We start from the raw sequence: 57,671 nt of genomic DNA, 5'->3' as shown, positions 1-57,671 counted from the left end.
CTGACATCAGATGGCTTTTGACGGCGTCTTCCAGCGCCTGACGCAGTTCGTTTTTATCCGTCACATTGTCTTTTACCGCATCGTATTCAAACCAGTCGCGCTGGTAGTATTGACGAATTTCGCCATCTTTGCTCCACAGATAGCTACCGGCCGGGAATTCTTTAATCGTGCGGCACACCGGAACCAGCGCTTTCATTTCTGAGGCAACATAGAAGTTACCGTGTTCGTCATAGCCCATATACAACGGGATGATCCCGAGATGATCGCGGCCAATCAGGTAGGCGTCTTGTTCGCTGTCGTACAGCGCAAAGGCAAACATACCCTGCAGGGAGTCGAGGAATTCTGGCCCTTTTTCCTGATACAGCGCGAGGATAACTTCACAGTCAGAACCGGTCTGGAACTGGTAGCGGTCGCCGTATTCAGCGCGTAACGCCTGGTGGTTATAGATTTCACCGTTCACCGCCAGAATATGTGTTTTTTTCATGTTGTACAGCGGCTGAGCACCTGCGTTGACGTCGACAATCGACAAACGCTCATGTGCCAGAATGGCGTTATCACTGGCGTAAATACCCGACCAGTCCGGGCCACGATGACGCATCAGACGGGACAATTCCAGGGCTTTTTTACGCAGCTCAACTGCGTCTGTTTTAATATCGAATACGCCAAAAATAGAACACATAACCTTCTCCGTTAACCTGTTGCGTGATGCTTTTTGTGTTTGCTTGATTAAGAAAATGCCGCAAAGGCGGTGGGGGCGCAAGAAGTTTGGCATGCTGAAAGTAAAAAACTCAATGATGATTATTGAATGGTGAAAAAAGATTACGTAATAAGCGTATTTATTGATGAATTATCAGTAAATCGGCAGTTTTATTGAATGGAGTGATTTTGTGTGCCGGATGGCGCGTTTACGCTGATCTCCGGCACAGAAGTGCTTAGATAACATCTATCTCGGCAACGGAAGGGTAGATCCAGCTTGGTCGGAACGGCATGCTGTCGATATCGTCAAGCGTGGATACGCCAGACAACACCAGGATGGTTTCAAGGCCAGCCTGGAAGCCTGCCAGAATATCTGTACGCAGGTTGTCACCGACAATAACGGTCTCTTCGGAGTGCGCCTGCATTTTGTTGAGTGCCGCGCGAATAATCCATGGGCTGGGTTTGCCGACATAAAATGGTTTACGCCCGGAGATCTTTTCGATACCGGCGCAGAGCGCACCACAGGCGGGATAAAAACCGCGGCCATGGGTATCCGGGTTGGTCGCGATAAAGCGCGCGCCATTGGCAACAAAATATGCCGCTTTATGCATCATGTCCCAGTTGTAGGAGCGCGTCTCGCCGACAATCACGAAGTCGGGGTTAACATCGGTAATGGTAAAGCCGGCTTTATACAGTTCGTGGATCAGCGCGCCTTCACCCACGACGTAGGCTTTTTTCCCTTCCTGGCGACGCAGAAAATCGGCAGTGGCCATGGCGGAAGTATAAAAGACGCTATCGGGGACATTCACACCCGCCGTGGCGAAGCGGTTCGCCAGATCCTGCCCGGTCTGAGAAGGGTAGTTAGTCAGCAGGACTAACGGCAAACCTTTTTCTAGGATGCCGGTCAGAAACTCTGCCGCACCCGGTACGGCAACATTGTCGTGCATCAGCACGCCGTCGATATCACAAATTACATTCTTGATGGTCATGAACTACCCAGGGAATTTGTCAGGAGTATGATAGTAACCCAATATTCTATGAGAGCATTAATTTTCCAGCAAACGTTGCAGCAACGAACCGTTGAGCATAGCGCGTTTCACCAGCGCAAATGCGCCAATGGCTGAGCGGTGGTCCAGCGTGGAGCGAACCACGGGCAGATTGTGGCGAAACGCCTTCAACGCCTGGGTATTAATGCAGCTTTCTATTGCCGGGAGCAGCACTTTATCTGCCTCAGTAATCTCACCGGCAATGACGATTTTTTGCGGGTTAAACAGGTTAATGGCGATAGCGATGGTTTTACCCAGATGGCGACCAACGTGCTCAATGACTTCCGACGCCAGGTTATCGCCTTTATTCGCAGCTTTACAGATGGTTTTAATGTTGCAATCATCCAGCGTCAGTCGACTCGGATAGCCTTGCTTGAGTAAGTTTTGTACGCGATGCTCAATGGATGCGTTAGCTGCAATAGTTTCCAGACAGCCAAAATTCCCGCAGTGGCAGCGTTCACCCAGCGGCTCAACCTGAATATGACCAATTTCACCGACGTTGCCGTTGCGACCAATGAAAATTCGGCCATTTGAGATGATCCCAGCCCCGGTCCCGCGATGGACGCGCACCAGAATGGAGTCTTCGCAATCCTGACTTGCCCCAAAATAGTGCTCGGCAAGCGCCAGACTGCGGATGTCGTGGCCGACAAAGCAGGTTACCTGAAAACGTTTTTCCAGCGCTTCGACCAACCCCCAGTTTTCAACCTGAATATGCGGCATGTAGCGGATAACGCCGCTTTCGGGATCAACCAGCCCTGGCAGAATGACAGAGATAGCAATCAGTTCACGGATTTTCCGCTGGCAGCTATCAATAAAGGTGGAAATCGTATTGAGCAGCGCGTACTCCAGCGTTTCCTGTGTGCGCTCGGGAAGAGGATAATGCTCTTCTGCGACCACTTTGCTGCTCATATCATAGAGTGTGAGCGTGGTGTCGTGGCGGCCCAGGCGTACGCCGATAGCGTGGAAATTGCGGGTTTCGGTGACGATAGAAATAGCGCGGCGGCCTCCAGTGGAGGCCTGCTGATCAACCTCTTTGATCAGCCCGCGTTCAATCAGTTGACGCGTAATTTTTGTTACGCTGGCGGGGGCAAGTTGGCTCTGCTCGGCAATCTGAATTCGCGAGATTGGCCCATGCTGGTCAATCAGGCGATAAACTGCCGCGCTGTTAAGCTGTTTTACGAGATCAACATTACCTATTTGAGCTTGTCCGCCTGGTGTCATTCTTTCTCTTACTCAGTAACGACCTCGTTGCCATTAACGATGGTCTTGATAATTTTAAAGTCGTGCGTGAACGCGGTCAGGTTGGCTACTTTGCCTGGCGCGATGCTGCCGAGTTGTTTGTCGACGCCGATTGCGCGAGCAGGGTAGAGAGTCGCCATGCGCAGGACTTCATCCAGTGCAATACCGCAATGTTCAACCAGATTACGTACGCCTTCGATCATGGTTAACGAAGAGCCGCTCAGCGTGCCGTTCTCATCCACACACAGTCCATTGCGGTAGTATATTGTTTTACCAGCGAAAATGAACTGTTCAATATTTGCACCTGCCGGGGCGGTTGCGTCGGTCACCAGGCACAGTTTGTCACCTTTCAGGCGCTTGGCGTTACGAATATTAACGTAGTCAACATGCAGACCGTCGGCGATGATACCGCAATAAATATCGGCCTCATCAAGTATTGCGCCTGCCAGACCTGGCTCGCGGCCAGTAATATAAGGCATCGCGTTGAACAGATGCGTTGCAAAGGTGATACCCGCGCGGAATCCAATTTTGGCTTCTTTTACCGTTGCGTTAGAGTGGCCTGCTGAAACGACAATACCTGCATTTACCAGCTTTGTTATCACTTCGGTTGGGACCATTTCTGGTGCCAGCGTCACTTTGGTGATGACGTCCGCATTATCGCACAGGAAATCGACCAGCGCAGCGTCAGGCTGACGGACAAAACCCGGATTATGGGTACCTTTTTTCACCAGGTTCAGCCACGGACCTTCAAGGTGAAGTCCTAATGCCTGGTTGGGGTGTTTCGCCAGGTATTCGCGCATTACGCGAACGCCTTGTTTCATCAGGTCATCGCTGGTGGTAATTAGCGTGGGCAGGTAGTTAGTGCAGCCTGATTTTTCATTGGCTTTCTGCATGATTTCCAGCGTCTCAACGGTGACGGCTTCTGCCGTATCGTTAAACTGTACGCCGCCGCAGCCGTTTAACTGCACATCAATAAAACCGGGGGAAATAATGGCCCCATTCAGTGAGCGTTGTTCAATCCCGGACGGTAATTCCGCCAGTGGGCAGACGCTGGCTATCAGGCCATCAGCGACAACAATCGCATGGTCATCAAGAATTTCGTGACCGGTAAAAATCCGGCCCTGGGTTAAAGCATACATTCCGACCCCCGATTTCAAAAAATGCCGCCCTGCAACTTTTTCGGCAGGGCGGAGATACCATTACAGACCTTTAATATTTTCCGCTTCTAACTCGTTGAAGTATTTCAGCGTTTTCACTTTCAGTTCCATTGTTGAAGGCTCATCGCAGACAACGACGGCTTTCGGATGCAACTGCAGGCAACTGATGGTCCACATATGGTTGACGTTACCTTCAACGGCTGCTTGCAGCGCCTGTGCTTTTTGATGGCCCAGCACCAGGATCATCACTTCTTCAGCATCCAACAGGGTGCCAACACCTACGGTCAGCGCATATTTAGGCACCTGGCTTACGTCGCCATCAAAGAAGCGTGAGTTAGCTACGCGAGTGTCATGAGTCAGCGTTTTGATACGTGTGCGGGAAGCCAAAGAAGAGGCAGGTTCGTTGAACGCGATATGTCCGTCGTTGCCTACGCCACCCATAAACAGATGGATTTTACCGTAAGAACGGATTTTTTCTTCATACTGACGGCATTCTGCATCAATATCCGGCGCGTTACCATTGAGGAGGTTAATATTTTCTGCTGGAATATCAACATGATCAAAGAAGTTACGGTGCATGAAGTTGTGGTAGCTTTCCGGATGCTCTTTCGGCAAACCTACATATTCGTCCATGTTGAAAGTGACAACATGTTTGAAGCTCACCTGGCCCGCTTTGTGCATTTCGACTAATGCTTTATAGGCTGTCAGCGGTGTACCACCAGTTGGCAGGCCCAGAACAAACGGACGATCTGCCGTTGGTTTAAACGCGTTAATACGGTTAACGATATGGCGAGCAGCCCATTTGCCGACTTGTTCAGCGGTATTCAGGGGGATCAGTCTCATTCTTCACCTCAAAAGTAAATGTAAGCAATTGGCGGATTGAGTCGATGTGCTGTATTAAGCGTAACCTGGTTTTGCATCGGTAAGGATCAATCCGTTTCGATTTTTTGAATGATAAAATAAGTTTTCGTAGTTAGCCAGTGAAAGGGAGGGTTTATAACGATATTTGGTGACTGGAATCACAAAAAACATGCTTTTAATTTGCGATACGAATTAATTTTTCACACACTCTGAATGTAGATGAATGGTTAATATCGTTGTTCCAGAAAATCTTGTTGTTGGTAATGGTCGCACAATAAAAATATGGCTTCAAAGGAGCCTAATCGGGGTCTCGTAGGGGGAATAAAATGAATATTTTAGGTTTTTTCCAGCGGCTGGGTAGGGCGTTACAGCTCCCCATCGCTGTGCTGCCTGTCGCGGCACTGTTGCTGCGATTTGGCCAACCAGATTTGCTTAACGTACCCTTCATCGCGCAAGCGGGTGGGGCCATCTTTGATAACCTCGCGTTAATATTTGCCATCGGTGTGGCATCCAGCTGGTCTAAAGACAGCGCAGGTGCTGCAGCGTTGGCAGGTGCGGTCGGTTATTTCATATTGACCAAAGCAATGGTTACCATCAACCCGGCGATCAACATGGGCGTGCTGGCAGGTATTATTACCGGTCTGGTCGGTGGTGCGGTGTATAACCGCTGGTCTGGTATCAAACTGCCTGACTTCCTGAGCTTCTTCGGCGGTAAACGCTTTGTGCCAATCGCCACCGGTTTCTTTTGCCTGGTGCTGGCTGCTATCTTCGGCTACGTGTGGCCGCCGGTGCAGAACGCTATCCATGCAGGTGGTGAGTGGATCGTGGGCGCTGGCGCGCTGGGTTCCGGTATCTTTGGTTTCATCAACCGTCTGCTGATCCCAACCGGTCTGCATCAGGTTCTGAACACCATTGCCTGGTTCCAGATTGGTGAATTCACCAATGCGGCAGGCGCAGTATTTCACGGTGACATCAACCGCTTCTATGCGGGCGACGGCACTGCGGGTATGTTCATGTCTGGCTTCTTCCCGATCATGATGTTTGGTCTGCCGGGTGCGGCGCTGGCGATGTACTTTGCAGCACCGAAAGCACGTCGTCCGATGGTTGGCGGTATGCTGCTGTCTGTGGCGATCACTGCGTTCCTGACCGGTGTTACCGAGCCGCTGGAATTCCTGTTCATGTTCCTGGCACCATTGCTGTACCTCCTGCACGCACTGTTAACGGGTATCAGCCTGTTCGTCGCAACGCTGCTGGGGATCCACGCGGGCTTCTCCTTCTCCGCAGGTGCTATCGACTACGTGTTGATGTACAACTTGCCGGCAGCAAGCCAGAACGTCTGGATGCTGGTAGCGATGGGGCTGGTGTTCTTCGTAATCTACTTTGTGTTGTTCAGCGCGGTTATTCGCATGTTTAACCTGAAAACGCCGGGCCGCGAAGATAAAGAAGACGAAATTGTTACTGACGAAGCAAACAGCAATACCGAAGAAGGTTTAGCGCAACTGGCCACCAACTACATTGCTGCGGTTGGCGGTACGGATAACCTGAAAGCGATTGACGCCTGTATCACTCGTCTGCGTCTGACCGTTGTCGACTCTGGTCGCGTCAACGATGCGATGTGTAAACGTTTAGGCGCATCCGGTGTGGTGAAACTGAACAAGCAAACTATCCAGGTCATCGTGGGTGCGAAAGCAGAATCCATCGGCGACGAGATGAAGAAAGTTGTGGCCCGTGGTCCGGTTGCAGCAGCGTCTGGTGAAAGTGCACCAGCAGCAGCGGCTCCGGTTGTCAAACCGCAGGCGGTCGCGAATGCGGTAACTGTCGAAGCACTGGTTTCTCCGATTACCGGTGATGTGGTTGCCCTGGAGCAAGTTCCTGATGAAGCTTTCGCCAGCAAAGCGGTAGGTGACGGCGTGGCAGTGAAACCGACGGATAAAATCGTTGTTTCCCCGGCAGCAGGCACCATCGTGAAGATCTTTAACACCAACCATGCGTTCTGTCTGGAAACAGAAAAAGGCGCGGAAATCGTTGTCCATATGGGTATCGATACCGTCGCGCTGGAAGGCAAGGGCTTTAAACGTCTGGTTGAAGAAGGTGCGGAAGTTACTGCAGGTCAACCTATTCTGGAAATGGATCTGGAGTATCTGAACGCCAATGCACGTTCAATGATTAGCCCGGTTGTTTGCAGCAACAGCGATGATTTCGGTGGTCTGGTGATCAAGGCCGAAGGTCATGTGGTTGCAGGTCAAACGCCACTGTACGAAATTAAAAGTAAATAATCGCTGTAGCCGGATAAGGCGCAAAGCGCCGCGATCCGACAACTAACACGCGATATTTAAGCGGCGGGGGATTATCCTCCGCCGCTTTTTTTTGCAGCAATTGCCCCCATAATGCCTGTCTGATACGTATTTTGCGTAACTAAGGGTTGTCAGTCTGTCCGGGTTATAAGATCATACGCCGTTATACGTTGTTTACGCTTTGAGGAATCCACGATGAGTGAGGCTGAAGCCCGCCCGAGTAACTTTATTCGTCAGATCATCGATGAAGATCTGGCCAGTGGTAAGCACACCACTATCCATACCCGTTTTCCGCCGGAGCCAAATGGCTATCTGCACATTGGCCACGCGAAATCCATCTGTCTGAACTTTGGTATTGCGCAAGACTACCAGGGCCAGTGCAACCTGCGTTTTGATGATACGAACCCGGTTAAGGAAGACATCGAGTACGTTGAATCGATTAAAAATGACGTTGAATGGTTAGGTTTTCACTGGACTGGCGATATTCGCTACTCTTCGGATTACTTCGATCAACTGCACGCTTATGCGGTAGAGCTTATCAACAAAGGTTTGGCGTACGTCGACGAACTGTCTGCTGACGAAATCCGTGAATACCGCGGTACGCTGACCCAGCCGGGCAAAAACAGTCCGTTCCGCGATCGTAGCGTCGAAGAGAACCTTGAACTGTTCGAAAAAATGCGTACCGGTGGCTTTGAAGAAGGTAAAGCCTGCCTGCGTGCGAAAATCGACATGGCTTCACCGTTTATCGTTATGCGCGATCCGGTGCTGTACCGCATTAAGTTTGCCGAGCATCATCAGACCGGTAACAAGTGGTGCATCTATCCGATGTACGACTTTACCCACTGCATCAGCGATGCGCTGGAAGGTATCACGCATTCACTGTGTACGCTGGAATTCCAGGACAACCGTCGTCTGTATGACTGGGTACTGGATAACATCACTATTCCGGTTCATCCGCGCCAGTATGAATTCTCGCGCCTGAATCTGGAATACACCGTGATGTCCAAGCGTAAGCTGAACCTGCTGGTTACCGACAAGCATGTTGAAGGCTGGGACGATCCGCGTATGCCGACTATCTCTGGTTTGCGTCGGCGTGGTTACACGGCCGCTGCTATCCGTGAGTTCTGCAAACGCATCGGCGTGACCAAGCAGGACAACACCATTGAGATAGCCTCTCTGGAATCCTGTATTCGTGAAGATCTGAACGAAAACGCTCCGCGCGCGATGGCAGTTATTGATCCAGTGAAACTGGTTATCGAAAACTATCCGCAGGGTGAAAGCGAACTGGTTACCATGCCGAACCATCCGAATAAACCGGAAATGGGCAGCCGTGAAGTGCCGTTCAGCGGTGAAATCTGGATCGATCGTGCTGACTTCCGCGAAGAAGCTAACAAGCAGTACAAGCGTCTGGTAATGGGCAAAGAAGTCCGTCTGCGTAATGCTTATGTTGTTAAAGCCGAGCGTGTAGAGAAAGATGCAGAAGGTAATATCACCACTATTTTCTGCACCTATGATGCTGATACGCTGAGCAAAGATCCGGCTGATGGGCGTAAAGTAAAAGGCGTTATTCATTGGGTTAGCGCTGCACATGCGCTGCCGATTGAAATCCGCCTGTATGACCGTTTGTTTAGCGTACCAAACCCAGGCGCCGCGGACGACTTCCTGTCCGTCATTAATCCTGAGTCACTGGTTATCAAACAGGGTTACGGCGAGCCGTCGCTGAAGTCCGCAGTTGCGAGCAAAGCGTTCCAGTTTGAACGTGAAGGTTACTTCTGCCTCGACAGCCGCTACGCAACAGCGGACAAGCTGGTATTTAACCGTACCGTTGGTCTGCGTGATACGTGGGCGAAAGCGGGCGAATAAACCGCAGCAATACATCCTTTCAAACGCCGCATTCTGCGGCGTTTTTTTTGCCAGAAAACACGTAATAACTCTGTTTGCGGAGCAAAATAATTATTATTCAGGAATGAGTTTTTCCATTTCTTATTTTTGAATCAAAACCTTGAGTGAAGAGCGTCTCTGGACTGAAACCGATTTCATCTTCATGGAAAACAAGCATTTTTTCATTTTTTCAACGCTTTTTTATTTATCGATGAAAATGTAACAGAAAGCAATGAAATATGTGCGGTTGCTCATGTTCTTACATAATGGTTACAAAAAGAGATTGATAATTCGCGTCGCGAAAAATAGTCTATCCATTGTAGTCAATGAGGTTTTCTCAGCGCTACTTTTTTAATTTTTGTTTTTTCGCTGTTCGCTTTTAGTCGGCAGCATTTTATACGTCAAAGAGGATTAACATATGCGTACGTTTAGTGGCAAACGTAGTACGCTGGCGCTGGCTATCGCCGGTATTACAGCAATGTCGGGTTTAGTTGTCGTTCCCCAGGCGCAAGCCGAAGGTTTTTTTGATGATTCAACACTGACTGGCGGTATCTATTACTGGCAGCGTGAGCGTGACCGTAAAGATGTTACCGATGACGACAAATACAAAACCAACCTTTCTCACGCCACCTGGAACGCTAACCTCGATTTCCAGTCCGGTTATGTGGCCGATATGTTCGGCCTTGATGTGGCTGCTTTTACCGCAATTGAAATGGCGGAAAATGGCGACAGCGGGCATCCAAACGAAATTGCATTCTCGAAAAAAAATAAAGGCTATGACGAAGATTATTCCGGCGATAAGAGCGGAATAAGTCTGTATAAAGCGGCGGCGAAATTTAAGTTTGGCCCGACCTGGGCGCGCGCCGGTTATATTCAACCTACCGGGCAGACTCTGCTGGCTCCGCACTGGAGCTTTATGCCAGGGACCTATCAGGGTGCTGAAGCTGGTGCCAACTTTGACTACGGCGATGCTGGCGCGTTGAGCTTCTCCTATATGTGGGCAAACGAGTATAAAGCTCCGTGGCACACCGAAGTCGATAAATTCTATCAGGCCGATAAAAAGACTAAAGTTGATTACCTCCATTCCATCGGCGCTAAATATGATTTCAAAAATAACCTGTTGCTTGAAGCGGCATTTGGTCAGTCCGAAGGCTATGTTGATCAATACTTCGCGAAAGCCAGTTACAAATTTGATTTAGGCGGCAATCCGTTTACTACCAGCTATCAGTTCTATGGTGCGCGTGACAAGGTTGATGACCGCACCGCTAGCAACATTTATGACGGTACAGCCTGGCTGCAGGCGCTGACCTTCGGCTACAAAGTGGCGGAAGTGGTTGATCTGCGACTGGAAGGAACCTGGGTTAAAGCAGACGGGCAGCAAGGTTACTTCCTGCAGCGTATGACCCCGACGTATGCGTCTTCAAACGGTCGTCTGGATATCTGGTGGGATAACCGTTCTGACTTCAACGCCAACGGTGAAAAGGCCGTCTTCTTCGGTGCGATGTACGACCTGAAGAACTGGAACCTGCCTGGCTGGGCTGTGGGTGCATCATACGTTTACGCATGGGATGCCAAGCCATCTACCTGGCAGATCAACCCGGATGCGTACTACGACAAAAATCGTACCATCGAAGAATCATCTTACAGCCTGGATGCGGTCTACACCCTGCAGGACGGTCGTGCGAAGGGCACTATGTTTAAACTGCACTTCACCGAGTACGACAACCATTCAAACATTCCGAGCTGGGGTGGTGGTTACGGCAACATCTTCCAGGATGAGCGTGACGTGAAGTTCATCGTTATTGCTCCGTTCACCATCTTCTAATGCCAACAGCGGCGGGCCTGGTGCCTGCCGCATTGTTGAGGAGTGTGCTATGAAAAAATTGATACTCATCACCGTTATGGCATCGGGGCTGGTGGCCTGTGCACAATCACCGGCACCGAAAGAAGATAGCCGTCTTAAAGAAGCCTACAGCGCATGCATTAATACCGCGCAGGGCTCACCGGAGAAAATAGAGGCCTGCCAAAGCGTGTTAAACGTGCTGAAGAAAGAAAAGCAGCACCAGCAGTTTGCCAATGAAGAAAGTGTTCGCGTGCTGGATTACCAGCAGTGTATTCAGGCTACGCGCACGGGCAACGATCAGGCTGTCTCTGCCGATTGTGACAAGGTCTGGCAGGAAATTCGCAGCAAGAACTCGGCAAAATAAAACGCGGTTCGAACAAAACGGGCGGAGATATTTCTCCGCCCGTCTGCATTTCAGAGTTTATTGTCTGCCGGTTGATAATTTCGGCTTAAACGGACAAACAACATTGCCGTGGCGGAGAGCCCGCAAAGTGCTGCACACATCAGCCACCATCCAGGTGAACTTTTATCTCCTGTTAACTGAACCAACGCCGTTGATATTACTGGCGTCAGACCGCCAAAAATAGCAGTGGCAAGACTGAAAGCCAGTGAAAAACCCACTGTACGTACATAAACAGGCATCACCTCAGTGAGCGCTGCAACCATTGCCCCGTTGTACATGCCAAAAAAGAACGAGAACCAAAGCAGTACCAACGTCATACGGGTGAAATCTGGCGCGGCAGTCAGCCAGTGCATTACAGGCCAGGTGGTGATCAATGCGAGCACGGTAATACCCATCAGCACCGGACGACGGCCAATTCGGTCTGAAATTGCACCTCCAATTGGCAGCCAGATAAAGTTAGAAATACCGACCAGCATGGTGACAATAAGGCTGTCGCGGGCGCTGAGGTGTAGCACGGCTCTGCCGTAGGTCGGGGTATAAACGGTGATAAAGTAAAATGTGGTAGTGGTCATTGCCACCAGCAGCGTACCCGCTGTGATGAGGCGCCAATTTTTGATGATAGTGGTGAAAATTTCCCTGGTGTCGGGACGGTGCGTGCGTTGTAAAAATGCGTCAGTCTCCTGAAGCGAGCGGCGGAGAACGAAAATCAAAGGAATAATCATGCAACCAATAAAAAATGGAATGCGCCATCCCCATTCAGAGATCTCATCGTGCGCCAGCGTGGTGTTCAGACCGTAACCAATCAGAGCCGCCACCACAATGGCAACCTGTTGACTGGCAGACTGCCAACTGGTGTAGAAGCCTTTATTCCCCGGTGTGGCAATTTCAGAAAGATAAACAGAGACGCCTCCTAACTCCACACCAGCAGAGAATCCCTGTAATAATCGTCCCAGTAATACCAGCGCAGGGGCCAACAGACCGATACTTTGATAGCCGGGAACCAGGGCAATTAGCAGGGTACCGCAGCCCATAATCGCGAGCGTCACCATCAGCCCTTTACGGCGACCAATTCTGTCTATGTAAGCTCCCAGTACAATTGCACCAACAGGTCGCATTAAGAAGCCCGAACCGAAAACGGCAAAGGTCAGCATCAGGCCAGCAAATTCACTCTCTGCGGGAAAGAACGTTTTTGCAATATAGGTGGCGTAAAAACCGAACAGAAAAAAGTCGAACTGTTCGAGGAAATTACCGCTGGTTACCCGCAGTATTGCGCCGAAAGTACCAGCGCGCGATGGTTGTTGTGTCATTGGGTTTGCTCTCCATTGTCTTTATCTTGTTTTTATAGAGGTAAGAGTGTGTGGGTTAGTCGCCTGCGACTCCCGCCTGTTTTCCGCGCCGTCTTTCTATTGCCCACTTGAGTAAGGAAGCGCAGCGGTAAAATCCGTGGGCAAATTTTCCGTAAGGAATGGTCAGAAAGAGTGCCATGACCACGCCGAGATGAATGGCCAGCAGAATAGCCATCCAGGAGGTGTCTCTACCTGCCAGCAACGCTAAACCAGTCAGGCTGGTCAGTAGCAGCAGCAAAATAAAACCGCGATCCATTGGTTTTTGCCGCGCGTCACCATGTAGCGGTGAGCGCTTAAGATTCAGCCATAACAAGCCAGCAGGGCCCACAACTAAACCAATACCGCCCAAGGTGCCAAGGATCACTGGAAGACTGAAGAACGGGTAGGGTGCTTCTATACCTGCGAAGTAGTGATAGCCCGTCGCTACGATGGTGGCGGCAAAGCAGAGCATAAAACCGTAGAAGGTGAAGTGATGGAAACGGCGACGCATCAGAGTGAAGGCATCATCCGCTTCGTTACAACCTTTGCCGTGCCCACCGTCGAGATATTTCAACGTCAGCGCATTGTGTGAGGCTTCAGCAATTTCCGCGGAACGCGGCATACCCGGGGAGATCTCTCGCCAGAAGCGGATCACGCCTGCCATAAGCAAACCTATTGCCAGGATAAAAACAGAGCCAAACATCCATGCCAGCAGGTTATGCGGAAAAATTTGATAGAAATCCCCGGCCAGTGGAGGATGGAGTAATGAACCCTTTAAACCCATGGCGAGGAGCAGAAACACGATAAGGCCGAAAACCAGCGACAGCGTCGTGGTTACGCCTGCCCGATGATAAAGCGCGCCAAAGGCCGCGGGTTGGGCGTAGTGCTGATAGGTTTCCAGCCGTACTTCCGCCATCGCTTTCGGTACATTGAGAGCAAATTCATGGGGCGGAGCATATTGGCAGGCGTGCAGACAAGCACCACAGTTATGGCACAAGTTTGCCAGATAGTTTATATCCGCTTTACCAAATTCCAGGCGCTGAGTCATCGCCGGAAAAACTGCGCAAAAACCTTCGCAATAGCGGCAGGCATTACAGACCTGCATCACACGTTCAACCTCTGCTTCCGGCTCGGTGAGAATTTGCGCTTCAATGATCAATTTCTCAAGCTGCTTCATGATGAGCCTCCTTTTGTGCAGCCAGGGCGGCCTCTTTTCCGGCAATACAGCCAAAAGTTGTGCCGATAGACATTCCTACACCAGCGGTATAGCCTTTACCCAGCACGTTGCCCGCCATCATCTCTCCGGCAACGAACAGGTTGCGGCTTGGCTGTCCGGCAAAGTGTACTGCGGCATGTTCGTCCACTTTCAGCCCCAGATAGGTGAAGGTGATCCCCGGGCGTAAGGCATAGCCATAGTAAGGTGGCGTATCTAATGGTCGTGCCCAGTGGGTTTTCGCCGGTGTCAGACCTTGTGTTGCGCAGTTATCCAGCGTGGTGTGATCGAATTGCCCAGGCAGGCAGGCGCTGTTGTACTGCATGATGGTGTGGGTAAAGCGTTCGGCATCCAGTCCCAACTGGCGAGCAAGCTCTGTCAGCGTATTGGCCTGTGCGCCAGGAAAGACCGGAGGCATGAAGTGGCCGATCGCTTTACTGTCGATAATGGAGTAGCCAATTTGTCCAGGCTGATGGGCAACCAGCCGTCCCCAGATAGCGTAACGTTTTGGCCAGAAATCTTCGCCTTCATCATAAAAACGTTCAGCATCACGATTTACCACTATGCCCAGCGAGACACAGTCCACACGGGTGCAAATTCCGCCATCGTATAATGGTGCTCTGGCGTCAATCGCCACGCAGTGTGACTGGGAGGGATCGCCGACAATGTCCGCCCCGGCATCGATCATAAATTTAAGCAGTACGCCCTGGTTAAAGCGTGTGCCGCGAATAAGAAAGTTATCCGCAGGCCACTCGCCGCGGGCATTCTTGCCCCACGCCTCCCGCAGCCATTCGCGGTTAGATTCAAACCCCCCGGCGGCAAGCACGCAGGACTTAGCCACAATGCGCTCTTTGCCTGCCAGTGCCGCTACGAACTCGCCATTATGTAGTTCAAGCGCCTGGACCGGTGTGTTATAGCGAATTTGCACGCCCAGCTTTTCTGCGCTGCGATAATAGGCATTCACGAGAGCTTTTCCGCCGCCCATAAAGAAGGCGTTAGTGCGCGCCACATGCAAAGCACCGGAAAGAGGGGGTTGAAAATTAACGCCGTGCTGGCGCATCCAGTCGCGACATTGCGAAGAGGTACGTATCACCAACCGCGCCAGTGCTTCGTTGGTATTTCCTTCAGTTACCCGCCAGAGATCCTGCCAGAACTCCTCTTCTGGATAGCTCTCTACCAGGACATCCTGTGGGGCATCATGCATACAGCGTAAATTACGCGTGTGTTGGGAATTCCCTCCGCGCCATTCTCGGGGGGCTGCTTCGAGCAGTAATACAGAAGCCCCTTGCTCCCGGGCGGTTAAGGCGGCACATAATGCGGCATTGCCGCCGCCAATCACCAGAACATCAACCATCGTATACTCCATTACCATTTAACTAATTGTTAAATTTGTAATTAAAATGTATACGTGTAAGTTGTGTGGGCGCTACGCTGTGATGCTAAATAGCCCTTTAGTTATTGTAAAGAATTGCGCCTGGCCAGCTTCCCGCTTCCACCAGTTGACACATCACTTTGGTCAGTATCACGCGGGCAGCGAGACCTGCGGGGGTAAGTTCATCATCAGAAAGGCTGACAAGAAAATTAGGGCGGCTAAGTATTGGATTATGGACGCCGATCACTCTTAGCGTCTCTTTATCGAGATGCGAAATCGCCGCGCCGGGTTGTAGTGTGGCACCGATTCCACTGCGAACGGCGCTCATCAACAGCGTCAGACCATCAATTTCTGTAGTGATCTCAATGTTCAGAGCATGTTCCTGGCAGATGGCATCCAGTCTGCCGCGCAGGCCGTGACCCGGGCTTGGCATTATCAATGGAATATTAACCAGCTGGGCAGGGGCGATATTGTCATCCGTAATATCATCCAGTAAAGCATGGGTGCCAATCAAAAATAGCCGTTCTTCGAGAATCGGTCTGGCGCTCCAGCGCAGGATTTTTTCCTTTTGAAACACCACTGCTAAATCAATTTGGCGGGTATTAATCATCCGCTCCAGGTTACCGGAGAGGCTTTCCACCACATGCAGGCGGACATCTGCATAGTTTTCCCGCATTGCATTAATGAAAGGCACACCGAGCACGGATGCGGTACTGGGAGCCATTCCGACGCTGACGTGTCCGGAAAGCCGGGCCTCTCGAGCCGCGAGGATCGCATCGTCTGCGTGACGTAATGCCAGTTGTGCCTGGGAGTAAAAAGCCAGTCCGGCGCTGGTGGGCGTCACGCCACGAGAGGTTCGTTGCAGCAGGCGAATAGCGAGTTCGTTTTCCAGCCGGGTCATTTGCTGGCTGAGAGCCGAAACACCAATATTGAGATCGAGCGCCGCGCTGCCCATACTGCCGGTTTCTACAATACGAACATAATAGCGTAGCTGGCGAAGCTCCATTTCGGCTCTCCGATGAGGTAGGGTGAATTTTACATTAAAGCTGCATTGACTCGAAAGGAAGAGGCCCCCGGCCAGGTTTAGTTTATAAAAAAAGCCAACCGCAGGGTTGGCTTTTCAGAAAACATCATATTATTTGGCGTCGTGCGCATGCTCATCTTCGCGGCAATCGCCTTCAGCGCAGTGACCGTACAGATAGAGGCTATGGTTGGTTAAGCGAATACCATGTTTAGCCGCAATCTCACGCTGACGCGCTTCGATGGAATCATCGCTGAATTCGACCACTTTGCCACAGTCGAGGCATATCAGGTGATCGTGATGATGCTGTTGGGTTAATTCGAAGACGGATTTGCCACCTTCAAAATTATGGCGGGTTACGATACCGGCATCATCAAACTGGTTCAGCACGCGATACACGGTCGCCAGACCAATCTCTTCGCCCATGTCTATCAGGCGTTTGTATAAGTCTTCCGCACTGACGTGATGGTTATCCGGTTCCTGAAGAACTTCCAGAATTTTTAAACGAGGAAGCGTTACTTTCAGGCCAGCCTTCTTTAATGCGGTATTATTGTCAGTCATGCGGAATCTGTCCTGTAGCTAAGCGGTTCACTTCATTAACAGAAGTGACAGAAATTGCACTTGAGATAATGCGTATCATTATAGAACTGCCATGTCTAAATGAAAACAGCAAGTCTCTGGCAAATATTGTTAATCAAAACGTGGTATCGCCGACAAACACTCTGTGCAATACCCGATTGGCATCCAGCCATTGTACAGGGTCAGGCGAAAAAGTTACAAATTTGTAGCAATTATTTTGATTGGTTTTATCTATTGATGCGGCGTAGATACGTTTCTACGCCGCATGAAATCAGGCGTTAATGATTTCGTCGAGATGCAGCTCTTCAGAAATCTGTTTAACCCATTTTTCTACGCGTTCAGCGGTCAGCTCAGGCTGGCGATCTTCATCAATAGCCAGACCGACAAAGTGGTCATCATCAGCCAGGCCTTTAGACGCTTCAAAGTGATAACCCGCCGTTGGCCAGTGACCGACGATGGTTGCGCCGCGTGGTTCGATGATGTCGCGGATGGTACCTAACGCATCACAGAAATATTCTGCGTAGTCTTCCTGGTCGCCGCAGCCAAACAGCGCAACCAATTTACCGTTAAAATCAATGTCTTCGAGAGTAGGGAAGAAGTCGTCCCAGTCACACTGCGCTTCACCGTAATACCAGGTTGGGATACCGAGCAGAAGAATGTCATACCCTTCCAGGTCTTCTTTGCTGCTTTTTGCAATGTCATGTACATCGGCAATGTCTTTACCAAGCTGTTTTTGAATCATTTTTGCGATGTTTTCGGTGTTACCGGTGTCGCTGCCGAAAAAGATGCCAGTGATTGCCATGAGTAAAATAACCTCTTGAAACTTATTGAAATGGTGGTGGCGCAATGCCCACGGATAAGGGCAATCATAGCAGAACAGTCAGGCATGCGGAAACAGCAAACACGCGGGACTGCACTCTGTGCTACACGATTTATGATTTAGAGCAGAAATTAAGACTATGCCTGACCACGCAACGTGGTGAGTTGGTTCATCAGCATCTCTTCGATGAGTTCACTGCGACTCATGTTACGTGCGTCCGCCAGCTCGTTCAGAGCGTCAACGGCGTCGGCATTCAGTTTCAGTTCGACACGCTTAAGCCCGCGAACTTTGTCGCGTTTAAGCTGATTACGTTTATTAATACGTAACTGTTCATCACGCGAAAGCGGATTGGTTTTGGGTCGTCCCGGGCGACGCTCCTGCGCGAACAGATCTAATGTCGTACGGTCCGTTTGTTCTTTGGCCATGATCTTGGTGACTTCGGGGAAACAATCAGCCAGGCGTCTGCCCGGATGGATAGCGCGCCATCATACATCAGCAGGGGGGGCGCGCCAACGCCCACGCACGTAATCGCGCGCGGACGCTGAGTTTTTAATCAGTTGGCCTTGTCCGTCAGATAACGACGGATGGCGCGTAGGACCGCATCTGGTTTTTCTGCGTGTACCCAGTGGCCTGCACCTGCAATAACATGCGCCCTTGCCTGAGGGAATTGCGCCAGTAATTGGTCACGGTACGCTTCGGTAACATACGGCGAGTTTCCACCAGGGATGAACAGCGCCGGATGATCCCATGCAGGTATGGTTTCCCAGCCCACAATATGAGGATACTGGTCCCACAATGCGGGGACATTGAAACGCCACTCGCCGTCAACAAAGGATTTCAGCAGAAACTGGATTACGCCTTCTTCTTTCAGGTACTGGCGCATCACGCTTGCCGCCTGCTGGCGTGATGCGGCTTGTGCATCCGTCACGGCATTAATCGCCGCAAAGATCTCATCGTGACGACGGACATGGTAGTCAACCGGTGCAATATCGATAGCCACCAGTTGATCGATACGTTCAGGTGCCAGCGCGGTTAGCGCCATCACCGCTTTGCCCCCCATTGAGTGACCAATAAAAGTCGCTTTTTCTATTTGTTGGGCGTCCAGTGTATCCAACAGGTCTTGCGCCATGGCCGGGTAATTCATCTCTGGCGAACGAGGGGAGAGCCCGTGATTTCGCATATCAACCTGAATGATGTCGTGATCGACTACCAGGTCACGTGCCAGTATGCCCAGGTTATCCAGGCTGCCAAACAGACCGTGAACCAGGACGATGGGGGAATTATTGTGCAGGTTTTGTGCAGATTGCGCTCGGATATTCAATTTCATGGCAAAGTTCTTTTTTTCACACTAGCGGGTTAGGGTATCATGTTGACCATTCTGCCACAGGGCTGCAACAACTACGGTTACTCCGAGTTTTTCTGGCCATCAGGCTTGACGCTATCCGCTGTTGGGATTTGCCTTTACACTAGGTGTAATAATCCCAACAACTTGTATTCAGCTAAGACACCGCACTGGATTAAGATGAAAACGATTGAAGTTGATGATGAACTCTATAGCTATATTGCCAGCCACACCAAGCATATCGGCGAGAGCGCATCCGACATTTTACGGCGTATGTTGAAGTTTTCTGCCGCATCACAGCCTGCCACTCCGGTGGTAAAAGAAGTCCGCGCCGTGCAACCTGTCGTGGAAGCCAAGCCGGTCGACCCCGTTAAAGATAAAGTGCGCGCCATGCGTGAACTGCTGCTTTCCGATGAATATGCGGAACAGAAAAAAGCAGTGAATCGCTTTATGCTGGTGCTGTCTACACTCTATTCACTGGATCAGCACGCGTTTGCTGAAGCAACGGAGTCGTTACACGGTCGCACACGCGTCTATTTTGCAGCGGATGAACAGACGCTGCTGAAAAATGGTAATCAAACCAAGCCGAAACATGTGCCTGGCACACCGTACTGGGTGATCACCAACACGAATACCGGCCGCAAATGCAGCATGGTTGAACACATCATGCAGTCAATGCAATTCCCTGCGGAATTGATTGAAAAGGTTTGCGGAACAATTTAATCCTTGCATTAGAGGGACCAGGCAATGGCAATCCACAAGCGTGCAGGTCAGCCTGCACAACAGAGTGATTTGATTAACGTCGCCCAACTGACGGCACAGTACTATGTACTTAAACCAACAGCCGGGAATGCTGAGCATGCCGTTAAGTTCGGGACATCCGGGCATCGTGGTAGTGCAGGTCGTCACAGTTTTAACGAGCCGCATATTTTGGCAATCGCCCAGGCCATTGCCGAAGAACGTGCGAAAAACGGGATTACCGGGCCTTGTTATGTGGGCAAAGACACCCATGCGCTGTCTGAACCGGCATTTATCTCTGTACTGGAAGTGTTGGCGGCAAACGGTGTTGATGTCATCGTGCAGGAAAATAACGGCTTTACGCCAACGCCTGCTGTGTCTAATGCTATCCTGGTCCACAACAAAAAAGGCGGCCCGCTGGCTGATGGCATTGTCATCACGCCGTCGCACAACCCGCCGGAAGATGGTGGCATTAAATACAACCCGCCAAACGGTGGTCCGGCAGATACTAACGTCACTAAAGTGGTGGAAGATCGTGCCAACGCGCTGCTGGCTGATGGACTTAACGGTGTTAAGCGAATTTCACTGGATGCGGCGCTGGCGTCGGGTCATGTGAAAGAGCAGGATCTCGTTCAGCCGTTTGTTGAAGGACTGGCTGACATTGTTGATATGGCCGCGATCCAGAAAGCGGGACTGACGCTGGGTGTCGATCCGCTGGGTGGCTCCGGTATCGAATACTGGAAGCGTATTGCCGAGCACTACAAACTGAATCTGACCATTGTTAACGATCAGGTTGATCAGACCTTCCGCTTTATGCATCTCGACAAAGACGGTGCTATCCGTATGGACTGCTCTTCCGAGTGTGCGATGGCGGGTCTGCTGGCGCTACGTGATAAGTTCGATCTGGCATTTGCTAACGATCCAGATTATGACCGTCACGGCATCGTCACTCCGGCCGGGTTGATGAACCCGAACCACTATCTGGCAGTCGCGATCAACTATCTGTTCCAGCATCGCCCGCAGTGGGGCGAAGACGTTGCCGTTGGCAAAACGCTGGTGTCTTCAGCGATGATTGACCGTGTGGTGAATGATTTAGGACGTAAACTGGTTGAAGTACCGGTTGGCTTTAAATGGTTTGTTGATGGCCTGTTCGACGGTAGCTTCGGCTTCGGCGGCGAGGAGAGCGCGGGGGCTTCTTTCCTGCGTTTCGACGGTACACCGTGGTCGACCGACAAAGACGGGATCATTATGTGTCTGCTGGCGGCCGAAATTACTGCCGTGACCGGTAAGAACCCGCAAGAGCATTACAACGAGCTGGCCGCGCGTTTTGGTGCGCCGAGCTATAACCGTTTGCAGGCAAGCGCGACCTCCGCGCAGAAAGCAGCGCTGTCTAAACTCTCTCCGGAGATGGTCAGTGCCAGCACGCTGGCGGGTGATCCGATCACCGCGCGTCTGACGGCGGCGCCAGGCAATGGTGCTTCTATCGGCGGTCTGAAAGTGATGACTGACAATGGCTGGTTTGCCGCACGTCCGTCAGGTACTGAAGACGCCTATAAAATCTACTGCGAGAGCTTCCTGGGTGAAGAACACCGCAAGCAGATTGAAAAAGAAGCGGTTGAGATTGTCAGCGAAGTGCTGAAAAACGCGTAACCAGAAAAGGAGCCGAAAGGCTCCTTTTTTACATCTGGTATCCGGTGAAATATCACGGCATAAACCGATAGCCAATCCCGGTTTCGGTTATAAAGTGACGAGGGCGCGCCGGGTCTACTTCCAGTTTCTGGCGCAAGTGCCCCATATAAATTCGCAGGTAGTGGCTGTGCTCGACGGCGTTGGGACCCCAAACCTGATTCAACAGCTGACGCTGGGTCAGCACCTTCCCGCTGTTATTGAGAAGTATCGCCAGCAGGCGAAATTCAATTGGCGTCAGGTGAATTTCCTCTTCGCCACGATGTACCAGACGCGCGGCAATATCCACTTTCACATCGGAAAAATGCACGACTGGCTCGGGTGCGGGTCCAATAGCGTGGCGGCGTAATGCCACACGCAAACGCGCCTGCAGTTCGCCAATGCCAAACGGCTTGCTGAGATAATCATCAGCACCGGCATCCAGTGCGGCGATTTTGTCGCTCTCTTCACTGCGAGCTGAAAGCACTATAACGGGAATAGCGCTCCATTGTCGCAGGTCGCGAATAAAATCAGCGCCGTCACCGTCTGGCAGGCCGAGATCGAGAATGATGAGATCGGGTTTACGCGTCGCGGCCTCCAGCAGGCCACGTTGCAACGTTTCTGCTTCATACACGCGCAGACCATCGGCTTCCAGCGCGGTGCGCAGAAAGCGACGAATGGCCTGTTCATCTTCAACAATCAATACGTTTGTCACATATCCTCATGAAAATCTTCAAGTTCAGGGGGTAATTCTTGTGGCAGTGTAACACGGAAGCAAGCGCCACCCTGCGGTCGATTATGGGCGGTAATGGTCCCGCCATGCACGTCGACAATAGCCTGGCAAATTGCCAGCCCCAGCCCAACGCCCGGTACTGATGACTCTTTGTTCCCCCGGGAAAACTTGTCGAAAATACGTTGTTCCTGGCCTGACGGAATGCCAGGCCCGTTATCCCACACGTCCAGTTGCAGGTGTTCGCCCTCAACCTGTGCTTCAATTCCTATTTGTGCCTGCGGGCCTGCGTATTTGACGGCGTTTTCCAGCAGATTAATCAGCACTCGTTCAAAGAGTGGCCCATCAACGTGTATCAGCGTCAATGGCTCAGGAAGTGACAGATTAATTGGTGCAGCCAGGCCAGGCTCCAGCATCTGTAAGGCGCTGCCCACCACTTCCTCCAGCGTTAACCACTCTTTCTTAAGATTAAAGCCGCCAGACTGAATTCGCGCCATATCCAGCAGATTATTTACCAGCCGGGTCGTGTTAAGGACATGCTGGCGAATTTCGCTGGCCTGACGGGCGTGCTTCGAGCCTTCCGTTGCCAGATCCAATGTTAAAATCTCCGCCTGACCGAACAGCACCGTTAACGGCGTGCGTAAATCATGAGAAAGGGCGGCGAGCAGGGCGTTGCGGATGCTCTCGCGTTCGCTGGCAAATCGCGCCAGCTCTTCGCTGGCAGTCAGCGCCAGTCGCTCCAGGGCGCTGGCAACCAACAAGGTAAAGGTTTCCAGCAGTCGTTGTTGTTCCGGGATCATCAACTGTCGAAGATTCCCCGGTTCTACTATCAACAGTCCATACGTTTTGTCGGCGCTTTTTAACGGTAAGATCTGATACGGTACGCCCGGTAAGGTATCGGTGCCGGCCCCGGCCGGTTGTCCCTTATCAAAGCTCCAGCGGGCAATGGCATCATCCCAGGGCGTCGTGCCTTGTTGATGCGTCAGCGGAGCCAGTTTGCCGTTCTCATCGGGCAATAAAACCTGACTGCGGGCCTGAAAGGTTGAGGTAATAAACTGCTCACTGGTGGCAGCGATATCTTGTTGACTCCGCCCCACGGCCAGGGCTTTGGACATCTCGTACAGATGCCGCGTGCGCTGTTCCCGGTAGCGAGCGACTCGTGCCTGATAGCGCACTCCTGCGGTCAGATTCCCGATGACCAGACCGACCGTCAACATAACGGCGAATGTGAGCAGATACTGGACGTCCGAAACGGCCAGCGTACCGCGCGGGGCAATAAAGAACAGATCGAAGCTGGCGACGTTAATAAAGGTCGCCACCACAGACGGCCAGCGTCCGTAGAACAGGGCGATCACTACCACGCCTAACAGGTAGAGCATTACCAGATTGGCGGCATCAAAGGCAACCAGCCACTGCATGGCTATCAGCGTTGTGAAGGCGCACAGTGCAGCTGCAACCAGACAGCCCTGAATCTGTACCCGCCACTTATCTTTAAAGGTACGCGTGTCAGCAGCCTGAACCGCCGGACGTGGAGGGGGATCGTCCAACGCGACAATCATCAGATCGAGATCCGGTGCGCGATGGGCCAGCTTGTCGGCAAAAGAATCACTGCGCCACCTGCGTCGCGTTGTCGGACGCCCCAGCACGATTTTTCCCAGATTGTGCTCCCGGGCGTAGCGGACGACCGCTTTATCTTCTGCGGGATCGGAGAGGGTGGCTGTTTCTGCTCCTAATTCCTGTGCCAGTCGCAAGGCGCCAAGAATTGCGCGACGTTGCTTTTCGGGTAACTGATGCAGTGCGGGTGTTTCGACATACACGGCATGCCAGACACTACCGAGACGTGCAGCCAGACGTGCGGCGGCACGCACCAGCTTTTCGCTGCCGGTGTTGTGTCCGATACACAGCAGGATGGCATCGCGGGTGTGCCAGACTTTTTCCTCTCCAGGGTGACCTCGCCAGGCGCGCATTTGATCGTCTACCCGATCAGCTGTACGTCGCAAGGCCAGTTCGCGCAGTGCGATCAAATTGCCTTTGCGGAAGAAGTGTTCGATAGCCCGTTCTGCCTGACCGGCAATATAGACTTTGCCTTCGTTCAGACGTTGGCGCAGATCGTCAGGGGGGAGATCGACCAGTACCACATCATCAGCCGCATCGAAAAACGGATCGGGGACGGTTTCGCGGACCTGAATACCGGTAACGCCGCTGACGATATCGTTCAGGCTTTCCAGATGCTGAACGTTAACAGTGGTAAAGACATCAATGCCAGCTTCCAGCAGTTCTTCGATGTCCTGCCAACGGCGAGGGTGACGCGAGCCTGGCGCATTACTGTGCGCCAGTTCATCCATTAAAATCAGGGCCGGGCGACGGGCAAGGGCGGCATCGAGATCAAACTCGCTGATGTGCCGCCCACGGTGTGACTGGCGTTTCAGCGGCAGCATGGCGAGTCCGTCCAGCAGTGCGGCGGTCTCTTTACGCCCGTGAGTTTCCACCACGCCGATCAACACATCCAGCCCTTGCGCCCGTAACCGCTGGGCCTCAGCCAGCATAGCCCAGGTTTTCCCGACTCCAGCGCAGGCACCGAAGAAGATTTTCAGTTTTCCCCGGTGCGGGGCGGCGGTCTGTTCCAGTAAGCGATCCGGATTGGGGCGCAAGGGTTCTTCTGTCATGACCTTTTTCTCAGCGTTTATCCAGCGCTAAATTAAGTTCCACCAGGTTCACTACCGGCTGGCCGATAAACCCGACCAGCGGCTTATGCGTGTATTGTGCAACTAACTGCGTTACCTCTTCAACGCTGAGGTTACGGGCTTGCGCCACGCGGGGGATCTGCCAGGCTACCGCGTTCGGTGTCAGATTATTGTCCAGTCCACTGGCAGACGCCGTGACCAGTTCCACCGGAACAACTGGGTTAGCCTGCGGATTTGCAGCACGCAGCGCGGCAATCCTGCTTTGCAATTGTTTATCCAGCTCCGGGTTGCTGGCCGCCAGGTTACTGCCGCCTGAACCCATTGGATTATAGGGCATTTCCGCCGTCGCTGAAGGGCGTCCCTGAAAATAACCGGCGGCGGTAAAGTTCTGGCCGATGAGTTCAGAGCCGCGAACGACCTGACCCTCACGGAGCAGTGACCCGTTAGCCTGATGGGGAAACCACCATTGCCCCAGTGCGGTTGTCAGCAATGGATATGCTCCGCCGGTGATAAGTATCAGGAAAATCAATGTTGATAGTGCAGGACGTAATCCACTCATCTGAAACCTCACACCAGACCCAGCAGGGTCAGCAATAAATCAATCACTTTGATACCAATAAATGGCACAACCAGACCGCCCAGACCGTAGATCCACAAGTTACGGCGCAGCATGGCGGAAGCCGATAACGGTTTATAGCTCACGCCCTTCAGCGCCAGTGGGATCAGAAAGACAATAACCAGCGCATTGAAGATGACCGCGCTCAGGATTGCCGAATCCGGCGAATGCAGGCGCATCACGTTAAGTGCGTTGAGCTGCGGGTAGGTTGCGGCAAACGCAGCCGGGATAATGGCGAAATATTTCGCAACGTCGTTGGCAATACTGAAGGTGGTCAGCGAGCCACGTGTCATCAGCATCTGTTTGCCAATATGCACCACTTCAATCAGTTTAGTGGGGTTAGAGTCCAGATCGACCATGTTGCCCGCTTCCTTCGCGGCCTGGGTCCCGGAGTTCATGGCAACCGCCACATCTGCCTGAGCCAGTGCGGGGGCGTCGTTGGTTCCGTCGCCGGTCATCGCCACCAGACGACCTTCCGCCTGGTACTGACGAATAAGTGCCAGCTTGGCTTCCGGTGTGGCTTCCGCTAAAAAGTCATCCACCCCGGCTTCTGCCGCAATCGCGGCGGCGGTCAGCCGGTTGTCGCCTGTGATCATCACCGTTTTGATACCCATTTTGCGCAACTGGGCAAAACGTTCTTTGATCCCGCCTTTAACGATATCTTTCAGCGCAATCACACCCAGCACGTGCGAACCTTCGGCAACGACCAGCGGCGTCGCACCAAGGCGAGCGACGTTTTCGACCTTCTGCTCAACATCGGCAGGGAAGTGCCCTCCGTTGGCTTCGACGTGACGACGAATAGCGTCTACTGAACCTTTGCGGATCATGCGGTTGTCGATATTGATACCGCTCATCCGGCTTTGTGCGGTAAACGGTACAAATGTGGCGTGCAGCGATTGCACGTCGCGTATGCGCAGATTAAAGCGCTGTTTTGCCAGCACCACGATGCTACGACCTTCTGGCGTTTCATCCGCCAGTGACGAAAGCTGTGCGGCGTCGGCCAGCGTTTTTTCATCAACGCCCTGGGCGGGAAGAAAATCTGAAGCCTGACGGTTGCCCAGCGTAATGGTGCCGGTTTTATCCAGCAGCAGTACGTCCACGTCACCTGCTGCTTCTACCGCTCGCCCGCTGGTGGCGATGACATTCGCACCCAGCATGCGGCTCATTCCGGCGACGCCAATTGCGGAGAGCAGGCCACCGATAGTGGTGGGGATCAGGCAGACCAGCAATGCAACCAGAACTGTGACGCTGACCGCGCTGCCGCCCCAGGCGGAAAACGGCCACAGCGTAGCGGTTGCCAGCAAAAAGACGATGGTCAGGGCGATCAGCAGGATCGTCAGCGCGATTTCATTTGGCGTTTTCCGCCGTTGGGCGCCTTCGACCATTGCGATCATTCGGTCGAGGAATGTTTCGCCGGGGTTGACGCTGCATTCGATCACCAGCCAGTCGGAGAGGATGCGAGTTCCTCCGGTAACTGATGCGAAGTCACCGCCGGATTCGCGGATAACCGGCGCAGATTCCCCGGTAATGGCGCTTTCATCCACTGATGCGCCGCCTTCGATGACTTCGCCGTCGCAGGGGATAATATCGCCTGCTTCAACCAGCACCACATCCCCTTTACGCAGTTCGCTGGCAGGAACATGATCCATTGACGAGCCGTATTTGGGTTCGCGTAATTTACGTGCGAAAGCTGTTTTTTTCACCCCTTTCAGGCTGTTGGCTTGTGCTTTGCTACGTCCTTCCGCCAGCGCCTCGGCAAAGTTGGCGAACAGAACGGTCACCCATAACCAGAGACTTATCGCCCCGGTAAACATTGGGTTCCCGATCATGTGCCCGGTTGCCATCGCTACGGTTATCAGCGTGGTCAGCAGGCTGCCGATCCAGACGATAAACATGACCGGATTGCGCCACTGGGTATGTGGGCTTAATTTTTTGATGGCGTCCATAAGCGCTTGCGCGACCAGAGAGGGTTCGAACAGCGCCAGTTGCTTGCGACTCATAATAATGTGCTCCGCATCGCTCAACGTAAAGAGAGGTATTCTGCGACCGGACCAAGCGCCAGAGCAGGAATAAAGGTAAGAGCGCCAACCAGTAACACCGTACCGATTAACAACCCGACAAACAGCGCACCGTGTGTGGGCAGAGTGCCAGGGCTTGCGGGTTGGCTCTTTTTACCGACCAACGACCCGGCAATTGCCATCACCGGAATAATGACGCCGAAGCGCCCGAAGAACATGCAGAAGGCCAGCAGGCAGTTCCAGAATGGGCTGTTGGCGCTTAACCCGGCAAAGGCGCTACCGTTGTTGTTCGCTGCAGACGATACGGCGTACAGCACCTCACTGAAACCGTGTGGCCCAGGGTTGAGCATCGCGCTGCGCCCGGCGTCGCTCATCATGGCAATCGCTGTACCAAGCAGCACCAGTGCAGGGGTAACCAGAATCGCCAGCGCTGTCATTTTCATTTCGCGCACGTCGATTTTCTTACCCAGATATTCCGGGGTACGGCCAATCATCAGTCCGGCGATAAATACGGCCAGCAGAACAAACAGCAGCATGCCGTATAAACCTGAACCCACGCCGCCAAACACCACTTCGCCAATCTGCATCAACCACATTGGCACCATCCCGCCCAGCGCGGTGAAAGAGTCATGCATAGCGATGACCGCCCCGCAGGATGCTGCCGTCGTGACGACCGCAAACAGACTGCTGACCAGCACGCCAAAGCGGCTCTCTTTACCTTCCATGTTGATATTGCTGTCTGCGCCAAACGCCATCAGATGTGAATTACCCTGAATCTCAGCCCACATCACGATCGCCACGCAGATGACAAAAATCAGCGACATTGCCCACAGCAGAGTACGTCCCTGACGGCGATCGCCCACGACGTCGCCAAAAGCAAAGCACAGGGCGGCGGGAATTAAAAAGATCGCCAGCATCTGCACCATGTTGGTCAGTGCGGTTGGATTTTCAAACGGATGTGATGAGTTAGCGTTAAAGAAGCCGCCACCGTTAGTGCCGAGCATCTTAATGGCTTCTTGCGAGGCGACCGGACCCATCGGCAGCAGTTGTTTAGCGCCTTCAAGCGTGGTGAACGCCTGGTAAGGCAACAGGTTTTGCAGCGTGCCTTGCTGTATAAAAAACAGGGCGATGAGCAGAGCAATGGGCAGCAAGATCCATAACGTAATGCGCACCAGATCCACCCAGGCGTTACCCAGCGTGTTCATACTTTGGCGTGTGAAGGCGCGGATCAGGGCGAAAATCACCGCGATGCCGGTCGCCGCTGACAGGAAATTCTGTACGGTCAGCCCGGCCATTTGGCTGAAGTAGCTTAAGGTGGTTTCGCCGCTGTATGACTGCCAGTTGGTATTGGTGACAAAACTCACGGCGGTATTCAGCGCGAGATGCCATGAGAGTCCCGGCAATTGCTGAGGGTTCAGTGGCAGCAAACCTTGCGCCATCAGCATCGAAAACAGCACCAGCAGACCCAACATATTGAGTGCAAGAATTGCCAGCAGATACTGCTTCCAGTTCATTTCGTGTTGCGAAATGCCCAGCCCACGCCAGAGCACACGTTCAATGCCGGTCACGCCCGGCAAGGATGCGTTATTGATAAGCCTTGCCAGCCCTGCGCCCAATGGTCTGGCTACAACAAAAAGAACCAGTAAGAAACTGGCGATGAGTAAAAATCCTTGTGCCGCCATCAGAACGCCTCCGCATTGATCAGGGCATACACCAGATAACCTAATAATAAAAACACCAGCACAATGCCGGTTATCACGCCTGCACTCACGGTGCACCTCCAGTGGCATCAATGTGATAACCAGAGCGTAGTTTTTTGGTTGCAAAGATTTCGCAAAAATCGGCGGGCGGGATGTAAAAAAAGTATAAAAATGGCAAAGGCCATTATTTAACTAATGATTAGTATTAATTTAACTTTTATGTAACTAAATTACGAATTTAAGTTAAACGAAGCATCAATAGATAAAAATAAGTGGTCGGATGAGTAGTAAAATTACACACAAGGCGGTATTATTTTCATCAGTTAACCAAGTTTATTTTTCCGGTGCGATTCACCGAACAGATATAGGGGAGAAAAGTATGGATCTTTACAAAGAATATCCAGCACATGTTGTCTTATTACGCCGTACTTTCGCCGTTGTGGCGGGCGTGCTGGCGCTACCGGTCATGCTGTTCTGGAAAGACCGCGCCCGTTTTTACAGCTACCTGCACCGCGTCTGGTCGAAAACCAGCGATAAGCCGGTGTGGATGGATCAGGCTGAAAAAGCGACCTGCGATTTCTATTAATTTATCGAAATTGCTCAAGAAAACCGCTAACAGTAATGTAGCGGTTTTTTTTATGCTCCGACGTCTACACTTATTCAGATAACGGATAAGGAGTTGTGATGAACGAGAAAATCCCGGTGGGTATCAGTGCCTGCTTGCTAGGTGCTAACGTTCGCTTTGATGGCGGACATAAACGGCTGGCTTTTGCCGTGGAAGACCTGTCTCCGTGGGTGTGCTTTGAGCCAGTGTGTCCGGAAATGGCCATTGGATTGCCAGTGCCTCGTCCTGCGTTACGTCTGGTAAAAAACGATGATGGTGCTATTTCTCTGCGTTTTAGCGATAAGCGGGAAGGGAACCTCACTGATGCCATGACGGTTTTCAGTAACCAACAGATCGGGCAGCTTGAACATCTGTGTGGCTACATCGTCTGCGCAAAATCCCCCACCTGCGGAATGGAACGTGTTCGCGTGTACGATGCTGACGGTAAAAATAACCGCAAAGCGGGACGCGGTATCTACACATCATTATTGATGGACGCATATCCGTGGTTGCCAGTAGAAGAGGATGGGCGGTTGCATGACCCGCAAATCCGCGAAAACTTTGTTGAACGAATGTATGCGCTGCATGAACTAAATGGTATTCGTGAGCAAGGGCTGACACGCGGAGCACTGATTGACTATCACAGTCGCTATAAGCTGCTGCTGTTGACGCATTCTCAGCCAGCATATCGGGAGCTCGGGCGTTTTGTGGCAGCGGTTCACGAATGGGAAAGTCTGGATGCCTTTTTTATCGCTTATCGCCAGCAGTTGATGGCTTTGATGTCGCATCAGGCTACCCGGCGTAACCATACTAATGTTTTGATGCACGTTCAGGGGTATTTTCGTAAGCAGCTCAATGCTCGTCAGCGTCAGGAACTCGCAACGCTGATTGATGATTATCGGCGCGCAACGCAGCCACTGCTTGCTCCCGTGACGCTGCTCAAACACTATATGGCAGAATACCCGGATACCTGGCTTTCCGGACAGCGCTACTTTGATCCCTGGCCCGCAACGTTACGTTTGCGCTATGGAAGCTAATTGTCTTATTGATTTGGGAGCTTTATGACCACCCATTTGGTCTGGTTTCGTTGTGATTTACGTCTGCACGATAATCTCGCCCTCGCCGCCGCGTGCCGTGATCCTTCTGCTCAGGTATTGGCGTTATATATTGCCACTCCCGAACAGTGGACGTTACATAACATGGCTCCACGCCAGGCGGCGTTTATTAGCGCTCAATTGAATATGCTACAAACGGCACTGGCAGAAAAAGGCATTCCCCTTCTGTTTCATGAAGTTACCGATTTTTCCGCCAGCGTGGATACAGTAAAAAACGTCTGTGCGCAGCATGATGTCAGCCGGCTTTTTTATAACTATCAGTATGAAATAAACGAACGACAGCGTGATGTAAGTGTGGAAAAGTCATTGCCACACGTGATCTGTGAGGGTTTTGACGACAGCGTGATCCTGCCTCCGGGGGCGGTGATGACCGGCAATCATGAAATGTATAAAGTCTTTACGCCATTTAAAAATGCCTGGCTGAAACGTCTAAAAGACGGTGTTCCTGAGAGTGTTGCCGCGCCAAAGAGACGAGACAGCAGCACTATTTCCACACCGTTAACCGCAATTACGCTGAGTTATCCGCAGCAGGATTTTGATGTGCGACATTTCCAACCGGAAGAAAAATCGGCTATCGCGCAATTACGTCAGTTTTGCCAGCAGGCTGTCGTGGAATATGAACAACAGCGTGACTATCCGGCAATTGATGGCACCAGCCGGTTATCCGCAAGTCTTGCAACCGGTGGATTATCGCCGCGTCAATGCCTGAACCGGTTGTTAGCAGAACAGCCGCAGGCACTTGAGGGCGGGAGCGGAAGCGTCTGGTTGAATGAGCTTATCTGGCGCGAGTTTTACCGTCATTTAATGACATACCACCCGGCACTGTGTCGTCATCGCCCCTTTATTCGCTGGACCGATCGTGTTCAGTGGCAGGATAACCCTGCACATTTTCAGGCGTGGCAGACGGGGCAAACGGGATATCCCATTGTGGATGCCGCCATGCGTCAGCTTAACACCACAGGATGGATGCATAACCGTTTACGCATGATTACCGCCAGCTTTCTGGTGAAAGATCTGCTGATTGACTGGCGTAAAGGAGAGCAGTATTTCATGTCGCAACTGATCGACGGCGATCTGGCAGCCAATAACGGTGGCTGGCAGTGGGCGGCGTCAACCGGAACTGATGCCGCGCCGTATTTTCGTATTTTTAATCCAACGACTCAGGGGGAAAAATTCGATCGTGACGGTGAGTTTATCCGCCAGTGGGTGCCGGAATTACGCGAGGTGCCAGGAAAAGCAATCCACGAGCCGTGGAACTGGGCGGAAAAAGCGCAGGTGACTCTCCATTACCCTCGCCCCATTGTCGACCATAAGCAGGCGAGATTAGCCACGCTCGCGGCCTATGAGGCGGCGCGAAAAGGGTGAGTGCGTGGTGGATTTCTGCGTAATGCATTCCAGCAGAATGCACATGTTGCTAGCGGGCGCATTTAGCGCTGAATCGTGTGCGTAAGACCGTTACTGCCTGAATGCACCAGTTACGCCTGGGCAGTAAAGTCCCGTCATCTTCTTTCAGGTGACGGAACACGATGACAACGGCAACGACTTCCACTCCGCATGATGCGGTATTCAAAACGTTTTTACACCATCCCGAAACTGCGCGGGATTTCCTCGAGATTCACCTTCCGGCTTGTCTGCAAAAGCTTTGCGATTTTAATACGTTGAAGCTGGAGTCAGAGAGCTTTATTGAAGCGGATTTACGTTCCTGCTACTCCGATGTGCTCTGGTCGCTGCACACACGCGACGGTGACGGGTATGTCTATGTTGTTATAGAGCATCAGAGTTCAGCCGATCCGCATATGGCTTTTCGTTTGCTGCGTTATGCGATGACGGCCATGCAGCGCCATCTGGACGCCGGACACAAGGAACTGCCGCTGGTAATACCGATGTTGTTTTATCACGGTAACCGCAGCCCGTACCCGTATTCACTGTGTTGGCTGGATGCGTTTGCAGATCCTGTGGCGGCAAGGCAACTCTATGCCAGTGCATTTCCACTGGTGGATATAACGGTAGTACCCGATGATGAAATCCTGACGCACAGGCGAATGGCGTTGCTGGAACTCATGCAAAAATATATCCGTCAGCGGGATTTGATGGGACTGGTAGAACAACTGGCTACGCTGTTACTTACAGGATGCGCTAATGACACGCAACTACAGGCGATGTTTAATTACATTCTGCAATCCGGCGATGCATCTCGCTTTAATGAATTTATGCAAGAGATGGCGCAACGGATCCCCCAACACAAGGAGAAGCTGATGACTATTGCGGAGCGATTACGGTTAGAGGGATTACAGGAAGGGGTACAGCAAGGGTTACAGCAAGGTAAACACGAGGCTGCATTACGTATAGCGCAAACAATGCTGGCGCAAGGAATAGCTCGTGAAATGGTGTTACTGGTTACAGGTCTGTCGGAAGAGGATCTGGCAGTTAATAATTCGTAATCTCTTGATAAAAAACAGGCCCGAGTCGTAGTACATCATCGGGCCTGTAAACTCAGGACTCTACCGCCAGTGGACGGTTTCTAAACTTAAGTGACTGATACAACCAAATTAGCAGTACCAGCGCGACACAGGCCAGGGCTCCCCAGGTAATCTCGCTAAAGACATCAATATAGGCATTGATGGAATAGTTGATGGCCCCGGAGGCATCAAATGTGCCCTGGGATGTCTGGTCGGCAATCACTCCCGCCAGGTAGTTGGCAATGGCACCCGAAAGCAGCATATAAATACCGGTTAATACGCCGGTAACGCCCGGGATCTCAATGCGCGTAATTTGCGACATCGCGACCGGATCGATAAACAATTCGGCAAATCCCATCACCGCCAGCCCAAGGATCATCAGTGGCATAGAAGAATGCCCGTAAGCTGCTGACCAGCGGGCGCTTAAGGTCAGAATACAAAAACCTGCGCTCATTAATCCCAGACCGAGGGCAAATTTACCCCAGATACGCACAGTGCGGTTGCCACCCACGCTTTCTTTAACCACCCATGCCAGCACGATGCCGCACAGCATCACGGCGAAGGCGTTGACCGACTGGAACATCGCGGTAGGAACGGAATATCCCAGAATGTCGCGATTAACAAAGCGGTCGATATAGAGGCTAATAGAACTGCCGCCCTGTTGAGCAAAGGCCCAGAACAACAGGCTGAAGAAGGTCAGAGTAACGATAAGCCCCAGTTCTTTACGCTGCTTCTGTGTTTGTGCCTGACGGTAGATTTTTGCCAGAACAGCCAGACCAATGACGGTGGCAACGAGCAGTGCATACACGGACCACTCTTTCCAGAACAGGACGGTAATCAGCAGCGGAGCTGCCACCAGTAATGCCAACAACCAGGCCCAGTTTGGCAGAATAAACGTTCTGGCGCACAGGACAGCTTTGTTGACACCAGTGGTGTGGGCGAAATGGTGGTTTCCGCATAAGAAAATCACCAGTCCTGCCAGCATGCCGATTGCGGCCAGCGCGAAGCCCATGGCCCAGCTGTACTCTTCCTGCACATAGCCACAGGCGATAGGGGCGATAATCGAACCGATGTTACCTGCGGCATAAAGCAGAGAGAAACCGCCGTCGCGACGCGGATCTTCCGGTTGATACAGTTCGCCCAGCAGGCAACTGATGTTGGATTTAAACAGACCGTAACCGCAGACGATAATTGCCAGAGACAAATAGAGGAACGCCGGCGCCATTTCACTGGCACCCAGCACCAGGTGCCCCACTGCCATTAAAAATGCGCCAATCATGACTGCCATGCGGTTGCCGAGCACTTTATCCGCCAGGTATCCCCCCAGAATTGGGGTGACATACACTAGCGAGCAGTAGGCACTGAAGAGTTCATATGCATGATTATCGTTGTACTTAAGCTGGTTAGTGAGATACAGGATCAGCAGTGCACGCATGCCGTAAAAACTGAAGTATTCCCAAATTTGCAGTGCGACGACGTAATAGATAGCGCGCGGCTGAGATGCTTGTTTATTCATTCTATTCTCGAAGTGAATGCCTCACGACAGGATGAACGTACTGTGTGAGCGTGTTTCCTTGAAATGGTAACTTTGATACAGATCTGATTATTTTTGCAATATGCTGTCTGATTGCATAAATATACATGAATAAAATCTCCTGGTGGTAAGCAATTTACCTTCAAAGTCCATGTGATTGTTTCTTGATGTGTCAGTGAAATGGCTATCGACGAACGGAGGCGGGGACGCTATTTTAGCTTAAGCTGTGTTGCTGATTGGGCATGCAGAATTTTTGACAACGAGGGCGATGATGAAAAACACCGAACTGGAACAACTGATCAACGACAAACTGAACAGCGCGGCCATTAGCGACTACGCGCCGAATGGTTTGCAGGTTGAGGGCAAAGAGACGGTGCATAAAATCGTGACCGGCGTGACCGCAAGCCAGGCATTATTGGACGAGGCAGTGCGTCTGCGGGCTGATGCGGTCATCGTTCATCACGGTTACTTCTGGAAAGGCGAATCCCCGGTTATTCGCGGCATGAAGCGCCATCGTCTGAAAACACTGCTGGAAAATGATATTAACCTGTATGGCTGGCACCTGCCGCTGGATGCGCACCCGGAACTGGGGAATAACGCGCAGTTAGCTGCGCTGCTAGGCATTACCGTGATGGGGGAAATTGAGCCTCTGGTGCCGTGGGGCGAACTCGCTATGCCGGTTCCGGGGTTAGAGCTGGCATCCTGGATAGAGGCGCGCCTGGGACGTAAACCGTTATGGTGTGGTGATACAGGGCCGGAAAAAGTTCAGCGCGTCGCCTGGTGTACCGGTGGCGGCCAAAGTTTCATTGATAGCGCGGCCCGTTTTGGCGTCGATGCTTTTATTACCGGTGAAGTCTCCGAACAAACCATTCACTCAGCCCGTGAGCAGGGGCTGCATTTTTATGCAGCCGGACATCATGCCACCGAACGTGGCGGTATTCGCGCGTTAAGTGAATGGCTGAATGAAAATACTGATTTGGATGTTTCTTTCATTGATATACCCAATCCGGCGTAATTAAAGAGGGGCGAAAGTGCAGCGAGCGCGTTGTTATCTGTTAGGTGAAACTGCGGTGGTTCTGGAACTGGAACCACCGATTACGCTGGCGAGTCAGAAACGTATTTGGGGCCTGGCCCAGCGTCTGGTAGATGCTCCGAATGTGCTGGAAGTCATTCCTGGAATGAACAACATCACGGTGACTCTGCGCAACCCACAAACGCTGGCGCTGGATGCAATTGAACGTCTGCAGCGCTGGTGGGAAGAGAGTGAAGCGCTGGAACCGGATTCGCGCTTTATTGAAATACCGGTTACCTATGGCGGTACGTGCGGACCGGATCTGGCAGAGGTTGCGCAGCACAGTGGATTAAGCCAGAAGCAGGTTGTCGAACTGCATGCGTCAGTTGACTATGTAGTCTGGTTTATCGGCTTTCAGCCGGGATTCCCCTATCTCGGGAGCTTACCGGAGCAACTGCATACACCAAGACGTGCTGAACCGCGCCTGCTTGTTCCGGCAGGTTCAGTTGGCATCGGTGGCTCACAAACCGGTATCTACCCACTATCAACACCTGGAGGATGGCAACTGATAGGGCATACCTCGGTTAAGTTGTTCGATCCGCAGCGGGATGAGCCGATCCTGTTACGGCCAGGGGATACCGTGCGATTTGTCCCGCAGAAGGAGGGGGTATGTTAAAAATCATTCGTGCGGGCATGTATACCTCCGTGCAGGACGGTGGCCGCTACGGTTTTCGGCAATCAGGAATAAGCCACTGTGGGGCGCTGGACAAACCGGCGCTGAACGTAGCCAACCTGCTGGTGGGTAATGACGCAAATGCCGCAGCACTTGAAGTGACGCTCGGTCAGTTGGTGGTGGAATTTGAGGCGGATGGCTGGTTTGCATTAACCGGCGCGGGGTGTGAAGCGCATTTAGACCGTACCCCTGTGTGGAGCGGATGGCGACTGCCGGTTAAAGCCGGGCAACGCCTGATGCTAAAACGCCCGCATCGCGGGATGCGCAGTTATCTGGCGGTGGCGGGTGGCATTGATGTTCCCGAGGTGATGGGCTCATGCAGTACCGATCTGAAAGTAGGTATCGGTGGGCTGGAAGGGCGTCTGTTACGCGATGGCGATCGGCTGGCGATTGGTGTTTCAACGCGGCAGTTCAGCGGGCCGCAGGGGGTCAAACAGCTTTTGTGGGGAAATCGTATTCGCGCGTTACCCGGACCTGAATATCACGAATTTGATGACGCATCACAGGCATCATTCTGGCGATCTCCGTGGCAGCTCAGCCCACAGAGTAACCGGATGGGGTATCGATTGCAGGGTCAGCCACTTACACGTACCACCGATCGTGAGCTGTTGTCGCACGGTCTGCTCCCCGGCGTGGTTCAGGTACCGCACAATGGTCAGCCGATTGTGTTGATGAACGATGCTCAGACGACGGGTGGCTATCCACGAATTGCCTGTATCATCGAGGCGGATATGTACCATCTGGCGCAAATCCCTCTCGGCCAGCCGATTCATTTTGTTCAGTGTTCGCTGGAGGAGGCGCTGAAGGCGCGTGCCGATCAGCAACGTTATCTGGAACAGTTAACATGGCGACTTAACGATGAAAATTGATCTGAATGCAGACCTCGGCGAAGGCTGCGCAAATGACGCCGCGCTGTTGCAACTGGTGTCATCAGCCAACATTGCCTGTGGATTTCATGCCGGGGACGCGCAAACCATGCTTTTAAGCGTGCGTGAAGCGCTAAAAAATGGGGTGGCGGTGGGGGCTCATCCAGGTTTCCTGGATCGGGAAAACTTTGGCCGTAGTGCCATGACTTTGCCCACTGAAACGGTATATGCGCAGACGCTGTATCAAATCGGCGCGCTGGCTACCATCACACGGGCTGAAGGCGGCGTCATGCGCCACGTCAAACCACACGGGATGCTCTATAACCAGGCGGCGAAAGACCCACAACTGGCTGACGCGATTGCCAGAGCGGTTCATGCCTGCGATCCATCACTTGTGCTGGTGGGACTTGCGGGGAGCGAGCTGATTCGGGCCGGGGAACATTATGGCCTGGTGACACGCCAGGAGGTTTTTGCCGATCGAGGCTATCAGGCAGATGGCAGTCTGGTTCCTCGTAGCCAGCCGGGCGCGCTGATTGAAAATGAAGAACAGGCACTGGCTCAAACCCTGGAAATGGTGCAGTCCGGCAGAGTGAAAAGCCAGACGGGAGAATGGGCGAGCGTGACTGCGCAGACGGTATGTATTCATGGTGATGGTGAGCACGCACTCGCTTTTGCCCGCCGCTTACGTACCGCGTTCGAAGCAGAGAAGATTCAAATTAGCGCATAATTTTTTACATACAAAACAATAACATATTACACAACAACATAGACGGGAATATATTATGGGAGAGGTCATTTCTCTCTGGCCATTGACGGGGATTGCTGTCATTGTGGTCGGATTTCTTTTACGTTTTAACCCGGTATTGGTGGTTATCATTGCCGGGATCGTCACGGGGCTGGCGGCGCATATGCCGATCGCCACGATCCTCGAAAAGTTGGGAGAAGGTTTTCTCAACACCCGCAACCTGCCGTTTATCCTGCTGATCCCTCTGGCGGTTATCGGTCTGCTGGAGCGCCACGGTCTGAAAGAACGTGCTCAGGCATGGATCGCGAAAATCCGCAGCGCCACCAGCGGTCGTCTGTTAATTGTCTATCTCTTTATTCGTGAAGCGACCGCGGCGCTGGGGCTGACAAGTCTGGGTGGCCATCCGCAAATGGTTCGCCCGCTGCTGGCACCTATGGCTGAAGGGGCCGCTGAGAAAAACCATGGTGAATTGCCCGGGTCAGTGCGCTATCGGTTGCGTGCAATGTCGGCGGCGACCGATAACGTCGGGCTGTTTTTTGGTGAAGATATCTTTGTTGCCTTTGGCGCGATCATTTTCATGCACAACTTTATGCTGGAGTCAGGCGGGATCCAGACGGAGCCGTTGCATATTGCCCTGTGGGGGATCCCAACGGCGATTTGTGCGTTCCTGATCCACGGCGCACGCTTGTGGCGCCTTGATAACTACCTGCAACGCGAAGTAGCGAAAGCGAATGCCGCAGCTAAAGGAGAAGCGAAATGAATTTTCAGCAAAGCTATCTCTACTGGCTGGCGGGTGCGGTATTACTGATTGTGGCCGTCATGTCCTGGCAGGACAAAGCGAACCCCCGGCGTTTAACCACCGGTCTGTTCTGGGGCGTGTACGGTCTGCTGTTTCTGCTGGGTGACTGGACGTATTCACTTTTTGGCGATAAACGCACTGTGCATATTGCTGTCGGTGTCGCGGTCGTGTTGCTGGCCCTAATCGCCGGTTTCGGCGGCGTCAAACTGGGAAGCTACCATCAACGTACGCAACAACAGCGCGAAGAAAGCGCCACCCGGTTGGGCAATCGTCTGTTTTTCCCGGCGCTGGCCATTCCGGTGGTTACCGTGATTGGTGTGTTGATGTTTAATCATATTCCGGGCTTACAGGATGCGTTGTTTGGGCCGGGTAACCACGCCACGCTGGTGACGCTCTTTTCGATGACCGCTGGCTCGTTGATCGGCCTGGCAATGGCGATAAAAATGACCCATGAACGGGTACATCAGCCAATTCAGGAAGCTCGTCGTCTGCTGGACTCTATTGGTTGGGCGTTCATCCTGCCACAGATTCTGGCCACGCTGGGGTTGTTGTTTACGGCGGCAGGCGTCGGCAGTGGTATCTCTTATCTAACTCAGGAATACCTCGCGGTGGATAGCCGCTTTATCGCGGTGGCGGTGTACACCATCGGTATGGCACTGCTGACGATGGTTATGGGTAATGCGTTTGCGGCCTTCCCGATTGTGACCGCCGGGATTGGTATTCCGATACTCGTGTTGCAGCATGGCGGTAACCCTGCGGTGATGGCGGCAATCGGCATGTTCTCCGGGTATTGCGGTACGCTGATGACGCCGATGGCGGCGAACTTTAACATTGTGCCGGCGGCATTGCTGGAACTGCCGGATAAGAACGCAGTGATTAAAGCACAGGTGCCAACCGGCGTGCTGTTGCTATTGGTCAACGTATTCCTGATGTATTTCCTGATGTTCCTGTAAGGAGGAAGGATGAAAACGGTACTTATCACCGGATTTGAACCTTTTGGCGGCGAATCAGTTAACCCTTCCTGGGAAGTGGTCTCGGGTCTCGACAATGCTATTATCGGTGAATGTCGCGTTGTGGCACGCCAGCTTCCGTGCGTATTTGGTGAGTCTCTTGCCGTACTCAATGCTGCGATTGACGCGCTGTCGCCGTCGCTGGTACTGGCGGTAGGTCAGGCTGGAGGCCGTACAGATATCACCGTTGAGCGCGTGGCGATCAATGTTGACGATGCACGTATTGCGGATAACCACGGGCAGCAGCCCGTTGATGAACCGATCGTAGCGGATGGCCCGGCGGCATGGTTTAGCACGTTGCCGATTAAAGCGATGGTTGCTGCCATGCGCAGCGCAGGTATTCCTGCATCGGTTTCTCAGACTGCGGGTACCTTCGTCTGCAACCACGTGATGTATGGGCTGCTGCATAAGTTACGTAACACGCCGACAGTGAAGGGGGGATTTATTCATATTCCCTATCTGCCGGAACAAGCGGCGGCGCATCCAGGTGCGCCGAGTATGGCGGCAGAAACGGTGCGTCATGCACTGGAGATTGCGATTGTTACCGCCTTGCAGGTGGATCGCGATATCGCAGTGACGGGCGGAGCAACTCATTAACAAAGGACAGTATTATGCCTGAAGGCCCGGAGATCCGCCGTGCGGCGGATAACCTGGAGGCGGCAGTCAAAGGCAAACCTCTGACGGATGTCTGGTTTGCCTTTGAGCAGTTAAAACCGTATCAATCTCGACTGACTGGACAGAGGGTTACCCATATTGAAACCCGGGGTAAGGCATTGCTGACCCACTTTTCGAATGGTCTGACGTTATATAGCCATAATCAGCTTTATGGCGTATGGCGAGTGATTGAGACGGGGAAAATCCCGGAAACCAACCGGGTATTACGCGTCAGGCTGCAAACGCTCGATAAAACTATTCTGCTCTACAGCGCCTCTGACATTGAAATCCTTACGCCTGAACAGCTAACCAACCATCCGTTCCTGCAACGGGTTGGACCTGATGTGCTGGATCTGCGCTTAACGCCTGATGATGTGAAAGCGCGTCTGCTTTCACCTCGTTTTCGCAATCGGCAGTTTTCGGGTCTGTTCCTGGATCAGGCGTTTCTCGCGGGGTTGGGTAACTATTTACGGGTAGAAATTCTCTGGCAGGTGGAACTGACAGGGCAACATAAAGCCTCGCAACTCAGCGATGAACAGCTCGACAGGCTGGCGCATGCACTGCTCGATATTCCGCGTTTATCTTACAATACGCGCGGTCTGGTTGATGAGAATAAACATCACGGCGCGCTGTTTCGCTTTAAGGTTTTCCATCGGGACGGTGAAGCATGCGAACGTTGTGGCGGTATTATCGAGAAAACGATGCTCTCTTCACGACCTTTTTACTGGTGTCCGGGATGTCAGCATTAAGCTGGCTGCCTGGGGGCATGCTGTGAAATAAACCGCGCCACCGCCGGACCAGTCAATAAAATACTGAACAGCCGCAGGGTCTGCATCGCCATGATCAGCGCCATATCGGCGTGACTTCCTGCGGCAATCACCGCGACACTGTCCACCCCTCCCGGGCTGGTAGCCAGATAAGCGGTGAGGAAGTCGATCCGCATGTAATGCGCCAGTCCCCAGGCCATAGCCGCGCAAATCGCCATCAGTGAAAAAATAGACAACAGGATCTGTGGCAAGGGACGCAGTGCCATAAAAAAGATTTGCTTGTCAAAACCCAGACCAATTTGCCAGCCGATGGCCATGTACGCTATGGCCAGTAGCCATTCCGGCAGTTCAATCACCATTACACCGCCAGCGTTCAGCAATGCACCCACCAGCATTGGCAGCAGCATGACGCCAGAGGGGATGCGCAGTACGCGCCCGGCAATTCCGGCAACGGCGGCCAGTGCCAGGGTACTGAACAGGTTAACACTCAGTGGCGGAAACCAGATGATTTGCTCGCTGACCGTTTGCGCCAGGTCACCCATCACCAGTCGGGTGACCAGCGCCGCCGCGCCTACCACAAGTAAAACCCGCAGATACTGCATGAATGCCACCAGACGAATGTCAGCGCCATAATCCTGCGCCATGGCAACCATCGCCGCCGCTCCGCCTGGAGATGAGCCCCACGCGCCCGTATTACCGGGAAGTTTACTGTAACGTACCAACAACCAGCCTATTGCTGCACTGCTGATAAGGGTTGCCAGCAGAATGACAATCACCACCGGCCAATGCGCTGCCAGCGTCGTAAAAATGGAGCCAGTGAGGTTTTGCGCAATCATACAGCCGAGGATGGCTTGCGCACCAAGAAACGTGCAGCGAGGGGGATGCAGCGAAATACCGCGCATACTGAAAATAATACCGACGATCATCGACCCGAGCAGTAATGGCCCCGGAAGATGGATAAACAGAAAGAGCAGGGAAAGAAGAAGTGACAGTAAAAACAGTGCACTCCACTGCAAAACAGGCATCCCATACTCCTGAGTAGAATTAAGCAAGTCTCAGTAAATCATAGAGAAAGGATGAGAGGATTAACACAATGCATGTCAAGAAAAAGGGAATATGCCGGATGGTGACGCATCGCCATCCGGCAACAGGAATTAACGCTTAATGTCAGACTTAAAATCGCGTTTGTCGTAGCCGGTGTACAGCTGACGAGGACGGGCGATCTTCATGCCATCAGTATGCATTTCGTTCCAGTGAGCAATCCAGCCAACGGTACGCGCCATGGCGAAAATCACGGTGAACATGGAGGACGGAATACCCATCGCTTTCAGAATGATACCGGAGTAGAAGTCTACGTTCGGGTAGAGTTTCTTCTCGATGAAGTACGGGTCATTCAGTGCGATGTGCTCAAGCTCCATGGCCACTTCCAGCAGGTCATCTTTGGTGCCCAGCTCTTTCAGAACTTCATGACAGGTTTCACGCATAACGGTTGCGCGTGGGTCATAGTTTTTATAGACACGGTGACCAAAGCCCATCAGACGGAAAGAATCATTCTTGTCTTTCGCGCGGCGAACAAATTCCGGAATGTGTTTAACCGAGCTGATTTCTTCCAGCATCTTCAGTGCGGCTTCGTTTGCACCGCCGTGTGCCGGTCCCCACAGGGAAGCAATACCTGCTGCGATACAGGCAAACGGGTTAGCACCAGAAGAACCCGCTGTACGTACGGTAGACGTAGAAGCGTTCTGCTCGTGGTCGGCGTGCAGGATCAGGATACGGTCCATTGCGCGTTCCAGGATTGGATTCACTTCGTATTTTTCGCACGGCGTGGAGAACATCATGTGCAGGAAGTTACCGGCGTAGGAGAGGTCGTTACGCGGATAAACAAACGGTTGGCCGATGGAGTATTTGTAGCACATCGCTGCCATGGTAGGCATTTTGGACAGCAGACGGAAAGCAGCGATTTCACGGTGACGCGCATTATTCACATCCAGCGAGTCGTGGTAGAACGCGGCCAGTGCGCCGGTAACACCGCACATGACGGCCATCGGGTGAGAGTCGCGGCGGAAACCGTGGAACAGACGGGTAATCTGCTCATGGATCATGGTATGGCGAGTGACCGTGGTTTTGAACTCGTCGTACTCTTCCTGCGTCGGTTTTTCGCCGTACAGCAGGATATAACACACTTCCAGATAGTTGGACTCGGTCGCCAACTGGTCAATCGGGAAGCCGCGATGCAGCAAAATACCTTCGTCACCGTCGATGAAAGTAATTTTGGATTCGCAGGATGCAGTAGAGGTGAAACCTGGGTCAAAAGTAAACATCCCTTTTGAGCCAAGGCTACGAATATCAATAACATCTTGACCGAGCGTACCTTTCAGCACATCCAGTTCAATAGCAGAGTCACCATTTAGAGTGATTTTTGCTTTAGTATCAGCCATTTACGGTCTCCTTAGCGCCTTATTGCTTAAGACTGCCGGAACTTACATTTGCCTTCGTACATTGGTGAACCGTTACCAGTTTGTTATTTGGCTCGCCGCTCTGTGGAAGAGGGGACAACCTGGGTACAGAGCTATGGGCGCTTGCAGGTAAAACGGTCTGTTCATGGCGAATAAACAGCAAATCAAGAACTTAGCAATCCGAATTATTAAACCTGTCTATCACTAATAACTGTCCTGAAGGTATTGGTCAATACTTCCACACTGTTGCATAACTAAATCTCCGGTGAAAGAGTGACCCCATAACTTTTACGCATTATATGCCTTTTCTGGTGTCGTTTGTAACAACTTTGTTTAATGTTTGTCAAATCAGATGATTAAAAATTAAAATAATGTTGTTATCGTGACCTATGTCACTGTTCGGGATAAAACCCGACAAACTATATGTAGGTTAATTGTAATGATTTTGTGAACGTCCTATACTGCCGCCAGGTCTCCGGAATACCCTGCAATCCCGAGCCAACCAGCGTTGTAACGTGTCGTTTTAGCAACTGGAAGCAGTGTTTTATATGACGCGTAGTTATAGTAAGGACGCTGTCTGACCCGCACGCAGACCGGAGGAAGGAAATCCCGTCGTCTTTCAGGCTACAGGTGTCTTCATCTTCTGTACCCGAAGTCCAAAGGGAATAATAAGAACAGCATGTGGGCGTTATTCATGATAAGAAATGTGAAAAAACAAAGACCTGTCAATCTGGATCTGCAAACGATCCGGTTCCCAATCACGGCGATAGCGTCCATTCTCCATCGCGTATCTGGAGTGATCACCTTCGTGGCGGTCGGGATACTGTTGTGGTTATTGGGTACCAGCCTTTCCTCCCCTGAAGGTTTCCTCGCGGCGTCATCCATTATGAATAACTTCTTTGTGGAGTTAATTATGTGGGGAATTCTGGTCGCGCTGGCATATCACGCTGTAATGGGCATTCGCCATCTGTTGATGGATTTTGGCTACCTTGAAGAAACCCTCGAAGCAGGGACGCGTTCCGCCAAAATTTCTTTTGTTATCATTGTCGTGCTTTCACTTCTCGCAGGAGTCCTCGTATGGTAAGCAACGCCTCCGCATTAGGACGCAACGGCGTACATGACTTCATTCTGGTCCGTGCTACCGCTATCGTTCTGACGTTATACATCATCTATATGGTCGGCTTCTTCGCCACCAGCGGCGAGCTGACCTGGGAAGTCTGGACCGGTTTTTTCTCATCGGCATTCACCAAAGTCTTCACCCTGCTGGCACTTTTCTCCATCTTGATTCATGCCTGGATCGGCATGTGGCAGGTGTTGACCGACTACGTTAAACCTCTGGCCGTGCGCCTGATTCTGCAACTGGCAATTGTCGTTGCGCTGGTGGTTTACGTCATTTATGGATTTGTTGTGGTGTGGGGTGTGTAATGAAACTGCCAGTCAGAGAATTTGATGCTGTTGTGATTGGTGCCGGCGGCGCAGGTATGCGCGCGGCGCTGCAAATTTCCCAAAGCGGCCAGACCTGTGCGCTGCTTTCCAAAGTGTTCCCAACCCGTTCCCATACCGTTTCTGCGCAGGGTGGCATCACCGTTGCGCTCGGTAATACCCATGAAGATAACTGGGAATGGCATATGTACGACACCGTAAAAGGGTCGGATTACATTGGTGACCAGGACGCTATTGAATATATGTGCAAGACCGGTCCGGAAGCGATTCTGGAGCTGGATCATATGGGGCTGCCGTTTTCACGCCTCGACGATGGCACTATCTATCAACGCCCGTTTGGCGGTCAGTCGAAAAACTTCGGCGGCGAGCAGGCGGCACGTACCGCAGCGGCGGCGGACCGTACCGGTCATGCGCTGTTGCACACCTTGTATCAGCAGAACCTGAAAAACCACACCACCATTTTCTCGGAGTGGTATGCGTTGGATCTGGTGAAAAACGCCGATGGCGCAGTGGTGGGTTGTACCGCACTGTGTATCGAAACCGGTGAAGTCGTCTACTTCAAAGCCCGCGCTACCGTGCTGGCAACCGGCGGGGCAGGTCGTATTTATCAGTCCACCACCAACGCCCACATCAATACCGGTGATGGTGTTGGTATGGCTATCCGTGCCGGTGTACCGGTGCAGGATATGGAAATGTGGCAGTTTCACCCAACCGGTATCGCCGGTGCAGGTGTACTGGTAACAGAAGGTTGCCGCGGTGAAGGCGGTTATCTGTTAAATAAACATGGCGAACGCTTTATGGAGCGTTATGCCCCGAATGCGAAAGACCTTGCGGGTCGTGACGTGGTGGCGCGTTCCATCATGATCGAAATTCGTGAAGGTCGTGGCTGTGACGGTCCGTGGGGTCCACACGCCAAGCTGAAACTCGACCATCTGGGTAAAGAAGTGCTGGAATCCCGTCTGCCGGGCATTCTGGAACTGTCCCGCACCTTTGCCCACGTTGATCCGGTGAAAGAGCCGATTCCGGTAATCCCTACCTGCCACTACATGATGGGCGGTATTCCGACCAAAGTGACCGGCCAGGCACTGACTGTGAATGAGCAGGGTGAAGATGTGGTGATTCCTGGGCTGTTTGCGGTTGGCGAAATCGCCTGCGTATCGGTCCACGGTGCTAACCGTCTGGGCGGCAACTCGCTGCTGGACCTGGTGGTATTCGGTCGTGCGGTTGGCCTGCATCTGCAGGAATCTATCACTGAGCAGGGTGACCTGCTGGATGCGACCGAAGAAGAGATCGATGCTTCTCTGGCCCGTCTGAACCGCTGGAACGGTAACCGCGACGGCGAAGATCCGGTAGTTATTCGCAAAGCGCTGCAAGAATGTATGCAGCATAACTTCTCGGTCTTCCGCGAAGGTGATGCGATGGCGAAGGGGCTTGAAGAGTTGAAAGCAATTCGCGAGCGTCTGAAAAACGCCCGTCTGGATGATACGTCCAGCGAGTTCAACACCCAGCGCGTTGAGTGTCTGGAGCTGGATAACCTGATGGAAACCGCGTACGCCACGGCGGTGTCCGCCAACTTCCGTACCGAAAGCCGCGGCGCGCATAGCCGCTTCGACTATCCGGAACGTGATGATGAAAACTGGCTGTGCCATTCCCTGTACCTGCCAGAATCGGAATCCATGACTCGACGTCAGGTCAATATGGAACCGAAACTGCGCCCGGCATTCCCGCCGAAGATTCGTACTTATTAATGCGGAGACAGGACAATGAAACTCGAGTTTTCGATTTATCGCTATAACCCGGATATCGATGATGCTCCGCGTATGCAGGATTACACCCTGGAAGCGGAAGAAGGGCGCGACATGATGCTGCTGGATGCATTGATGCAGCTGAAAGAAAAAGATCCGTCGCTGTCGTTCCGTCGCTCCTGCCGTGAAGGGGTGTGCGGTTCTGATGGTCTGAATATGAACGGCAAAAATGGGCTGGCGTGTATCACTCCTATTTCTGCGCTGAATCAGCCGGGCAAGAAAATTGTCATTCGCCCGCTGCCAGGTTTACCGGTCGTACGCGATTTGGTGGTAGACATGGGACAATTCTACGCACAGTATGAGAAGATTAAGCCTTACTTGTTGAATAATGGGAAAAATCCTCCTGCTCGTGAGCATTTACAAATGCCAGAGCAGCGTGAGAAGCTCGATGGGCTGTATGAATGTATTTTGTGTGCATGCTGCTCAACGTCCTGCCCGTCATTCTGGTGGAATCCGGACAAGTTTATTGGCCCGGCAGGACTGCTGGCCGCGTATCGCTTCCTGATTGACAGTCGCGATACCGAAACCGACAGCCGCCTCGAAGGTTTAAGTGACGCTTTCAGCGTATTCCGCTGCCATAGCATCATGAACTGCGTCAGCGTATGTCCTAAGGGGCTGAACCCGACGCGCGCCATCGGCCATATTAAGTCGATGCTGTTGAAACGTAGTGCGTAAGTAACAGATGCCGGATGGCGGTATAAATGCCTTATCCGGCCTACAGGTGAGTCACTGTAGGCCGGATAAGCACAGCGTCATCAGGCATGATATATGCAGGAAACCTCTAAAAACTGCCATGAATTAGAGAGCAATAATCGAGGCGTTCGGCGCGATACAAGGCGCGGTCTGAACGACGAAGATTATTAGACAGTTTTTAAAGGTTCCTTCGCGAGCCAGATTAAACAAGAGCTCGCAAGTGAACCCCGGCACGCACAGCGGTGTGCGTGGTAGTATCCACGGCGAAATAAGCATATAGATGCTTAAGGGATCACGATGCAGAACAGCGCTTTGAAAGCCTGGTTGGACTCTTCTTACCTCTCTGGTTCAAACCAGAGCTGGATAGAACAGCTCTATGAAGACTTCTTAACCGACCCTGACTCGGTAGATGCTAACTGGCGTTCGACGTTCCAGCAGTTACCTGGTACCGGAGTCAAACCGGATCAACTCCACTCAAAAACACGTGATTATTTCCGTCGACAGGCGTTGGTTACCCCACGTTATTCTTCTTCTATCTCCGACCCTGATGCCAATGTGAAGCAGGTTAAAGTCCTGCAGCTCATCAACGCATATCGTTTCCGTGGTCATCAGCATGCGAATCTCGATCCGCTGGGACTGTGGCAGCAAGAGAATGTGGCCGATCTGGACCCAACTTTCCACGATCTGACTGATGCTGATTTCCAGGAAAGCTTTAACGTTGGTTCTTTTGCCGGCGGCAAAGACACCATGAAGCTGAGCGACCTGGTTGAGGCGCTGAAACAAACCTACTGCGGCCCTATTGGCGCCGAGTATATGCACATCACCAGTACCGAAGAAAAACGCTGGCTTCAGCAGCGTATCGAATCTGGTCGTGCCGCATTCAGCAGCGAAGAGAAGAAACGTTTTCTCAGCGAACTGACCGCAGCAGAAGGCCTGGAACGCTATCTGGGCGCGAAGTTCCCGGGTGCAAAACGCTTCTCGCTGGAAGGCGGCGATGCGTTAATTCCGATGCTTAAAGAGATGATTCGCCATGCCGGTAACAGCGGCACGCGCGAAGTGGTTCTGGGCATGGCGCACCGTGGCCGTCTGAACGTGCTGGTCAACGTGCTAGGTAAAAAACCACAGGATCTGTTCGACGAATTTGCAGGCAAACATAAAGAACACCTCGGTACGGGTGATGTGAAGTACCACATGGGCTTCTCATCTGATATCGAAACCGAAGGCGGTCTGGTTCACCTGGCGCTGGCGTTTAACCCGTCGCATCTGGAAATCGTCAGCCCGGTGGTTATCGGTTCCGTTCGCGCGCGTCTGGACAGACTGGACGAGCCGAGCAGCAATAAAGTGTTGCCGATCACCATTCACGGTGACGCCGCAGTGACCGGACAGGGCGTAGTTCAGGAAACCCTGAACATGTCGAAAGCGCGTGGTTACGAAGTGGGCGGTACCGTTCGCATCGTTATCAATAACCAGGTCGGCTTTACAACGTCTAACCCACTGGATGCACGCTCTACGCCGTATTGCACTGATATCGGTAAGATGGTCCAGGCGCCTATTTTCCACGTCAATGCGGATGATCCGGAAGCCGTCGCTTTCGTGACCCGTTTGGCTCTGGATTTCCGTAATACCTTTAAACGTGATGTCTTCATCGATCTGGTGTGCTACCGCCGTCATGGCCATAACGAAGCCGACGAGCCGAGTGCGACCCAGCCGCTGATGTATCAGAAAATCAAAAAGCATCCGACTCCGCGCAAAATCTACGCTGATAAGCTGGAAGCCGATAAAGTCGCAACGCTGGAAGACGCTACCGAAATGGTCAACCTCTATCGTGACGCGCTGGATGCCGGCGAATGCGTAGTGAAAGAGTGGCGTCCAATGAACATGCACTCCTTCACCTGGTCGCCGTACCTCAACCATGAATGGGATGAAAACTACCCGAGCAAGGTTGAAATGAAGCGTTTGCAGGAACTGGCAAAACGCATCAGTACTGTACCAGAAGCGGTTGAAATGCAGTCGCGCGTTGCCAAGATTTACGGCGACCGTCAGGCGATGGCAGCAGGCGAGAAGCTGTTCGACTGGGGTGGTGCTGAGAACCTGGCTTACGCAACGTTGGTTGACGAGGGCATTCCGGTACGACTGTCTGGTGAAGACTCAGGTCGCGGTACCTTCTTCCACCGCCATGCAGTTATTCACAACCAGGCAAACGGTTCTACCTACACGCCACTGCAGCATGTGCATAACGGTCAGGGCACATTCCGCGTTTGGGACTCCGTGCTGTCTGAAGAAGCGGTACTGGCATTTGAATATGGTTATGCCACAGCAGAGCCGCGCACGCTGACTATCTGGGAAGCGCAGTTTGGTGACTTTGCCAACGGTGCGCAGGTTGTTATCGACCAGTTCATCTCCTCTGGTGAGCAGAAATGGGGTCGTATGTGTGGCCTGGTGATGCTGCTGCCACATGGCTACGAAGGGCAGGGACCAGAGCACTCTTCCGCACGTCTTGAGCGTTATCTGCAACTTTGTGCTGAGCAAAACATGCAGGTGTGCGTTCCGTCTACCCCAGCACAGGTTTACCACATGCTGCGTCGTCAGGCGCTGCGCGGTATGCGTCGTCCGCTGGTGGTGATGTCGCCGAAATCATTGCTGCGTCATCCGCTGGCGGTGTCTACGCTCGACGAACTGGCTAACGGTACGTTCCTGCCAGCCATTGGCGAGATAGATGAACTTGATCCGCAAGCCGTGAAGCGCGTCGTGATGTGTTCTGGTAAGGTTTATTACGACCTGCTGGAGCAGCGCCGCAAGAACAACCAAAAAGATGTCGCCATTGTGCGTATCGAACAGCTCTATCCGTTCCCGCATAAAGCGGTACAGGAAGCGCTGAAACCTTTTGCTCATGTGCATGATTTTGTCTGGTGCCAGGAAGAGCCGCTCAACCAGGGCGCATGGTACTGCAGCCAGCATCATTTCCGTGAAGTGATTCCATTTGGGTCTGCTCTGCGTTATGCAGGTCGCCCGGCCTCTGCCTCTCCGGCAGTAGGATATATGTCCGTTCACCAGAAACAGCAACAAGATCTGGTCAATGACGCGCTGAACGTCGATTAAATAAAGGATAAATAATGAGTAGCGTAGATATTCTTGTTCCCGACCTGCCTGAATCCGTAGCAGATGCAACGGTTGCAACCTGGCACAAAAAACCGGGCGATGCAGTACGTCGTGACGAAGTACTGGTAGAAATCGAAACTGACAAAGTGGTACTGGAAGTACCGGCATCAGCGGACGGTATTCTTGATGCAGTTCTGGAAGATGAAGGGACCACTGTCACTTCTCGCCAGATCCTTGGTCGCCTGCGTGAAGGCAACAGCAGTGGTAAAGAGACCAGTGCTAAATCTGAAGAGAAAGATTCTACCCCGGCACAGCGTCAACAGGCGTCTCTTGCCGAGCAGAATAACGATGCCCTGAGCCCGGCGATCCGTCGCCTGCTGGGTGAGCATAATCTCGAAGCCAGTGCCATCAATGGTACCGGTGTCGGTGGTCGTATCACGCGTGAAGATGTTGAAAAACATCTGGCTAAAGCTCCGGCAGCAAAAGCGGAAGCGAAAGCCCCGGCAGTAGCGCCTGCAGCACAGCCTGCACTGAGTGCTCGCGGAGAAAAACGCGTACCGATGACCCGTCTGCGTAAGCGCGTAGCTGAGCGTCTGCTGGAAGCGAAAAATTCGACAGCAATGCTGACGACGTTCAACGAAGTCAATATGAAGCCGATTATGGATCTGCGTAAGCAGTACGGCGACGCGTTCGAAAAACGTCACGGTATCCGTCTGGGCTTTATGTCCTTCTACGTTAAAGCGGTTGTTGAAGCGCTGAAACGCTATCCGGAAGTGAACGCTTCTATCGATGGCGATGACGTGGTGTACCACAACTACTTTGATGTGAGCATGGCGGTATCTACGCCGCGCGGCCTGGTAACTCCGGTTCTGCGAGATGTGGATCTGCTGGGTATGGCTGACATCGAGAAAAACATTAAAGAGCTGGCAGTAAAAGGTCGCGACGGCAAGTTGACGGTTGAAGATCTGACGGGGGGTAACTTTACCATCACTAACGGTGGTGTGTTCGGTTCCCTGATGTCAACGCCAATCATTAACCCGCCGCAGAGCGCCATCCTGGGTATGCATGCCATCAAAGATCGTCCGATGGCTGTAGACGGCAAGGTTGAAATCCTGCCGATGATGTATCTGGCGCTGTCTTATGACCACCGTTTGATCGATGGTCGTGAGTCAGTAGGCTTCCTGGTGACCATTAAAGAGTTGCTGGAAGATCCAACGCGTCTGCTGCTGGACGTGTAGTACCTGAGAGTATCACCTGCCCTGTAGGCCGATAAGCGTTGCGCCATCCGGCATGAAAAACGCAACGGCCTACAGGTTTAAAGATAACGATTACCTGAAGGATGGACAGAACACATGAACTTACATGAATATCAGGCAAAACAACTTTTTGCCCGCTATGGCTTACCGGCACCGGTGGGTTATGCCTGTACTACTCCGCGTGAAGCCGAAGAAGCCGCATCAAAAATCGGTGCAGGCCCGTGGGTAGTGAAATGTCAGGTTCACGCTGGTGGCCGTGGTAAAGCGGGCGGTGTGAAGGTTGTTAACAGCAAAGAAGACATTCGCGCTTTTGCTGAACACTGGCTGGGCAAACGTCTGGTGACCTACCAGACAGATGCCAACGGTCAACCGGTAAATCAGATTCTGGTTGAAGCTGCGACCGACATTGGTAAAGAACTTTACCTCGGTGCAGTAGTTGATCGCAGCTCCCGTCGCGTGGTCTTTATGGCCTCTACCGAAGGCGGCGTGGAAATCGAAAAAGTGGCGGAAGAAACCCCGCACCTGATCCATAAAGTGGCGCTCGATCCGCTGACGGGTCCAATGCCGTATCAGGGCCGTGACCTGGCGTTCAAACTGGGTCTGGAAGGTAAGCAGGTTCAGCAATTCACCAAGATCTTCATGGGTCTGGCGACCATTTTCCTTGAGCGCGACCTGGCGCTGATCGAAATCAACCCGCTGGTGGTGACCAAACAAGGCGACTTGATCTGCCTCGATGGCAAACTGGGTGCTGACGGCAACGCACTATTCCGCCAGCCGGATCTGCGTGAAATGCGCGACCAGTCTCAGGAAGATCCGCGTGAAGCTCAGGCTGCACAGTGGGAACTGAACTACGTCGCGCTGGACGGTAACATTGGTTGTATGGTTAACGGCGCTGGCCTTGCAATGGGCACCATGGACATCGTTAAACTGCACGGTGGCGAACCGGCTAACTTCCTCGACGTTGGCGGCGGTGCGACTAAAGAGCGTGTCACCGAAGCGTTCAAAATTATCCTCTCTGACGACAATGTTAAAGCCGTACTGGTTAACATCTTTGGTGGCATCGTGCGTTGCGACCTGATCGCCGACGGTATCATCGGCGCGGTAGCGGAAGTTGGTGTTAACGTTCCGGTGGTTGTGCGTCTGGAAGGTAACAACGCCGAACTCGGCGCGAAAAAACTGGCTGACAGCGGCCTGAATATTATTGCAGCGAAAAGTCTGACGGATGCAGCTCAGCAGGTTGTTGCCGCAGTGGAGGGGAAATAATGTCAGTTTTAATTAATAAAGATACCAAGGTTATCTGCCAGGGCTTCACCGGTAGCCAGGGGACATTCCACTCTGAACAAGCGATTGCTTACGGTACGCAAATGGTTGGTGGTGTAACGCCGGGTAAAGGCGGTACAACTCACCTGGGCCTGCCAGTGTTTAACACCGTGCGTGAAGCGGTTGAAGCCACCGGCGCGACTGCGTCTGTTATTTATGTACCGGCTCCGTTCTGCAAAGACTCCATTCTGGAAGCCATCAACGCAGGTATTAAACTGATTATCACCATCACTGAAGGCATCCCGACGCTGGATATGCTGACCGTGAAAGTGGCGCTTGATGAAGCGGGCGTGCGCATGATTGGGCCGAACTGTCCTGGCGTTATCACCCCAGGCGAATGCAAAATCGGCATCATGCCGGGTCACATTCACAAGCCGGGTAAAGTGGGTATCGTTTCTCGTTCTGGTACGTTGACCTATGAAGCGGTTAAGCAGACGACTGACTATGGTTTCGGCCAGTCTACCTGCGTAGGTATCGGTGGTGACCCGATCCCTGGCTCAAATTTTATCGACATCCTGAAACTGTTCCAGGAAGATCCACAGACTGAAGCGATCGTGATGATCGGTGAGATCGGCGGTAGCGCGGAAGAAGAAGCGGCGGCGTACATTAAAGATCATGTAACCAAGCCAGTTGTTGGCTACATCGCGGGCGTGACCGCGCCGAAAGGCAAACGTATGGGGCACGCGGGTGCGATTATCTCTGGTGGTAAAGGTACGGCTGATGAGAAATTCGCCGCACTGGAAGCCGCGGGGGTGAAAACCGTGCGCAGCCTGGCCGATATCGGTGAAGCGCTGAAAACTGTGATTAAGTAATTCTCAAAAAGTAGTAATAAAGCCCGACCCCTTCGTGCAACCGGCTGTATGCGTTGTGCGAAGGACGCAGGGCTGGTCCGTTTTCGACATGGTTGGCCATCTGATGATGGCCTTTTTTATGTCTTTTTCGTTTTTTGTTCCTGCCGAATATCTGTAACCCGTCACCCGTTCTCTGAAGGCAAAATATAATAAATTAAAAGATGGCCCAGTGACGCAGTCGTACTCACCGCGCTATTGTGGTTAAGACGACACATTATTCATCTTGCAATTTGATCATAATCATCTTCATAAATAAGATTATTTTTTGCGGTAAGCATCATTCTTTCTTTAGGCTAAATTCTGCATATTACCGGCTTAAATATCATGAATGCCGGAGGAAGGCGTGCCGCTGAAAATTCAGGATGACTACTTGCAGAGTTTTTTCTCTATAGCTGAGATCTTCTCTGGTGCGACCGGATTAGCAACGGTAGTCGTTGATGTTACAGGTAAGGCAATATCTGATTGTCATGGCTTCAATTCATTTTGTTCATTAATACGTACCAATGAACTGTATCGCCCGAGTTGTCAAAAGTGTGATAAGTATTGTGCTTTTGAGGGGTTAAAGCAGGTTAAACCCAGAATACTCTGCTGTTATGCAGGATTAAGCCTCTTCTCAATGCCGTTAATCCATGAGGGCAATCTGTACGGCTTTATTATTTGTGGTCAGGTACGGGCAAAACATCAGGAATATAAAACAATTGTGATTGATGACAAACCACAATGGATGAATGAACCTCGGATAAAAGCTGAGTGGGAACGGGTTACTGTAGTGGATAATAACACACTAGTGGCATCGGCAAATTTACTGAGGTTTATTGTTGATAACTTTGAACATCAGGAACAACAGGTTGATGCTTCCTTCGGATCGCAAATCAATACTATTCGCCCATATTATACGGAGCTTTCTCGTCACGAGAGAAAACTATCAGCGGCACTTCGCTATATTGATGATAATTTATATGGTGAATTATCTCTGGAGACTGTGGCAGCGCACGTTTGTTTAAGTGCGAATTATTTCAGTCGTTTTTTTAAGAAACGTCAGGGTGTTAATTTTAAAACCTGGGTGAATCAGAAAAAAATGCAAAAGGCGGGGGAGTTATTGCACGACCCTGTTCATTCGATAGACAGCATTGCCCGGAAACTTCACTACGCACAAACCAGTTATTTTTGCCGCGTATTCCGGGCAGCGCATCAAACGTCACCTCAGTCTTTTCGTCACGCCAGACTCTCGCAGTAAAGGTTTTCCGGCAGCGTGATGGCTTCGGGAATAAAAGAGAGTCGATCGCTGAGGGTGACGACATCACCAATGACGATAAGCGCAGGTGGCACAACGTTTGCTTCCTGTGCTTTATTCAATAATGCACCGAGCGTACAGGTCAGGCGGCGCTGATTTTCCCGCGTGGCAGACATGATAACGGCGGCGGGCGTGTCTGCCGATTTTCCGCCCATCAACAGTTCTTCGCAGATAAATGCCAGGTTGGCGATACCCATCACGATAACCAGCGTACCGTTGAGTCTGGCTAACTGACGCCAGTCCTGCTGCTGGTTGCCTTCTCGTGTATGGCCTGTCACTACGTGAAACCCGGATGCGAAATCGCGATGAGTGACCGGAATACCGGCGCAGGCAAGGCCGCCAATGGTGGAACTGATACCGGGCACGACTTCAAATGGAATCCCGATCTCTACGAGTCCCTCAACTTCCTCAGCTCCACGACCAAAAACGTAAGGATCACCGCCTTTTAAACGCACGATGTTGTCATGCGTTTCAGCGTACTGAATAAGCAGTAAGTTGATTTCATCTTGTGGCACACAATGAAAGCCAGGGTTTTTTCCGACATTGACAAGTTTACACTCAGCGGATGCCCATTCCAGAATTTTAGGATTGACCAGACGATCGTAAATAATGACATCAGCTTGTTTAATGCACATCATCGCTTTGAGGGTGAGTAATGAAATATCACCGGGACCTGCTCCGACGAGCCAGACCTTTCCGAAAGTTTTCACATTGTGTCCTTTATCACGGCTAACAAAAAAATGGCAGAAACTACATTGCGGAATGATTAAAAGCAGTCGTTTGCCCATAAGTTATAACGCTAAATTGTCCTAAATTATCGCAGGGACAATATTGATTAAACTCGCAAAGTTTTTTCTACAATAAACAAGATAACATGAAAAATTATTAAGAACTTATTGGCACTATTTGCCTGGATTTAACCTTATTTAAATTGTGTTTATTGCTGTGCTTGAGTATTATTGGTTAATATTTATCCGCCGCCAGTGTGAGTAAATCATGGATTGGATCAATGACATCAATGGACAAAATAAAATATAACTCTCGATGCTCATCTGGGTGAATCGAATTATTTTTTATAAATTAAACTATTTTTGTACGCTGCATATGGAAGAGGTTATGAGAGGAAAAATACCCAAGACGGAGTTGCTGGTAACTTTTGAAGTGGTTGCGCGTCATGAAAGTTATACCCGGGCGGCAGAAGAGCTTGCTCTGACACAAAGCGCAGTTTTCCGCCAGGTTAATGCTCTGGAAGATTTTCTCAATACATCGTTATTTAATCATGCCAAAAAGCGCATTTTTTTAAATGCGGCAGGGAAACATTATTTAAGTATTGTTAAGGAAACGCTAAACAAACTTGAACGTGATACGACAACAATAATGACCTGGCAACCGACCGTGCAGGTTATCGAACTGGCGGTTAATCCTACCTTCAGTACACATTGGTTGATCCCCAACCTGCGCGAATTCAACAAACTTAACCCTGATATTATCGTTAATATCCATTCTTTGGCGAATATCGGTGATTTTCTCAATCGTGAGTATGATGCCGCGATCATGCGGGAAGATTTTTACTCGCCATGGTCAGAGGTTGAGTATCTTTTTGAAGAGGAAATTTTGCCGGTATGCAGCAGATGTCTGCTCTCTGAATCCAATCAGAAACTGGCTGTCGATGATCTGCTAAATGAGTTTACCCTGTTGCACCAAAGCACGCGTATCAAAGGCTGGCAGGAGTGGTTTGCGCTGTCCAATGTCAGTAGCCCGCTGGTGAATAAAGGTCCGCGTTTTGATTTATTGTCGATGCTGATCGCCGCCGTGCGTTCTAATTTGGGCGTGGCTCTGTTACCCCGTTTTGCTATTCAGCACGATCTGGACAGTGGTGATATGGTCATTCCCTGCGACGTTCCTATGCGTAC

Annotated in this window: 52 protein-coding genes and 1 pseudogene (2 of these 53 cut by a window edge); 28 read left to right on the top strand and 25 right to left on the bottom strand. The window is 52.0% G+C overall.

What is annotated here, in order from left to right:
• The 5 genes from asnB to nagB form a co-directional block, all read right to left on the bottom strand.
• Positions 1–679 carry the beginning of an asparagine synthase B gene (gene asnB / locus OH663_RS11595; RefSeq protein WP_045441057.1) on the bottom strand. 986 nt of this gene lie to the left of the window's left edge, so only the first 679 of its 1,665 coding nucleotides appear in the window; it begins with the start codon at positions 677–679; the stop codon falls past the left edge of the window.
• A gap of 253 nt (positions 680–932) precedes the next feature.
• Complete coding sequence (gene nagD / locus OH663_RS11590; RefSeq protein WP_038638796.1) at positions 933–1,685, bottom strand: ribonucleotide monophosphatase NagD; 753 nt, start codon at positions 1,683–1,685, stop codon at positions 933–935.
• A 57-nt stretch (positions 1,686–1,742) separates the two neighbouring features.
• Complete coding sequence (gene nagC, locus OH663_RS11585) at positions 1,743–2,963, bottom strand: DNA-binding transcriptional regulator NagC (RefSeq protein ID WP_048221855.1); 1,221 nt, start codon at positions 2,961–2,963, stop codon at positions 1,743–1,745.
• Positions 2,964–2,971: 8 nt separating this feature from the next.
• Positions 2,972–4,120 (bottom strand): N-acetylglucosamine-6-phosphate deacetylase, encoded by a 1,149-nt coding sequence (gene nagA, locus OH663_RS11580; protein WP_048221854.1) that lies wholly within the window; start codon positions 4,118–4,120, stop codon positions 2,972–2,974.
• 60 nt (positions 4,121–4,180) lie between these two features.
• Positions 4,181–4,981 (bottom strand): glucosamine-6-phosphate deaminase, encoded by an 801-nt coding sequence (nagB, locus tag OH663_RS11575; protein WP_200010569.1) that lies wholly within the window; start codon positions 4,979–4,981, stop codon positions 4,181–4,183.
• Positions 4,982–5,325: 344 nt separating this feature from the next.
• Between nagB and nagE the strand changes: the two genes are divergently transcribed.
• The 4 genes from nagE to OH663_RS11555 all read left to right on the top strand — a co-directional run bounded on the left by nagE (position 5,326) and on the right by OH663_RS11555 (position 11,381).
• Positions 5,326–7,275, top strand: a complete 1,950-nt coding sequence (gene nagE / locus OH663_RS11570; protein ID WP_045441060.1) for a PTS N-acetyl glucosamine transporter subunit IIABC — start codon at positions 5,326–5,328, stop codon at positions 7,273–7,275.
• A 213-nt stretch (positions 7,276–7,488) separates the two neighbouring features.
• The gene (gene glnS, locus OH663_RS11565) at positions 7,489–9,156 is read left to right on the top strand and encodes a glutamine--tRNA ligase (protein WP_045441061.1); all 1,668 of its coding nucleotides are present in this window, start codon (positions 7,489–7,491) and stop codon (positions 9,154–9,156) included.
• Positions 9,157–9,592: 436 nt separating this feature from the next.
• Positions 9,593–10,999 (top strand): chitoporin ChiP, encoded by a 1,407-nt coding sequence (chiP, locus tag OH663_RS11560; RefSeq protein WP_045441062.1) that lies wholly within the window; start codon positions 9,593–9,595, stop codon positions 10,997–10,999.
• 49 nt (positions 11,000–11,048) lie between these two features.
• Positions 11,049–11,381 (top strand): ChiQ/YbfN family lipoprotein, encoded by a 333-nt coding sequence (locus OH663_RS11555; protein ID WP_045441063.1) that lies wholly within the window; start codon positions 11,049–11,051, stop codon positions 11,379–11,381.
• A 50-nt stretch (positions 11,382–11,431) separates the two neighbouring features.
• Here OH663_RS11555 and tcuC read toward each other — a convergent pair whose 3' ends face one another.
• From tcuC to ybfF, 9 genes are all read right to left on the bottom strand, one after another.
• A complete protein-coding gene (gene tcuC, locus OH663_RS11550; RefSeq protein WP_200010571.1) occupies positions 11,432–12,727 on the bottom strand; it encodes an MFS transporter in 1,296 nt (431 codons plus the stop codon).
• Positions 12,728–12,782: 55 nt separating this feature from the next.
• On the bottom strand, positions 12,783–13,922 hold the full coding sequence (tcuB, locus tag OH663_RS11545) for a tricarballylate utilization 4Fe-4S protein TcuB (RefSeq protein WP_200010580.1): 1,140 nt from the start codon (positions 13,920–13,922) through the stop codon (positions 12,783–12,785).
• Positions 13,909–15,312: an FAD-dependent tricarballylate dehydrogenase TcuA gene (gene tcuA, locus OH663_RS11540; protein WP_045441066.1), complete on the bottom strand. Its 1,404-nt coding sequence runs from the start codon at positions 15,310–15,312 to the stop codon at positions 13,909–13,911. The genes tcuB and tcuA overlap by 14 nt, the downstream gene beginning before the upstream one ends.
• A 97-nt stretch (positions 15,313–15,409) precedes the next feature.
• Positions 15,410–16,336 (bottom strand): tricarballylate utilization LysR family transcriptional regulator TcuR, encoded by a 927-nt coding sequence (tcuR, locus tag OH663_RS11535; protein WP_048221850.1) that lies wholly within the window; start codon positions 16,334–16,336, stop codon positions 15,410–15,412.
• 129 nt (positions 16,337–16,465) lie between these two features.
• Positions 16,466–16,912 carry a ferric iron uptake transcriptional regulator gene (fur, locus tag OH663_RS11530; protein ID WP_045441068.1) on the bottom strand — a complete coding sequence of 149 codons (447 nt, stop codon included), beginning with the start codon at positions 16,910–16,912 and terminating at the stop codon, positions 16,466–16,468.
• Positions 16,905–16,991 (bottom strand): ryhB-regulated fur leader peptide, encoded by an 87-nt coding sequence (locus tag OH663_RS11525; RefSeq protein WP_100247215.1) that lies wholly within the window; start codon positions 16,989–16,991, stop codon positions 16,905–16,907. Before OH663_RS11525 ends, fur begins: the two co-directional genes overlap by 8 nt.
• Positions 16,992–17,201: 210 nt before the next feature.
• Positions 17,202–17,732 carry a flavodoxin FldA gene (fldA, locus tag OH663_RS11520; RefSeq protein WP_045441069.1) on the bottom strand — a complete coding sequence of 177 codons (531 nt, stop codon included), beginning with the start codon at positions 17,730–17,732 and terminating at the stop codon, positions 17,202–17,204.
• 155 nt (positions 17,733–17,887) lie between these two features.
• A complete protein-coding gene (ybfE, locus tag OH663_RS11515; RefSeq protein WP_045441070.1) occupies positions 17,888–18,175 on the bottom strand; it encodes a LexA regulated protein in 288 nt (95 codons plus the stop codon).
• Between the two features lie 128 nt (positions 18,176–18,303).
• Positions 18,304–19,077, bottom strand: coding sequence for an esterase (ybfF, locus tag OH663_RS11510; RefSeq protein ID WP_045441071.1), 774 nt, complete (start codon positions 19,075–19,077; stop codon positions 18,304–18,306).
• 195 nt (positions 19,078–19,272) lie between these two features.
• Between ybfF and seqA the strand changes: the two genes are divergently transcribed.
• Positions 19,273–19,815: a replication initiation negative regulator SeqA gene (seqA, locus tag OH663_RS11505; RefSeq protein WP_045441072.1), complete on the top strand. Its 543-nt coding sequence runs from the start codon at positions 19,273–19,275 to the stop codon at positions 19,813–19,815.
• A gap of 24 nt (positions 19,816–19,839) precedes the next feature.
• Positions 19,840–21,480 carry a phosphoglucomutase (alpha-D-glucose-1,6-bisphosphate-dependent) gene (gene pgm, locus OH663_RS11500; RefSeq protein ID WP_045441073.1) on the top strand — a complete coding sequence of 547 codons (1,641 nt, stop codon included), beginning with the start codon at positions 19,840–19,842 and terminating at the stop codon, positions 21,478–21,480.
• Between the two features lie 52 nt (positions 21,481–21,532).
• On the opposite strand, the gene kdpE is transcribed toward pgm, so the two are convergent.
• The 6 genes from kdpE to kdpF are packed head-to-tail and all read right to left on the bottom strand — an operon-like array spanning position 21,533 to position 29,314.
• Complete coding sequence (kdpE, locus tag OH663_RS11495; protein ID WP_200010582.1) at positions 21,533–22,210, bottom strand: two-component system response regulator KdpE; 678 nt, start codon at positions 22,208–22,210, stop codon at positions 21,533–21,535.
• Positions 22,207–24,891, bottom strand: coding sequence for a two-component system sensor histidine kinase KdpD (gene kdpD / locus OH663_RS11490; RefSeq protein ID WP_200010584.1), 2,685 nt, complete (start codon positions 24,889–24,891; stop codon positions 22,207–22,209). Before kdpD ends, kdpE begins: the two co-directional genes overlap by 4 nt.
• 10 nt (positions 24,892–24,901) lie before the next feature.
• Positions 24,902–25,468 (bottom strand): potassium-transporting ATPase subunit KdpC, encoded by a 567-nt coding sequence (kdpC, locus tag OH663_RS11485; RefSeq protein WP_045441076.1) that lies wholly within the window; start codon positions 25,466–25,468, stop codon positions 24,902–24,904.
• Positions 25,469–25,476: 8 nt separating this feature from the next.
• The gene (kdpB, locus tag OH663_RS11480; protein ID WP_200010586.1) at positions 25,477–27,525 is read right to left on the bottom strand and encodes a potassium-transporting ATPase subunit KdpB; all 2,049 of its coding nucleotides are present in this window, start codon (positions 27,523–27,525) and stop codon (positions 25,477–25,479) included.
• A 20-nt stretch (positions 27,526–27,545) separates the two neighbouring features.
• Positions 27,546–29,225, bottom strand: coding sequence for a potassium-transporting ATPase subunit KdpA (gene kdpA / locus OH663_RS11475; RefSeq protein ID WP_045441078.1), 1,680 nt, complete (start codon positions 29,223–29,225; stop codon positions 27,546–27,548).
• A complete protein-coding gene (kdpF, locus tag OH663_RS11470; protein WP_001670793.1) occupies positions 29,225–29,314 on the bottom strand; it encodes a K(+)-transporting ATPase subunit F in 90 nt (29 codons plus the stop codon). The genes kdpA and kdpF overlap by 1 nt, the downstream gene beginning before the upstream one ends.
• A gap of 308 nt (positions 29,315–29,622) precedes the next feature.
• On the opposite strand from kdpF, the gene OH663_RS11465 reads away from it, so the two are divergent.
• The 4 genes from OH663_RS11465 to OH663_RS11450 all read left to right on the top strand — a co-directional run bounded on the left by OH663_RS11465 (position 29,623) and on the right by OH663_RS11450 (position 33,403).
• A complete protein-coding gene (locus tag OH663_RS11465) occupies positions 29,623–29,829 on the top strand; it encodes a YbfA family protein (RefSeq protein ID WP_045441079.1) in 207 nt (68 codons plus the stop codon).
• A gap of 98 nt (positions 29,830–29,927) precedes the next feature.
• Complete coding sequence (locus tag OH663_RS11460; RefSeq protein WP_200010588.1) at positions 29,928–30,884, top strand: YbgA family protein; 957 nt, start codon at positions 29,928–29,930, stop codon at positions 30,882–30,884.
• A gap of 24 nt (positions 30,885–30,908) precedes the next feature.
• The gene (gene phrB, locus OH663_RS11455; RefSeq protein ID WP_200010590.1) at positions 30,909–32,327 is read left to right on the top strand and encodes a deoxyribodipyrimidine photo-lyase; all 1,419 of its coding nucleotides are present in this window, start codon (positions 30,909–30,911) and stop codon (positions 32,325–32,327) included.
• Positions 32,328–32,488: 161 nt separating this feature from the next.
• On the top strand, positions 32,489–33,403 hold the full coding sequence (locus tag OH663_RS11450; RefSeq protein ID WP_200010593.1) for an Rpn family recombination-promoting nuclease/putative transposase: 915 nt from the start codon (positions 32,489–32,491) through the stop codon (positions 33,401–33,403).
• A gap of 52 nt (positions 33,404–33,455) precedes the next feature.
• On the opposite strand, the gene dtpD is transcribed toward OH663_RS11450, so the two are convergent.
• Complete coding sequence (gene dtpD / locus OH663_RS11445; protein WP_200010595.1) at positions 33,456–34,937, bottom strand: dipeptide permease DtpD; 1,482 nt, start codon at positions 34,935–34,937, stop codon at positions 33,456–33,458.
• 289 nt (positions 34,938–35,226) lie between these two features.
• On the opposite strand from dtpD, the gene ybgI reads away from it, so the two are divergent.
• From ybgI to nei, 8 genes are read left to right on the top strand one after another with little or no spacing between them, the layout of a single operon-like run.
• Positions 35,227–35,970 carry a radiation resistance protein YbgI gene (gene ybgI, locus OH663_RS11440; RefSeq protein WP_045449503.1) on the top strand — a complete coding sequence of 248 codons (744 nt, stop codon included), beginning with the start codon at positions 35,227–35,229 and terminating at the stop codon, positions 35,968–35,970.
• Between the two features lie 16 nt (positions 35,971–35,986).
• Complete coding sequence (gene pxpB, locus OH663_RS11435; RefSeq protein ID WP_045441084.1) at positions 35,987–36,643, top strand: 5-oxoprolinase subunit PxpB; 657 nt, start codon at positions 35,987–35,989, stop codon at positions 36,641–36,643.
• A complete protein-coding gene (gene pxpC, locus OH663_RS11430; protein ID WP_045441085.1) occupies positions 36,637–37,569 on the top strand; it encodes a 5-oxoprolinase subunit PxpC in 933 nt (310 codons plus the stop codon). The genes pxpB and pxpC overlap by 7 nt, the downstream gene beginning before the upstream one ends.
• Positions 37,559–38,293, top strand: coding sequence for a 5-oxoprolinase subunit PxpA (gene pxpA / locus OH663_RS11425; RefSeq protein ID WP_200010597.1), 735 nt, complete (start codon positions 37,559–37,561; stop codon positions 38,291–38,293). The genes pxpC and pxpA overlap by 11 nt, the downstream gene beginning before the upstream one ends.
• A gap of 55 nt (positions 38,294–38,348) precedes the next feature.
• Positions 38,349–39,071 carry a DUF969 domain-containing protein gene (locus tag OH663_RS11420; protein WP_045441087.1) on the top strand — a complete coding sequence of 241 codons (723 nt, stop codon included), beginning with the start codon at positions 38,349–38,351 and terminating at the stop codon, positions 39,069–39,071.
• Positions 39,068–40,063 (top strand): DUF979 domain-containing protein, encoded by a 996-nt coding sequence (locus OH663_RS11415; protein ID WP_200010599.1) that lies wholly within the window; start codon positions 39,068–39,070, stop codon positions 40,061–40,063. Before OH663_RS11420 ends, OH663_RS11415 begins: the two co-directional genes overlap by 4 nt.
• A gap of 9 nt (positions 40,064–40,072) precedes the next feature.
• Positions 40,073–40,717, top strand: a complete 645-nt coding sequence (pcp, locus tag OH663_RS11410; protein WP_048221840.1) for a pyroglutamyl-peptidase I — start codon at positions 40,073–40,075, stop codon at positions 40,715–40,717.
• Between the two features lie 14 nt (positions 40,718–40,731).
• Positions 40,732–41,523 (top strand): endonuclease VIII, encoded by a 792-nt coding sequence (gene nei / locus OH663_RS11405; RefSeq protein ID WP_045441090.1) that lies wholly within the window; start codon positions 40,732–40,734, stop codon positions 41,521–41,523.
• Here nei and OH663_RS11400 read toward each other — a convergent pair.
• From OH663_RS11400 to OH663_RS11390, 3 genes and pseudogenes are all read right to left on the bottom strand, one after another.
• Positions 41,520–42,566, bottom strand: coding sequence for an AbrB family transcriptional regulator (locus OH663_RS11400; RefSeq protein ID WP_048221839.1), 1,047 nt, complete (start codon positions 42,564–42,566; stop codon positions 41,520–41,522). The genes nei and OH663_RS11400 overlap by 4 nt on opposite strands.
• Before the next feature lie 129 nt (positions 42,567–42,695).
• Positions 42,696–43,979: a citrate synthase gene (locus tag OH663_RS11395; protein ID WP_045441092.1), complete on the bottom strand. Its 1,284-nt coding sequence runs from the start codon at positions 43,977–43,979 to the stop codon at positions 42,696–42,698.
• 206 nt (positions 43,980–44,185) lie between these two features.
• Positions 44,186–44,293: pseudogene (locus OH663_RS11390) on the bottom strand (hypothetical protein).
• A gap of 383 nt (positions 44,294–44,676) precedes the next feature.
• Between OH663_RS11390 and sdhC the strand changes: the two are divergent.
• From sdhC to OH663_RS11345, 9 genes are all read left to right on the top strand, one after another.
• Positions 44,677–45,081, top strand: coding sequence for a succinate dehydrogenase cytochrome b556 subunit (gene sdhC / locus OH663_RS11385; protein WP_045441093.1), 405 nt, complete (start codon positions 44,677–44,679; stop codon positions 45,079–45,081).
• On the top strand, positions 45,075–45,422 hold the full coding sequence (gene sdhD, locus OH663_RS11380) for a succinate dehydrogenase membrane anchor subunit (RefSeq protein WP_045441094.1): 348 nt from the start codon (positions 45,075–45,077) through the stop codon (positions 45,420–45,422). Before sdhC ends, sdhD begins: the two co-directional genes overlap by 7 nt.
• On the top strand, positions 45,422–47,188 hold the full coding sequence (gene sdhA / locus OH663_RS11375; protein WP_045441095.1) for a succinate dehydrogenase flavoprotein subunit: 1,767 nt from the start codon (positions 45,422–45,424) through the stop codon (positions 47,186–47,188). The genes sdhD and sdhA overlap by 1 nt, the downstream gene beginning before the upstream one ends.
• Positions 47,189–47,203: 15 nt before the next feature.
• The gene (gene sdhB, locus OH663_RS11370; protein WP_045441096.1) at positions 47,204–47,920 is read left to right on the top strand and encodes a succinate dehydrogenase iron-sulfur subunit SdhB; all 717 of its coding nucleotides are present in this window, start codon (positions 47,204–47,206) and stop codon (positions 47,918–47,920) included.
• 315 nt (positions 47,921–48,235) lie between these two features.
• Positions 48,236–51,037 carry a 2-oxoglutarate dehydrogenase E1 component gene (gene sucA, locus OH663_RS11365; RefSeq protein ID WP_045441097.1) on the top strand — a complete coding sequence of 934 codons (2,802 nt, stop codon included), beginning with the start codon at positions 48,236–48,238 and terminating at the stop codon, positions 51,035–51,037.
• Between the two features lie 14 nt (positions 51,038–51,051).
• The gene (gene odhB / locus OH663_RS11360) at positions 51,052–52,275 is read left to right on the top strand and encodes a 2-oxoglutarate dehydrogenase complex dihydrolipoyllysine-residue succinyltransferase (RefSeq protein WP_200010601.1); all 1,224 of its coding nucleotides are present in this window, start codon (positions 51,052–51,054) and stop codon (positions 52,273–52,275) included.
• Positions 52,276–52,389: 114 nt separating this feature from the next.
• On the top strand, positions 52,390–53,556 hold the full coding sequence (gene sucC / locus OH663_RS11355; protein WP_045441099.1) for an ADP-forming succinate--CoA ligase subunit beta: 1,167 nt from the start codon (positions 52,390–52,392) through the stop codon (positions 53,554–53,556).
• Positions 53,556–54,425 carry a succinate--CoA ligase subunit alpha gene (gene sucD / locus OH663_RS11350; protein WP_048221836.1) on the top strand — a complete coding sequence of 290 codons (870 nt, stop codon included), beginning with the start codon at positions 53,556–53,558 and terminating at the stop codon, positions 54,423–54,425. The genes sucC and sucD overlap by 1 nt, the downstream gene beginning before the upstream one ends.
• A gap of 382 nt (positions 54,426–54,807) precedes the next feature.
• Positions 54,808–55,701, top strand: coding sequence for a PocR ligand-binding domain-containing protein (locus OH663_RS11345; RefSeq protein WP_200010603.1), 894 nt, complete (start codon positions 54,808–54,810; stop codon positions 55,699–55,701).
• On the opposite strand, the gene cobA is transcribed toward OH663_RS11345, so the two are convergent.
• A complete protein-coding gene (cobA, locus tag OH663_RS11340) occupies positions 55,680–56,468 on the bottom strand; it encodes a uroporphyrinogen-III C-methyltransferase (protein ID WP_045441102.1) in 789 nt (262 codons plus the stop codon). The genes OH663_RS11345 and cobA overlap by 22 nt on opposite strands.
• Before the next feature lie 406 nt (positions 56,469–56,874).
• On the opposite strand from cobA, the gene OH663_RS11335 reads away from it, so the two are divergent.
• Positions 56,875–57,671, top strand: the 5' portion of a protein-coding gene (locus OH663_RS11335) for a LysR substrate-binding domain-containing protein (RefSeq protein WP_045449505.1). Its footprint extends 112 nt past the window's final position; only the first 797 of its 909 coding nucleotides appear in the window; its start codon is at positions 56,875–56,877; its stop codon lies beyond the right edge, outside the window.

Origin of the sequence: Citrobacter sp. Marseille-Q5395, assembly GCF_947057495.1 — a bacterium.
GTDB classification, from domain to species: Bacteria; Pseudomonadota; Gammaproteobacteria; order Enterobacterales; family Enterobacteriaceae; genus Citrobacter; species Citrobacter murliniae.
The sequence above is the reverse complement of the archived record's forward strand: the minus strand, read 5'-3'. Positions and strand labels throughout refer to the sequence as shown.

What these genes read in the sequence shown, in the direction of transcription:
- nagD (WP_038638796.1), bottom strand. Translation starts at nt 1,685, where the DNA reads ATGACCATCAAGAATGTAATTTGTGATATCGACGGCGTGCTGATGCAC.
- nagC (WP_048221855.1), bottom strand. Translation starts at nt 2,963, where the DNA reads ATGACACCAGGCGGACAAGCTCAAATAGGTAATGTTGATCTCGTAAAA.
- nagA (WP_048221854.1), bottom strand. Translation starts at nt 4,120, where the DNA reads ATGTATGCTTTAACCCAGGGCCGGATTTTTACCGGTCACGAAATTCTT.
- nagB (WP_200010569.1), bottom strand. Translation starts at nt 4,981, where the DNA reads ATGAGACTGATCCCCCTGAATACCGCTGAACAAGTCGGCAAATGGGCT.
- nagE (WP_045441060.1), top strand. Translation starts at nt 5,326, where the DNA reads ATGAATATTTTAGGTTTTTTCCAGCGGCTGGGTAGGGCGTTACAGCTC.
- glnS (WP_045441061.1), top strand. Translation starts at nt 7,489, where the DNA reads ATGAGTGAGGCTGAAGCCCGCCCGAGTAACTTTATTCGTCAGATCATC.
- chiP (WP_045441062.1), top strand. Translation starts at nt 9,593, where the DNA reads ATGCGTACGTTTAGTGGCAAACGTAGTACGCTGGCGCTGGCTATCGCC.
- OH663_RS11555 (WP_045441063.1), top strand. Translation starts at nt 11,049, where the DNA reads ATGAAAAAATTGATACTCATCACCGTTATGGCATCGGGGCTGGTGGCC.
- tcuC (WP_200010571.1), bottom strand. Translation starts at nt 12,727, where the DNA reads ATGACACAACAACCATCGCGCGCTGGTACTTTCGGCGCAATACTGCGG.
- tcuB (WP_200010580.1), bottom strand. Translation starts at nt 13,922, where the DNA reads ATGAAGCAGCTTGAGAAATTGATCATTGAAGCGCAAATTCTCACCGAG.
- tcuA (WP_045441066.1), bottom strand. Translation starts at nt 15,312, where the DNA reads ATGGTTGATGTTCTGGTGATTGGCGGCGGCAATGCCGCATTATGTGCC.
- tcuR (WP_048221850.1), bottom strand. Translation starts at nt 16,336, where the DNA reads ATGGAGCTTCGCCAGCTACGCTATTATGTTCGTATTGTAGAAACCGGC.
- fur (WP_045441068.1), bottom strand. Translation starts at nt 16,912, where the DNA reads ATGACTGACAATAATACCGCATTAAAGAAGGCTGGCCTGAAAGTAACG.
- OH663_RS11525 (WP_100247215.1), bottom strand. Translation starts at nt 16,991, where the DNA reads ATGATACGCATTATCTCAAGTGCAATTTCTGTCACTTCTGTTAATGAA.
- fldA (WP_045441069.1), bottom strand. Translation starts at nt 17,732, where the DNA reads ATGGCAATCACTGGCATCTTTTTCGGCAGCGACACCGGTAACACCGAA.
- ybfE (WP_045441070.1), bottom strand. Translation starts at nt 18,175, where the DNA reads ATGGCCAAAGAACAAACGGACCGTACGACATTAGATCTGTTCGCGCAG.
- ybfF (WP_045441071.1), bottom strand. Translation starts at nt 19,077, where the DNA reads ATGAAATTGAATATCCGAGCGCAATCTGCACAAAACCTGCACAATAAT.
- seqA (WP_045441072.1), top strand. Translation starts at nt 19,273, where the DNA reads ATGAAAACGATTGAAGTTGATGATGAACTCTATAGCTATATTGCCAGC.
- pgm (WP_045441073.1), top strand. Translation starts at nt 19,840, where the DNA reads ATGGCAATCCACAAGCGTGCAGGTCAGCCTGCACAACAGAGTGATTTG.
- kdpD (WP_200010584.1), bottom strand. Translation starts at nt 24,891, where the DNA reads ATGACAGAAGAACCCTTGCGCCCCAATCCGGATCGCTTACTGGAACAG.
- kdpC (WP_045441076.1), bottom strand. Translation starts at nt 25,468, where the DNA reads ATGAGTGGATTACGTCCTGCACTATCAACATTGATTTTCCTGATACTT.
- kdpB (WP_200010586.1), bottom strand. Translation starts at nt 27,525, where the DNA reads ATGAGTCGCAAGCAACTGGCGCTGTTCGAACCCTCTCTGGTCGCGCAA.
- kdpA (WP_045441078.1), bottom strand. Translation starts at nt 29,225, where the DNA reads ATGGCGGCACAAGGATTTTTACTCATCGCCAGTTTCTTACTGGTTCTT.
- OH663_RS11465 (WP_045441079.1), top strand. Translation starts at nt 29,623, where the DNA reads ATGGATCTTTACAAAGAATATCCAGCACATGTTGTCTTATTACGCCGT.
- OH663_RS11460 (WP_200010588.1), top strand. Translation starts at nt 29,928, where the DNA reads ATGAACGAGAAAATCCCGGTGGGTATCAGTGCCTGCTTGCTAGGTGCT.
- phrB (WP_200010590.1), top strand. Translation starts at nt 30,909, where the DNA reads ATGACCACCCATTTGGTCTGGTTTCGTTGTGATTTACGTCTGCACGAT.
- OH663_RS11450 (WP_200010593.1), top strand. Translation starts at nt 32,489, where the DNA reads ATGACAACGGCAACGACTTCCACTCCGCATGATGCGGTATTCAAAACG.
- dtpD (WP_200010595.1), bottom strand. Translation starts at nt 34,937, where the DNA reads ATGAATAAACAAGCATCTCAGCCGCGCGCTATCTATTACGTCGTCGCA.
- ybgI (WP_045449503.1), top strand. Translation starts at nt 35,227, where the DNA reads ATGAAAAACACCGAACTGGAACAACTGATCAACGACAAACTGAACAGC.
- pxpC (WP_045441085.1), top strand. Translation starts at nt 36,637, where the DNA reads ATGTTAAAAATCATTCGTGCGGGCATGTATACCTCCGTGCAGGACGGT.
- pxpA (WP_200010597.1), top strand. Translation starts at nt 37,559, where the DNA reads ATGAAAATTGATCTGAATGCAGACCTCGGCGAAGGCTGCGCAAATGAC.
- OH663_RS11420 (WP_045441087.1), top strand. Translation starts at nt 38,349, where the DNA reads ATGGGAGAGGTCATTTCTCTCTGGCCATTGACGGGGATTGCTGTCATT.
- OH663_RS11415 (WP_200010599.1), top strand. Translation starts at nt 39,068, where the DNA reads ATGAATTTTCAGCAAAGCTATCTCTACTGGCTGGCGGGTGCGGTATTA.
- pcp (WP_048221840.1), top strand. Translation starts at nt 40,073, where the DNA reads ATGAAAACGGTACTTATCACCGGATTTGAACCTTTTGGCGGCGAATCA.
- nei (WP_045441090.1), top strand. Translation starts at nt 40,732, where the DNA reads ATGCCTGAAGGCCCGGAGATCCGCCGTGCGGCGGATAACCTGGAGGCG.
- OH663_RS11400 (WP_048221839.1), bottom strand. Translation starts at nt 42,566, where the DNA reads ATGCCTGTTTTGCAGTGGAGTGCACTGTTTTTACTGTCACTTCTTCTT.
- OH663_RS11395 (WP_045441092.1), bottom strand. Translation starts at nt 43,979, where the DNA reads ATGGCTGATACTAAAGCAAAAATCACTCTAAATGGTGACTCTGCTATT.
- sdhC (WP_045441093.1), top strand. Translation starts at nt 44,677, where the DNA reads ATGTGGGCGTTATTCATGATAAGAAATGTGAAAAAACAAAGACCTGTC.
- sdhD (WP_045441094.1), top strand. Translation starts at nt 45,075, where the DNA reads ATGGTAAGCAACGCCTCCGCATTAGGACGCAACGGCGTACATGACTTC.
- sdhA (WP_045441095.1), top strand. Translation starts at nt 45,422, where the DNA reads ATGAAACTGCCAGTCAGAGAATTTGATGCTGTTGTGATTGGTGCCGGC.
- sdhB (WP_045441096.1), top strand. Translation starts at nt 47,204, where the DNA reads ATGAAACTCGAGTTTTCGATTTATCGCTATAACCCGGATATCGATGAT.
- sucA (WP_045441097.1), top strand. Translation starts at nt 48,236, where the DNA reads ATGCAGAACAGCGCTTTGAAAGCCTGGTTGGACTCTTCTTACCTCTCT.
- odhB (WP_200010601.1), top strand. Translation starts at nt 51,052, where the DNA reads ATGAGTAGCGTAGATATTCTTGTTCCCGACCTGCCTGAATCCGTAGCA.
- sucC (WP_045441099.1), top strand. Translation starts at nt 52,390, where the DNA reads ATGAACTTACATGAATATCAGGCAAAACAACTTTTTGCCCGCTATGGC.
- sucD (WP_048221836.1), top strand. Translation starts at nt 53,556, where the DNA reads ATGTCAGTTTTAATTAATAAAGATACCAAGGTTATCTGCCAGGGCTTC.